Source organism: Novosphingobium indicum, assembly GCF_014645195.1.
GTDB lineage: Bacteria > Pseudomonadota > Alphaproteobacteria > Sphingomonadales > Sphingomonadaceae > Novosphingobium > Novosphingobium indicum.
In genome coordinates, this window is the sequence record NZ_BMLK01000016.1 from 57,099 (window position 1) to 112,166 (window position 55,068).

Genomic DNA, 55,068 nt, shown 5'->3' on the forward strand with positions numbered 1-55,068 from the left:
TCGCGCGCCTCAATGACCGCTGCAGGCATGGTCTCGACCGCAACGCGCGGACAGTCATGACCCGGACCTGCCTTGGGACATTCGCCGGCGATAGCAAGGTCAATGAACTGGTTGCCCAAGCCCAGATCCTCGCCGCGATCCGCAAGTTCGTCTATCCGGCAGACGATCGAAGCGAACACGACCGCGGCCAGATCGAGTATCAGGGCCACACCGTCTATTTCGCGATCGACGCCTACGACACAAACCTGGAGTATGGCTCGCCCGATCCGGCCGATGCCAGTGTCAGCCGGCGCGTCATGACGATCATGATGCGCGACGACCTTTGAACGTCATGCGGCAATTGCAAATCCGCGTATTCCGTAATATACGGAATGTATATCGCTATGCGGATTTCGCGCCAGCAGGAGATCAGGCCATGAGCTCGTCCATCGAAACCTTCCGCTCGAGCGAAGTCTCGAAGCGCTTCGGCTTCTTCTACGATGAAGCCATGACCCACCCGATCGCCGTCGAACGCAACGGTGCGGCACGCGTCGTCATGCTCTCAGCTGCTGAATTCGAGCGTCTGTCACGCCTCGATCACGTCGCCCTTGCACCCGAAGAGTTGAGCAACGAGGCCATCAACGCCATCCGCAATGCAGATCCGGTCGCCGAGTCCTACGATGCCAACAAATTCCTGGACTGAACCGCGCGCCGGCGAAATCATCAACTACCTCTACCTCTGGCGGCACGAGTACGAACGCGGCCAGGACGACGGCCGGAAAGTACGGCCCTGCATGGTGGTGGCCACTTATCGCAAAGAGGGGCGCCTTCGCGTTATCACCGTCCCGCTGACCACGCGCGACTACTCGCCCGATTTCTCGATCAAGCTACCGCTACGCCTGATCGACCATCTCCGCCTCGATATACGCAGCAGCGTCGTGTGGAACGATGTTAATGAGTTCACATGGGTCGGGCCTGACGTCCGATCCGGTACGGATGGAAACTGTGTGATCGGCGCGATGCCGGAAAAGATCTACCGTCAAGTGGCGGCCAACATCGTCGCGCACCGAGTGAAGATCACGCACCGCACGGAGTAATGCGGGAGACGACGGACGAGCGGCGACTAATGGAGACTCTCATGCGCGATTACAGCAATCGGCTGATCTCGATCAGCTGGCATTTTCTTACGCCAGACGAATGCCAGAAGCGTGCGGAAGCCGACATCGAGCCTGATCAGCGCTTCTGCGACATGCGCGCCGAGCCCGGTGATGGCGAATATTTCGATCCTGCGGTCGATCATTTTCAGCAACTCGCTGGACCGCGCGGAGAACTGCTGGACTGTCTTCAAATCGACCTGCTCCGGCCCACCTACGATTACCTGTCGTTGAAATATAACTCGTTGTTATATCTCCTCATCCGTGCCGAAGACGCCTTGATCCACGCGCTCAAAGCTAGGCTCAGGACCCATTGATTGCCAGGCGGCGATATGATTCAGGCTCCGCAAGGAGACTGAGCATGAGCAACCTGTATTGGCTGACGGATGAGCAGATGGCGCGGCTTTCGCCTTACTTTCCCAAGAGCCATGGGAAGCCCCGTGTTGATGACCGGCGGGTGCTGAGCGGGATCATCTTCGTCAACCGCAACGGCCTGCGCTGGCGCGACGCACCCAGGGAATATGGGCCTCACAAGACCTTGTATAATCGCTGGAAGCGGTGGGGCGAGATGGGAGTGTTCACCCGAATGATGGAAGGCCTCTCCGCCCAGAGGGCTGAGCCCCAGACTATTATGATTGATGCGACCTATCTCAAGGCTCACCGCACGGCTTCCAGCCTTGGGGTAAAAAAGGGGCCCTTGGGCGCCTGATCGGGCGGACCAAGGGCGGCATGAACACCAAGCTACACGCCGTCACCGATGCCAACGGCCGTCCCTTGAGCTTCTTCATTACCGCAGGTCAAATCAGCGATTACACGGGCGCTGCGGCCCTGCTCGACGACTTACCCAAAGCCAAGTGGATGCTGGCAGACCGGGGCTATGATGCCGAATGGTTCCGGGACGCGCTCGAGCAAAAGGGCATCAAGCCCTGCATCCCAGGCCGGAAATCCCGCTCTTTTCCCGTCAAATACGACAAGCGCCGGTACAAACGCCGCAACCGCATCGAGATCATGTTCGGCCGACTTAAGGACTGGCGCCGTGTGGCGACGCGATACGATCGCTGCCCGACAGTCTTCTTTTCGACACTCGCTCTGGCCGCGACCGTGCTCTTCTGGCTGTGATCAACGAGTCCTGAGCCTAGAGGCATCGAAACCGAGTGGTCGATGATTTACACAACGACGCAGAACGACAGTCCGGTCAGTGCCTACCGGCGCTCGATCATCTTCCCAAATCACGGCTTTGACGGCACGAAAATCGCTAACCTGCCTCGATCGGCAGACTTGCCCGTCGAACTGCTTGCCCAGCTCGAAGACGATCTCGAATCCCATTTCCGCGACCGCATGTGGCGCGAGCATTACGCCTGACAGGAGCCAGTTTGATGGACAACCTGCTTGAACAGATCAAAACAAGGCTGACCGCCGCCGGGCTCACCGTCGAAAACGACGGTCATTTCTCAGATGGCTATTGCCGTTGGTATGTCGCTGATCATGTTGATGAGACCTGCGTGTACGTACTCATCTCCAAGGATATGAACGGGCATCCCCAATTTTGGTGCGAATGCCCGAACAGCGTAAGCACTACATATACAACGCCGATATACACCAAAATCGGCGATGCTCGCGACGAAGTTGTCGGCGCCCACGTCACGAGACGACGCGGCATTCGATGAGCCTCCGTCAACCGGACTTGTTCTTCGGAGACAAGCAACCACCTCGCACGGCCCGGCCAGTGCGTTTCTACCGTAGGAGCACAACGTCATCCGCAGCGGCGTTCGCCTGGGAAAGCATGGGTGCGTGGGTTCGCAACATGAACCGCCTCTTTGCCATCGAAAGCCCCAGCTCCGATCACTACAACCGGGTTCGGCGCACCGCGCGCGAGCTAACCGTCGAGCGCATCCGTCAATGCCGGCATCCTGACGATCTCGCTCGCTGCGAGGCCATGCTCGTACATGCCAACTCCGGTTGGCTCTATGGTCTCGATCGAGCTTTCACACGTGCGGAGCGCGGTCAACTCCTCGTCGAAGTGAGAAATCGTCTCGTTCTGCTGGGCCTGGGCCGCAGCGAGCCCAAGCCGAAAGGCCCGCGCCTCGATCCCACGCGGCTACCCGATGAGGCTCTCCTCCGCTTGATCCAGAACCACCCGGATCCTCGCCTCGTGCAGCAGTGTAGCGCGACAAACAGGATGAGGATTGCGCGTCAATCAGGATGAGAATGTGATTGTCGCGGCGCGTCATTCAGTGCCGATTTTAAGTGTCGCTGGCAAGGACCTCGTTCTCATCCTGATTGTCGCGGATGGTCTCGAGGACTTTGGGTGTGGTGTAGGCGGAAGGACGTCCAGCCCCGGTGCGGCGGGCCTGGGCTGTGCGCCGGCGATAGCTTTCGACGTTCATCTCGAAGATCGTGGCGTGATGCACGAGCCTGTCGACTGCAGCGAGCGTCATTGCCGGGTCCGGGAAGACGCGGTTCCACTCACCAAAGGGTTGGTTGGCGGTGATGAGCAGGGATCTGCGTTCGTATCGGGCGCTGATCAGTTCGAAGAGGACGGAGGTTTCCGCCTGATCGCGCGAGACGTAGGCGAAGTCGTCGAGGATGAGCAGATGGTACTTGTCGAGCTTGGCGATGGCGGATTCCAGCGTCAGTTCGCGGCGAGCGACCTGCAGACGCTGAACGAGGTCGGAGGTGCGGGTGAACAGCGCTCGCCAGCCATTTTCCACCAATGCCAGGCCGATCGCCGCCGCCAGATGGCTTTTGCCGCCGCCTGGCGGGCCGAACAGGATGAGATTGGAGCCCTGGTCGAGCCAGCCATCGCCAGCGCACAGGGCTGTGACCTGAGCCTTGGAGATCATCGGCACGGCCTCGAAGGCGAAGCAGTCCAGTGTCTTGCCCGCCGGCAGGTGGGCTTCGGCAAGATGACGCCCGATCCGGCGGCGATCTCGTTCGGCGAGTTCATGCTCGGCGAGAGCTGCAAGGAACCGGCTCGCGGGCCAGCCTTCCTTGTCCGCCTGGGCCGCAAAATCCCCCCAGATATGCTTGATGGTTGGCAGGCGCAGTTCACCCAGCATCAGGCCCAGGCGCTGCGCGTCGATCATGGGAGCCGTGCTCATGCCGCTTCTCCCTGTTCGATCAGCCCGTCGTAGATCGAGAGCGATACCATCTCGACTACGACTTCGGGCAAAGTGGCGGGATCGGGGCTGAAGCGTGCCCGTAATGCCGCCAGGCATGGGATCCTGCGAATCGCCAGGTCCTCCTCCAGGAGATGAGCGAGCTCCGCCTCGCAGGCGCGCTCGTGGGCCATGGCCAGAAGCTCGACCATGATCCGGCAGGCTTCTTTCTCGCCCACGGCGTCCAGCAAGTGCTCGAACATGAGGCGGTAGGGCGCGCGGGGGAACAGGCTGTCACGATAGACCAATCCCCGCAGGGCCATCGGCTTGCGGCGCAGGGAATGAATGACATGACGATAATCGACAACGTGGCCGTGCTTGCCGTTCGCACCGGCGCGGCCGCGCTGCAGGGTCATGAGCCTTGTGCCGCCGATGAAGACATCGAGACGGTCGTCGTAAAGGCGCACTCGCAGGCGATGTCCGATCAGGCGCGAGGGGACCGTGTAGAACACCTTGCGCAGGGTGAAGCCGCCCGAGGACGTCACCGTCACGAGGACTTCCTCGTAATCGGTTGTCCGCATGTTTGGGAGGGATCGCAGCGCCTTGCGTTCGGCATCGATGCCGGGACCATGGCGCCGGTTCCTTGCGGTCACGACTTCGTCGATGAAGCGGCGATAATCGGCAAGGTCGGTGAAGTCCGTGGTTCCGCGCAGCAACAGCGCGTCCTTCACTGCGGCCTTGATATGGCCGTGGGCGCTCTCGATCGCACCGTTCTCGTGGGCGATGCCTGTGTTGTTGCGCGTCGGCTCCATTCCATAATGGGCGCATAGGGCGTCATAGCGCCTGGTCAGGTCGGCCTTCGCATCGGCGTCCAGATTGCGGAAGGCGGCCGACAGGCTGTCGGTGCGGTGGAGCCTGGGCGCTCCGCCGGCAGACCAGAGCGCATTCTGCAGCCCTTCGGCCAGGGCGACGAAACTCTCGCCGCCCAGAATGACGTGCCCATGTTCAAAGCCGCCGCAAGGCAGGCGGAAGTGATAGAGCAAGTGATCCAGCGGTGCCCCGGCGATGGCGACGTCCAGATCGTTCATGCACGTAAAATCGGACATGCCGAGCCGCCCCGGTTCATGAACCTGCCTGAAGATGACTTCCCGATCCTGGCCGTTCAGAGCGCGCCAGTCGCGAATACGCCTCTCCAGGGTTCGTCGTGAGCCAAACTCGGTATCCGGGTACCGGCGGCGCAGTTCCTCGAAGATCGCGACAGGACGAAGACCGGGGGCGGCCTCCAGCATCGGCACGACGACTTCTTCGAAAATGCCTGATAGCGGATCAGGCCGCCGTCGGCCGCGCGGCGCCTGTCGCTGGGAAGGCAGGCGCGCATCCTGCAGCACCCGATAGCCGGTTGCCGGGCTGAAACCGGCCTTGGCCGCCGCCAGGGCGACGGGATCGTTACGTCTGTGGGTCATGAAAAGTCTCACCTGATGATCGTTGATGTGTCGGCCCGCCACACGTCAGGTCCTCCTCCCTGGGAAAACCCAATGCATAGCGACCACCACGACCATCACAGGCACCCTTCAAAAGGCGCCTCCTGCGTTCCGGGATCGGCTACGGGCTACGCCCTTCGCCAATCCCGGAACGCAGGATTCTCATCTTGTTTGTCGCGCTTTCTCAACCTGAATGTCGCGCGACAATCGCCGCCATCCCGACGCGGCGACCTGGTCCGTGGCATCGGTGGACCAGGTGCTTGCCGGTATCGAGAGCTACTATCACCTCGATCAGATGCCGCGACCTGCGGTCGACGTGCTTCCGCACGCAGCCGTCGCGTCTGCCTGGACAGCGCTTCGCGGCGCAATCAATTTCCGGAACATCTCGTCGGACAGTCTGGCCTTCGTGTACGAGAACACGTTGGTGACTGCCGATACCCGCAAGCGCTTCGGCACGCACAGCACGCCGCGCCAAGTTGCGGAATATGTCGTTGGACAGGTCGATCTCAGCCGCTTCGAGCCGGAAGATATCACGATCTACGAGCCTTTCGCGGGCGCGGGCATGTTCCTCGTCGCAGCGCTTCGCCATCTGCGCGATCTCCTGCCGGACACGCTGACGCAAGAGGAGCGCCACGCCTTTCTCGTCGAGCGGATCAGCGGTGCAGAACTCGACAGTTTCGCCTGTGAGGTCGCAACGCTCTCGCTGATCCTAGCCGACTATCCAAACGCGAATGGCTGGAAGATCGAGCCGCGCGACCTGTTCGTCGATGATGCGCTTGCCCAATCCGTCAAGGATAAGCGGATCGTCCTGTGCAATCCGCCATGGGAAGAGTTCGACGCCGGTGAGCGGCTTGCCTATCCCGCAGCGGCGGCCGCAGCGTCCTTTTCAAAACCCATGGCGGTGTTGCACGCGGTCCTCGCCGCCAAGCCTGCCGCGATCGGATTTGTACTGCCGCAGGGGTTCCTGCGGCAGAAGCAATATGCCGAATTGCGCCAGAAGATCGCCGGGCTCTATCGCCGCGTCGAGCTGACTTCGTTGCCTGATCGAGTGTTCCAGCGCGCGGGGCTCGAAGCGGCAGTCCTTGTTGCAAGCGACCTTCGTGGAGTCGACGAAGCTAACACGACAGCGCTTGTCTCGACTGTTGTCGAGGACCGGGATCGGATGGCGTTTCTTGAGACCGGCAAGGTGACTGCCGAGCGCCGGCTCACCAGAGCAGTGACCAAGGGCGACCTGTGGATCGGCCAACTCGACGAGGTCTGGGATTATCTGCGCCGATACCCGAAGCTGGGATCGGTCGCAGATGTGTATCGCGGCATCAAATGGTGGCAACAGGATGAGGGGGTGTCGTCCGAGCCACGTGACGGCTTCGTGCCAGGTGTTGCACGGCCGGCCGACTCCCTGTGTCAGTTCGTGCTGCGCAACACTGTCTATCTCAACATGGATCCGGCAGCCGCTATGTTCCCAGGTCCGCCGTCGCGGCCTTGGGACAGACCCAAAGTCCTGACCAATGTCGCCCGGCTCTCGCGCGGTCCGTGGCGAATGGCTGCTGCATTCGACGAGACCGGTCTTGTCGCCTCGCAAGGTTTCTTCGGTATCTGGTCCACGGACGTGAAGGTGCCGACCGAAGCATTTGAAGCTATCCTCAATGGACCGCTGACGAACGCGTTCCTCACCGAGCACGCATCCAACCAGCACTTCACTAACGAGCTGCTGAAACGCCTGCCTATTCCGAATGTGGACCGACTGGGCTCCATTCTCGAAGCACTGCGTCGTTATCGATCGGCCCACCAGTCGATCCGCAATGCCGCGCTCAAGCCTGCCAACGCCGACGCCTGGCTGAACGGTCTGCTCGTTGCTGCGGATGCGGCCGTACTCAAGGCTTACGATCTGCCGCCGCGTCTCGAACGCCGCTTGCTGGAGTTCTTCCGAGGACATGAGCACGCTCGCCGGGTTGATCATGCCTTCACCGCGTGGATTCCTGAAGACTTCACCGCCTACGTTCCGCTGCACGAATACATTGGGCCTTTGCTGCGCGAAAATGTCGGCGCGTGGGCCCTTGATGTTTTCACGCCGGCGCCCGAGCGCGAAGTCGAGCGGCTCAGGCTCTACGTCCAATAGCGGATGGACACCTATCTGCTTGATACGAACCTCGTGTCGGTCCTCTACGACGCGCGACGATCGAACCACGAAGCGGTGCGATTAGCGATCGCCGCCTTGCCGGGGGCGTTTGCGGGAGGGGGCGAAATCCTACGCTAAGCCCATTCCCGTCGAAATCGCATAGGATAGCTGTCAGTAGATGACGCGATTTCGCGAGAAGGCGGCGCGGGTTACGGTGAGAGTATTTGTGATGCGCAGGCACAGGTTGATTTGGTCCGACGAGCCAAAAGGTTGGGCCAAGCTTATCCTGTAGCAGCCGCTGTCTGCGGCACCCCCGGTCACAAACTGGCCCGTCCGAGGGTCTATCTGTTCGATACTCGTGATCTTGGAAACCATTACGTCGTCCGCAAGTGCGCGCAGATCAGCAGCCGTACCGCAAGGTTGACGCACAAAAAAGTCCACCTGACAGGTGACGTGGATGGGGCCGCCCTTCACCATACTATCGTGGACCAGCGCCACTGCAATGAGCGCACGTTCGCCGTCAAGCGGACCGAACGCAGAAACGAACTGTCGGGTGGTGGGCATTGCCCGGCAACGTTCATCAAAAACCTTACGTTGCGCGATGATCACCTCAGCACCGGCGGCCCCGCTGCCGGCCTTCTCTCGGGTGAGCGCCCCAAGCCAGCCCACCGTCGTGCGCTGGGTTACGCTGATGACGATGCCTGCTTTATCGAAGCCAACATCGACCGCTGATGCGCGGCAAAGGCCAAGCCAGCCAGCCTCGCTGCTCGCGGATGCGCGGGTATAGAAGGTCAAAGATGTAAGCGGCGGTGGGCCGTCAGGATGTGGCTCGGCAGGCGGGCACATGCCGACGCAGACGGGCCACTTTGGCCGATCAGCATCTACAACGATCGCACCTGTCGCGCCGAGAGTGCGCTGAGCAAGTTCGGCCACAGGTAGCGTCTGTGCCTCTTGGGCGGTGAGCGCAGAAGTGGCAGCGAGTAGCAAGGTAGCAAACATTCTGCGGGCCTATCCTTCGGTCACTTAATACATGGGCGGCTTGGCGTAATGATCAAAATGGATCGCTCCTTGCCAATCATCAGTTTACGGCCAGCCCGAGAACACGCTTGCCATATTCTCGTAGTTCTCCCTTGGGACCGACATAGCGGTAGAGGGTAACGCGCTCGATCCCGAGTTCCTTGCATAGATCGGAGACTGATGTGTCGCGCTGGGCCATAGCCGCCTGAGCTAGACGCACTTGGGCCTTGGAGAGGGCGAACTTTCTGCCGCCTTTTCGGCCCCGTGCGCGGGCAGCGGCCAGACCAGCCATGGTGCGCTCGCGGATCATATCCCGCTCAAACTCTGCCAGGGTGGCGAAGATGCCGAACACCATGCGGCCCGAGGGCGTCGTAGTGTCGATCTGCGCGCCCTTGCCGGTGAGGACGCGCAAGCCGATGCCGCGATCTGATAGGTTCTGCACAGTGCTGACAAGATGGGTGAGCGTTCGGCCGAGACGGTCGAGCTTCCAGACAATCAGGACATCGCGGTCGCGCAGCGATTTGAGACAGGCCGCGAGACCAGGACGGTCGTCGCGGCTGCCGGATGCACGATCATCATAGATATTGTCTGGATCGACGCCGGCGGCGCGTAGCGCATCGTGCTGCAAATCGAGGGACTGCGATCCATCGGCTTTGGACACGCGGGCGTAGCCGATCAGCATGGATCACAAACGAAGGTTTGAGGCGGTGACGAACATGAGCACATAAGATTGGGCTATTGTGTATCTTAACCAGCATCTCAATCAAGCTATCTCAAACCGTAGCTCGGAAAGAATAAGGAGCATGTATGCCGCGTCGCGTGACCCTGACCGATCGACAGCGCGAGGCGCTGCTTCACTTGCCGGTCGATCAAGGTGAGCTGCTGCGGCACTATACCCTCAGCGATGAGGATCTCGGGCATATCCGCCAGCGCCGGCGCGCCCACAATCGTTTTGGCTTCGCGCTGCAACTGTGCGTCCTGCGCTACCCGGGCCGGGTGCTCGCTCCTGGCGAGTTGATCCCGGCGCAGGTATCGGATTTCATCGCGGCCCAGCTCGGCCTGACCAGCGACGATCTACTCCTCTATGCCGCGCGCGAGGAGACCCGGCACGAGCATCTGGCGGACCTTCGCCGAATCTACGGCTATCGCTCCTTTTCGGGGCGGGGCGCACGGGATTTGCGCGAATGGATCGCTCGGGAAGCCGAGGCGGCGACATCGAATGAGGATCTTGCCCGTCGCTTCGTTGCGGAGTGTCGCCGCACCCGCACGATCCTTCCCGGCTCCTCGACGATCGAGCGCCTTTGCGCCGATGCGCTGGTTGAGGCCGAGCGCCGGATCGAGGATCTTATCGCCCATCGCATCACGCCAACCCTGAGCGAGAATTTGGCTCACCTGTTGGAGGATACGGTGGATGGTCGCGTCACGCGCTTCGTATGGCTGCGACAGTTCGAGGTTGGCGCAAATTCAGCAGCCGCTAACCGGCTGATGGATCGACTGGAATATCTTCAAAGGTTCGATCTTCCGGCGGATTTGCTGGACGGCGTGCCGGCGCATCGTGTGACCCGGCTTCGCCGGCAGGGCGAGCGCTATTACGCCGACGGCATGCGTGATCTGCCCGAAGACAGGCGGCTTGCGATCCTCGCTGTCTGCACCCTGGAATGGCGGTCATCGCTGGCCGATGTCATCGTGGAGACCCACGATCGCATCGTAGGCCGTCTCTATCGGGCCTCCGAACGCCTTTGCAACACCAGGATCGCCGACGAAAAGGCGGCCGTTCGGGACACGCTGAAGTCCTTTGCCGAAATCGGTGGTGCTTTGCTTGGAGCGCAGGACGATGGCACGGCCCTGGACGGGATAATCGCCACCGGGCCTGGCTGGGAACGGTTCAGAACCCTTGTCGCCACGGCCTCCGCGCTGACCAACGTGCTCGCGGCCGACCCGCTCAGCCGTGTGCTGGACGGCTATCACCGTTTCCGCCTCTACGCGCCCAGGATGCTGCGCCTGCTCGACATGCAGGCGGCGCCGATCGCCACGCCTCTTCTGGCGGCCGTTGCGATGCTGCGTAACGGGATCAAGGTCGATCCGCCGGTGGATTTTCTACGTCCCAACTCGAAATGGCATCGTCATCTTCGCGCTGAGCCCAGCGGCGACCACCGGCTTTGGGAAATCGCGGTGCTGTTCCACATCCGCGACGCCTTCCGGTCCGGTGACATATGGTTGGCGGGATCGCGCCGCTATGGCGACCTCAAGCAGCTTCTGGTCCCGCCACAGGCGATAGAGCAGACCGCGCGGCTCGCCGTGCCGCTGCGGCCCGGCGAATGGCTGGCCGAGCGCAGGGCTCGACTGGATACACGGCTGAAGGAGTTTGGCCGCGCGGCGCGAACCGGCACGATCCCAGGCGGCATCATCGAGAACGGCAAGCTGCACATCGACAAGCTGAGGGCCGACACGCCCGAAGGGGCCGAGGATCTCGTGCTCGATCTCTATCAACAGCTCCCGCCCGCGAGGATCACCGATCTGTTGCTGGAAGTCGATGAGCGAACCGGATTTTCCGAGGCGTTCACGCATCTGCGCACCGGCGCGCCCTGCAGCGACCGGATCGGCCTGATGAACGTGTTGCTGGCGGAAGGCGTCAATCTCGGTTTGCGCAAGATGGCGGCGGCGACCAACACGCACAGCTTCTGGGAATTGCTGCGGATCGCGCGCTGGCATGTCGAAGGCAGCGCCTATGATCGGGCGCTCGCCATGATCGTGGAGGCCCACGCCGCCCTGCCCATGGCCGCCTTCTGGGGACAAGGGCAATCGGCATCCAGCGACGGGCAGTTCTTCCTTGCTACCGAGCAGGGCGAGGCGATGAATCTGATCAACGCGAAATATGGCAACGTCCCGGGCCTCAAGGGATACAGCCATGTGTCCGATCAATATGCGCCGTTCGCAACCCAGGTGATCCCGGCAACGGTCAGCGAGGCTCCCTATATCCTGGACGGGCTGCTCATGAATGACGCGGGCCGCCGCGTTCGCCAGCATTTTGCCGACACGGGCGGCTTCACCGATCATGTGTTCGCCGCCTGCGCCTTGCTCGGCTACAGGTTCGCCCCCCGTATCCGCGATCTCCCTCAGAAAAGACTCTATGCCTTCACGCCCAACGCGACGCCGGCCAATGTGCGAGCGCTGGTCGGAGGTAAGATCAATGAACCGCTCATCGAGCGCAACTGGCCCGACATCCTGCGCATCATGGCGACGATCGCAGCGGGGATCGTCGCCCCCAGCCAGATTCTTCGCAAGCTCGCCTCTTACCCGCGCCAGAATGAGCTGGCCCTCGCATTGCGAGAGGTGGGCCGCATCGAGCGAACCCTGTTCATGATCGACTGGATTCTTGATGCCGGCCTCCAGCGCCAGGCTCAGATCGGCCTCAACAAGGGTGAGGCCCACCACGCCCTAAAGCGCGCCATCAGCTTCCACCGCCGAGGTGAAATCCGGGATCGATCCGGCGAAGGCCAGCACTATCGCATCGCCGGAATGAACCTGCTCGCCGCCATCATCATATTCTGGAACACCATGAAGCTCGGCGAGGTCGTCAATACCCGGGCCGCCAGCGGTACCCATATCGCGCCTGATCTACTCGCCCACGTCTCGCCGTTGGGATGGGAACACATCAATCTAACCGGGGAATATCGCTGGCCCAAATCCTTAGCGTAGGATTCCGCCCCCTCCCGCAAACGCCCCCAACACGTCGCGGATGCGATCTTGCACCACGTCTTCCAGTTCACCGGCCAGAACCCAGAAATGGATCGGGTCGCGCTCGCGGCCTACGGCGCGAAATTGGTCGCACTCGGCAACGGCCTGAGCCAGCGCATTGAGCGCGGCCATCCCAAGCGCACGCTCGAAGGCGAGCTGCGCAAACAGGCGATGATGGGACATGGAAAATCTCCGTGTTGCCGTGATTGGCGACGACAGCGGGAGGGGCGCGGTACGCCGGGTCACAGGACCGCGAAGCGGCCGGCTTGCCGGACAGCGGGGGAGCCGATTTACGCAGTGAATTGGGGGGACCGCTGATCCTTGAGGCGGCGGGCCGCGTCCCTCACGATGGGAAGAGACTGACGGACAGCCCTACCAAACAGCGCCCGCCCATCAGGGCGGTCGATCAGGTGATTTTCTGCTTTCGTTCTCGTTCTCGCTGACTCATAGAATCGTCATGCCGATCATGGCCGAACATCGCTGGCTTTACCCGATCGACTGGCCCGAGCTGTCGAAAGCCATTCGCTTCGGCCGCGCCAATGGGCGGTGCGAGCATTGCCGTCGCCCGCATGGTCAGCGCGTATTCCACTTGGGCGACGGACGGTGGTGGGACATGGATCGTCGGCAATGGAGAGACGGGCGCGGAAGGCGGATCAGGGTCGGGGCGATAGACCTCGCGGCGATCGTCCGTGTCACGCGGGTCTATATCGCCTGCGCTCACCTCAACCATGATCCGACCGACAACGCCCCGCGCAACCTGGCTGCGCTCTGCCAGCGGTGCCACATGATCCACGATGCTGACGAGCATCGGCGTCGTCGATGGCTCAATGCCTATCGCCGGCGCGCTGTGGCGGACCTGTTCGCGTGGTTCGAAGCGCGCTCGATCATGGCGAACGAGGGTGTGCCACGTGGCACACCTATGCGAACATTGAACATGCGAACCCACGAACCTACTTAGGCGCTGGCCTTCGTGGCTTCGGGGTGCTGGGGGGTTCAATTCCCGCAGGCTGGCTGATTATCGGTGTCCTCTTTTTGGCCCTGGCGCTTCGCTATGCGAGCGTCATCTTCATGGAGGGATTGCCTATGATTACACGTTCAAAATCTCGCGCTCGCAAGGCGCACAAGGTCAAGAACACCAACCTGAACCCAGTGACTAACGTGATGAAGCTCTGTTCTGTTTCTTTCGAGACTGTCTGGGCACTGATCGTTGGCTGGTCTGCTGGTGTGGCCGGCCCCGCACCATCGGCGCAGTTGCGCCAGCGTCACCAGTAGGGGGCGGGAGAGCGATCTTCCGCCCTTTGCTTTTGCGGCTCCCGGCAGCGCTAAACGCGGACTTATATGCTCGTGGCTGTTTCAAGCGACGAATGACGGCGCGCAGCATTAGGTAGGAGCGCAGCCAGATCGGCTCGCGCGAAATAGCAGAACGGGGAAATGGAATGGATACCTTCAACGCTGGCGTCCAATATAACGACTTCAAGGGGACTGTCGCTGCGGACATTTCCGACAACGTGGCGCTTGCCGATTATCTGGTGTCCTTGGGGAAGGCCGAAAGTGACGAGCGTGTCGTAGGGTTCAGGATCGCTTCCGGAGAGAACCGGGGCACCCCTGTGACCGACGTGTCGCTGGTGGCGTACCTCCTTCGATCTGCTGAATTTGAGCCTGCTCCGGCAGCGGTGCGCGCCGTCGAGGTGCGCGTTACGCCAGGAGAAGCCCTCGCCTTCTTCAAGCGCTTCGACCTCGTGGCGACCCGGCGCGGCGTGGATTTCAGCGGCACGCACGTGGATGGCCCGCACTACGACTGAGGCTATAACTTAGCCGCAATCGCGCCGCCCGTCCCTTGTGGGCGGGCGGCGCGCGCTGACCTGCAAGGGCAGCGGGCGCGACAGCCATGCGGGGCATGGCTGTCGCGCTGGCGGCGGGGGCGCTGCTGAGACGGAGGGAGGGGGGCCGATTATCACCGGCCCCCCGATCAGATCAGGCCATTTCATCGTCGGCAAGTTCGCCGCGCTCCATGTCCTCGTCCTCGATCCCGTCACCGTCCATGTCGGTGTCGAAATCCTCCGGGTCGGCCTCGGGCTGATCGAACGCGCCAATCTTCATGGGGGCAGGTAGCCACCCTCCCGGAAGCCGCCCCGACACATTGACGGCAAGATCACCCTTCTTCTTGATGGTCGCGCAGTTCTCGGCGCTGGAAGCACCGCATTCCTCGCGCAACAGGCCGATCATCGCGGCTCGGCGCATCTTGTCGAACAGTGCGATGGGGGCGGTCCAACGGGCTGCGATGTCCACCCCGGTCGCGCGCGCGATCTGCTCGAAATGGTGATGCCGACTGCCGGGGGAGCCACCCGCGAACACCGTGCCGTCAACGGTCATGGCGACAAGGCCCGCCAGCAATGCCATCTTGTCGTCGCTGGTCATGGCGCGGATTGCGTCGAACCGGCCTTCGGCGGGGATCGATGCGAAGCGGGTCGCCATCACTTCCTCGACGGGGCGAACGTCGCTCGTTGCCATAAGCTCGTCGGCCACATCGGTCGCGACCGTCTTGGCCTGAACCTCAAGGGCCATCTGGTAGCTGTGCGCGCCGTGGAGCAACTGGCCTGCAAGGCTGTCCAGCATGATGTCGAGCGCCAGCGCCGGGTCGGCCGCGACGGCTTCCTGCACGATCTGCGTCTTGATGCGGGTCAGGTCCGCGAACAGGCTGTTGCTATAGAGGGGTTGGGGTTCGCCGCTGCTCGCTTTGGGCTTCGCCTCGGCCTTGGCGCGATAGAAGCTCTTGCCGAGCGAACCGTCATGCGAAACCCATAGCGCCACGCCCCCGACTGCGACCTGCTCCGCATTGAACGCCCGCATTCCTTCGGTGATGGTGTCGCGCTCGTCGGACAGCGGCTCGATGCCGTCGCTATCTTCGCCCTCGGCCTCGGCAATCGCCTCGATTTCGGCATCGATGGCGGCAAGCCGCGCCGCTTCGTCCTCGGTGGGCTCGCGGGTGGCCGGATAGATGCTGCCCTTCATGTAGAGATCATAGGGCCGTTCCAGCGTGGCGCGGACCTCGTGCCAACCGATCGCACGATATTCATCCGCAATGCCGTCCAGCTTTTCTTCGGCCAGTTCCTGCACAAGCTCGGGCTGGTCGGCAAAGCCTTCCGCTCCTTGGCTGAACAGGTCCACCGTGATCGTCCCGCCCTTCGCCTCATAGGCATCGCGCCCGACGAACAGGAACGCGCCGCTGGTGGTGTCCACCTTCTCCGTGGTGAGCATCCGCCGGATGGTGTGGGCGTGACCATTCGCCGCCTTGCAGACCTTGATCTGCTGGTCGTGATCCTCGGTGAGGGTGAGCGCGCGCGCCGCCTCAAGCGACAACTGGTCCTTGGCGATCAGGTCGATCAGCGTGGGTGCGAGCGCGGAAAGGCGAAGCATCTTGTAGACGAAACTGACTGCCTGACCGAACCGGGCTGCGATTTCCTCGGCGTCCATGCCGGTGTCGCGCAGTGCCGCAAAGGCGCGGATGCTGTCGGCGGGGTGCATGTCCTCACGCTGGAAGTTCTCCGCGAGCGACAGTTCGATGGCCTCTTCCTTGGTGCGGACCTCGACGGGGAAGGTGTCGCTGTTCTTGATCCGCTTGCGCTTCGCCAGTTCCTTGAGGCCCCGATAGCGCCGCCCTCCGGCGAACACATAGAACAGGCCCTCGTCCTCGTAGGCGACAAGGTTCTGCAACAGGCCGTGCGCGGCAATGTCGTCGGCCATCGCTTCCACGGCGGAAGGCTTCACGCGCCGCTGATTGAGCGGGGAAAGGCGAAGCTGCGACAGCTTGATGGTGGTGATACCCATGATGAAACTCCTGTGATCTGTGATGGTGTCGATTGGGGAAGCGGGGTCAGCCTTCGAGGCTTGCCAGCTCGTCGAACTCGGCTGATGCGCGGGTCGCGGCGTCGCCTGCGTAGGTCGCGCCGGATCGTGGATAGAAGAACACGCGGTCGCCTTTGGCGTAGGGGGTGCCGTCTGCGCTGGTCCCGTCCATCTTGGCCCGTTTCCAGTAGGGATCGCCCTTGTATCGGGTGTAAGCCATTGTCCTTTCTCCTTCTTCCTGCGGCTGAAAGCCGGTTGCCGCAGCAACCGGGTCTGCCTCTCCGGCGAGGAGCGGGATGGGGAGGGAGGAGGAAAATCGATGGCCTTGGCGCGGGCAGGCCGCCCTAGCGCGGCCGACGCCCATCAGGGCGTCGGGTGCCGCGCTTGGCGGACAACACGGGGGCGTCTATTTTCCTTCGGGAACGAAAGGGCAGCAGCCCTTGGTGTTCCCCGCGCTGGCGGGCCTCCGGGGGAGGGCCGCGGCGCTAGGCGAGTGAAGTCGCGCCCATCGGGCAGCGGCGACAGGTGTGCCATGTGGCACACCTCACGCGAGGATCGTCACCCTTTGGGCCGAGACGCCGGCACGGTGGCTCGGTCGGCGCTCGCCAGGGCGCCGATAGAGCCGTGCCCGGCAGGGTCGCGCCCGACTGGTCTTCAGGTTCAATGAGACAGAGCGTCGATAACCCTGCATTCGGCAACCGTTCCAACGGTGCATGTGCCGCCCCAGTGGGCGATTTCAGCGCGAAGTGCAGTCAGATCGGCCAGCTTTCGATCGATCTCCGCGATATGGACGGCAGCTATCGTATCGGCTTCCGCGCAGGATTCCTGCGGGTCATCTGCAAGACGCAGAAGAGCGCGCACTTGATCGAGGGAAAATCCCAGATCGCGCGACCGCTTGATGAAGGACAGCCGATCGAGATGCGAGCGATCGTACAACCGATAATTGCCCCCGCTGCGAAGGGGAGGAGAAACCAGACCCTCTGCCTCGTAGAAACGCACGGTCTCGATCTTCAAGCCGGTCCGTTTGGCGATCTCGCCGATTTTCATCGCCCTGCCTCTTGACCCTCTAGTAGGATGAGGGTTCATATAGGGCGTCTGATCCACGAATCGAGCTTGACGATGGCAGACGCCGTTTTTTCAGCGCAGCGCGACATGATCGCGGACCTCGGCCGCACGGCTGCGCAGCGCCGCGTCTCGATAGTTGCGATCAAACCCACCACTTCAGCCAGCTCCACGCGGCTCGCGCCGTTGATGCGCGAGTTATTGCAATGACATGGAAACCTTTCCGTGGTAGGGGCGGGTTCGTGCGAGCCTTTCTGCCTCTCCTGACATGCCTGATGCTGGTCCTTACCAGCTTCTCTGGCATGGCTCATGCCGCCGATTTGGCGGGGGGAAGCATCGCGGGCGTTGAGTTTACCGTTCATTCCGCCGGCGACATCGACGAGGTGCCGTCGGATTCGGACAAGAACGTCCCGCACCATCACAATTACTGTCACGGGCATGACGTTGGTGCGCCTGCGCGCACGACGATGGAATATACCCACGTCCTCACGATGCCCAAGCCGACTATCTCCGCCTCTGCGTCGCTCGACGGCCGCACCGGCATGGTCCATTTGAGGCCCCCCCAAGCCTGACGTCCGATTTGGGCGCGCGTTGGCGCGCCCCTGTCGATCATCGTCAGGAGTCCTATTTTCATGCATCGTATCCTCGCGGCCATGCTGGCCGCAGCGTCGTGCGCCACTATGGCGCAGGCGCAGGTCGGACCGTCCGCGCCTTTTGCGCAGGACGCGCCGGTCTACACGCTTGACCAAGCGGTCAGTGCAGCGGGCGGTTCGGCCCCTGCTGCCGAAGCGGCGACAGCCGCGGTCGATGCGGCCCGTGCGGGCCGCACGGTCGCTGGACTGCGGCCCAACCCGGTTGTCCAGGGCCAGGTTGAGAACGTCATCGGCTCGGGGCCGTATCGTGGGGTCCGCAGCGCGGAATCCACGGTCGGCTTTGCGATCCCGATCGAGCTAGGCGGCAAGCGCGGCGCCCGCGTCGCGGTCGCCAATGCGCAATTGTCCCGGGCCGAAATTCAGGCCGCGATCATCGCGGCAGATGTCCGGCTTCAGGTGACGCAGCTTTATGTCGAGGCGGTCGCGGCCGATCGCCGGGTTACAACAGCCCGCGACCAGGCCCGGATCGCCAGCGACGCGCTGCGGGCCGCGAGCGTTCGCGTGCAGGCGGGGCGGGCCTCCCCGCTCGAGCAACAGCGCGCAGATGTCGCGCGCATCAATGCCGACGCCAATGTGGAGCGGCAGCTTCGCTTGGCGGAGGCGGCGCGGGCCAATCTGGCGCGCCGGATCGGTCGACCGATTGACGGTGCGCTCGATGACACGCTGCTCGATCGTCTGCCGGGGGCGAACATCTATGGGCCGGTGGCACCGGTCGATACGACCGGCACGCTCGCGCTGGCGGCGGCGAACGCGGATTTCTCGATCGCGGAAGCGGGCGTGCGGCTTGCGCGCGCCAATCGCGTCCCTGACCTCAATGTCGGGCCTGCGATCCGCCGACTGGAAGCGACCAATGACATGGCGGCGGTGTTCACCGTGTCGATCCCGATCCCGGTGTTCAACAATGGTCGCGCGGCGATAGCGCAGGCGACCGCGCAGCGGACGCAGGCGGATGCACAACGTCGCGTGACCGCGCTCGACATCGAACAGGCGATCACGGACGCGCAGGCGCAGGCGGCCAATGCCGCGACGACGGCTCGTGCGGCGTCGGGGCCGGCGCTGGCGGCTGCACAGGAGGCGGCCCGCATCGCGCGGATCGGTTATCGCGAGGGCAAGTTCGGCCAGCTCGAATTGCTCGATGCGGAACGCACACTCGCTGAAACGCGGGTCGCCGCGATCGATGCGCTCGCCAATTACCAGAATGCCCGCGCGCAAGTGGAGCGACTGACCGCTCCTGCGCCGAATGGGGGAAATCAGTGATGAAGAGTTTCTATCTCGCGGGCGCGGCGTCGCTCGCCCTGCTGTTGGCTGCCTGTGGTGGCAAGGACGCCGGGAACGAGGCGGCCGCCAATGGGGCAGCCGGCAACGAAGCGGCTGCTGGCGCGGAAAAGGGCGGCGCTGAAGGCGGTCACGCCGATGAGGGCGTCGTCACATTGGGTTCCGATCAGATCGCGGCGGCGGGCGTCCAAGTAGGACGGCCGATCATCGGCGGAGCCGGAACGATTGAGCTTCCCGCGATCATCGAGGGCGACCCCCAAGGGACGCAAGTCGTCTCGGCCGCGATCGCGGGACGGGTGGTCGCGCTGACGCGCAACCTTGGCCAGTCGGTCGGGCGCGGCCAGACTATTGCGGTGATCGAGAGCCGCGAGGCGGCGCAGATCAAGGGCGAGGTCGAGGCAGCACGGGCACGGCTTCAGCTCGCCAATTCGAACCTCGCGCGCGAGCAGCGGCTTTTCGCCCAGAAGGTATCCCCTGAGCAGGATCTGATCGCTGCCCGCACGGCGGCGACGGAAGCGCGGATCGCGCTGACGCAGGCGCAGAGCATGGTGTCGGCCGCCGGTGTCGGCGGCGGCGGTCTCAACCGGCTCGGCATCGCCGCGCCGATCTCGGGCCAGATCATCGCGCGCCCCGTGACGCTGGGACAGACGGTCGCGGCGGACGCCGAACTCTATCGCATCGCCAACCTGAGCCAGGTATCGATCGCGCTCAACCTGAAGGCTGAGGATGCGGGCCGGGTGCGCCCCGGCAACACGGTGCTGGTCAAGGCAGCGGGCCGTCAGGCGACCGCGCGCGTCACCTTCGTGTCGCCGGCGCTCGATCCGCAGACGCGGCTTGTGCCGGCGCTCGCCACGCTCGACAATCGGGGTGGCGAATGGCGGGTCGGCGAGCCGGTGACGGCTGCCGTCCAACTCACGGGCAGTGGCGGCAGCGGTGCGATCCGCGTGCCGACGACGGCGGTACAGAGCTTCGAGGGTAAGTCGGTCGTATTCGTCCGAACGCCCACCGGCTTTAAGGCGACCCCGGTTCAGCTCGGCGATGCGTCGGGCGATACGGTGATCGTCCGTTCGGGCCTGACCGGTAACGAACAGATCGCCACCACCGGAAGCTTCACGCTCAAGGCCGAGATCGGCAAGGGCGAAGCGAGCCACGAGGATTAAGCCATGATCGCCCGCATCGTCACATGGGCGGTCGAGAAGCGCTGGCTAGTCCTGCTGCTCACCGTCATCGTCGCCGCCATCGGCGCCTTTTCCCTCTACCGGCTGCCGATCGACGCGGTGCCGGACATCACCAATAATCAGGTCCAGATTAACGTCCGCGCACCCGCGCTCTCGCCCGAGCTGGTCGAGAAGCAGGTGTCGTTCCCGATCGAAACCGCGCTCGCCGGCACTCCCGGCCTTGAATATACGCGCTCGCTGAGCCGCAATGGCTTCGCGCAGATCACCGCCGTCTTTTCGGACGCCACGGACATTTATTTCGCCCGTCAGCAGGTGGGTGAACGTCTGCAGGGCGTGCAAGAGAACCTACCCGATGGCGTGAACCCCGAAATGGGTCCGATCGCGACCGGCCTGGGCGAGGTGTATATGTACACCGTTCGTCTCGAGCATCGCGAGGACGACAAGCACAAGCCCGGTGAACCGGGCCAACAGCCCGATGGCAGTTACATCACGCCAGAGGGCGAGCGACTGACGACCGAAGAGGATAAGGCGACATACCTGCGCACGGCGCAGGACTGGATCGTCACGCCGCTTCTCAAGAACACTCCGGGCCTCGCCGGCGTCGACTCGATTGGCGGTTACGCCAAGCAATTCCTCGTCGTGCCCGATGTGCAGAAGCTGGCTTCACTCGGCATCACGCTGACCGACCTGGGCAACGCGCTGGAGCGCAACAACACCAGCGTCGGCGGCGGCTTCGTCAATCGCAATGGCGAAGGTCTGGCTGTCCGCTCGGATGCGCTCGTGCGCAATGCCGGCGAGTTGGCCAGGACCGTGATCGCGACACGTAACGGCGTGCCGATCACGGTCGAACAAGTCGCGACCGTGAAGACGGGTCAGGCGATCCGCATGGGTTCGGCCTCGGAGAATGGCACTGAGGTCGTCGTCGGCACCGCGATCATGCGGATCGGCGAGAACAGCCGCGTCGTGTCGACCGCGGTCGCGGAGAAGCTGAAGACGATCAACGCTTCGCTGCCTCCGGACGTGGTGATTCAGCCGGTGCTCAATCGCACCGAACTGGTCAACTCGACGATCAAGACGGTTGCCAAGAACCTGTCGGAAGGCGCGGTGCTGGTCATCGTCGTGCTCTTCGTGCTGCTCGGAAACTTCCGCGCGGCGCTGATCGCGGCGCTGGTCATCCCGATCACCATGATGCTGACCGGCTTCGGGATGCTGCGTGCTGGCGTCTCGGCCAATCTGATGAGCCTCGGCGCCCTGGACTTCGGTCTGATCGTTGATGGCGCCGTCATCATTGTCGAAAACGCGCTGCGCCGGCTTGCCGAGCAACAGCATCATGAAGGCCGATTGCTCAGCGTCAAGGAACGGCTCGCGACCGTGGCAGCCGCTGCGCGTGAGATGATCCGTCCCTCTGTGTACGGGCAGGCGATCATCATCCTTGTCTATGTGCCGCTGCTGACGCTGACCGGCGTGGAGGGCAAGACGTTCGTGCCGATGGCGCTCACCGTCATCATCGCACTCGCTTTCGCCTTCATCCTCTCTCTCACCTTCGTGCCGGCGATGATCGCGATCTGGCTGTCGAAGAAGGTCGAGGAGAAGGACGGCCGCATCATCACGTGGCTGAAGAAGCGCTACGAACCCGGTCTGGACCGGGCCATGAAGCGTCCGACCGTGACGATCGGGGCGGGTGTCGCGAGCCTTGTGGTGGCGGCGCTCGCCTTCACCACGCTCGGCTCGGTGTTCCTGCCGCAGCTTGATGAAGGCGATTTGCTGATCCAGTCGCTCCGTATTCCGGCGACGTCGGTCCAGCAGAGCCAAGCGATGCAGGTGCCGATCGAGCGGATGATGTCGAAGCAGCCGGAGGTGCAGTTCGTCTATTCCAAGACGGGCACCGCCGAGCTGGCGGCCGACCCGATGCCGCCGAACGCGACCGACATGTTCGTCATCCTCAAGCCGCGCAAGGATTGGCCGAATCCTGAGCTTCCCAAGGAAGAGCTGGTCAGCCGGATCGAAGGCAATCTCGCGAAGATTCCGGGCAATGCCTACGAGATCACCCAGCCCATCCAGATGCGCTTCAACGAGCTGATCGCCGGCGTGCGCGGCGACATCGCGGTGAAGGTGTTCGGGGACGACTTCAACCAGATGAACCGGACAGCCGAGCAAATCGCTGCGGCGCTGCGTAAAACGCAGGGCGCAGCGGACGTGAAAGTTGAGCAAACGACGGGTCTCCCCATGCTCGACATTCGCGTCAATCGTGACGCGATGGCACGCCTGGGCGTCACGGCGCAGGACGTGCAGGACACCGTGACTGCCACGATCGGCGGGCGGACCTCGGGCCAGATCTTCGAAGGCGATCGTCGCTTCCCGGTGGTGATCCGCCTGTCGGAGGCGCAGCGCGCCGACATCGGCCTGCTCCAGCAGGTGCAGGTGCCGGTGGCAGGCGGCGGCTATGTGCCGCTGTCCAGCGTCGCCGAGATCAAGGTGGTCGACGGCCCCAACCAGATCAGTCGCGAGAACGGCAAGCGGCGCGTGGTGGTGCAAGCCAACGTGCGTGGCCGCGACGTCGGATCGGTGGTTGCGGATGCGCAGGCAACGATCGCCAGCCAGGTTCGGCTGCCTGCCGGCACCTATCTCGAATGGGGCGGCCAGTTCGAAAACCTGCAATCGGCGAGCGAGCGGCTGAAGCTGGTCATTCCGGCCTGCTTCATCCTGATCCTGTTGCTGCTCTATGGCGCATTGGGATCGGTCCGCGATGCCGCCATCGTCTTCACCGGCGTGCCATTCGCGCTGGTGGGCGGCGTCCTGCTGCTCTTCTTGCGAGGCATGGACTTTTCGATCTCGGCGGCGGTGGGCTTCATCGCCCTGTCGGGCATCGCGGTCCTCAACGGCCTCGTGATGGTCAGCTCGATCCAGGATCTGATCCGGTCGGGGCTATCGCGCGAAGAGGCGGCCCATGTCGGCGCAATGCAGCGCCTGCGGCCCGTCGTCATGACCGCGCTCGTCGCAAGCCTCGGCTTCGTGCCGATGGCGCTTGGCGAGGGGGCGGGCGCGGAGGTGCAGAAGCCATTGGCGACCGTCGTCATCGGCGGCCTGATCTCGGCGACGCTGCTGACGCTGTTCGTGCTGCCGACGCTCTACGCCCGGTTCGGGCAGAAAGTGATCGAGAAGCCCGAGCACTACAATGAGGAGCATGAAGGGGACGACCACGGTCAGACCTTCGTGAACAACTTGGCCTGATGGGTGCGCGGGGCGATCCGCGATCGCCCCGCTCATCTCTGGGAGATGGGGATATGCCTCGCACCATAACCAGCTCAATGCTTCACGGCGGGCCACTGCGGATCTGGTCGGCGATCACCGATCCAGATCATCGTCGGGCTTGGAGTCCGCTCGTATTCCTCGACAACCCGTGCCAGCCTGGCGAGACGGAATGTACCTTCGCGATCCAGGGCATCACCCGGCCAATTCGGACGCCGGCCCGGGTCGATCAATTCGACAAGCCGCGCGCCTTCGCTTGGTCCTGCGGCATCCCTTATCTGTTCACGCTCGAAGAGCGGTACGAGCTGGCAGGGGACGACGGTGGCACCAGGCTAACACATAGCTGCACGCTGCGCGGGGCGCTGTCTCTGCCGTTCGCGGCGATGATGTTGCGTCGTCTGCGGTCCCTGATGATCGAGGCTGACGATCGCCTCGCAACCTATCTGCGCTGGCGGGTGGGTCAGCCTGCCCGCGGGATCAATCGTCAGCGCGTCCCCTCCCGCTACAGGAGGAAGGCGCGGTGATGCCGTTGAAGCGGGTACTGCCCGCCCTCATCCTCGTTGTCGGGCTGGCGGCTTGCACGGAAAGCAAGCCGCCAGCTCCGCCAACGGAGCAGCAAATCCATTCGTCCGACAGCGCCGTGGCGACCGGGGAAATGGGGCGTCATCCCTATCGCTGTTCCGACGGGGAACCGCTGTTCGTCGATTACAAGGACAACGGCCTGCAGATCGATTTGCGGCGCTCCAGCAGCGCCGTGCCCATGACGCTGACCGCGCCGGCGCAGGGCCTCCAATATGTCGGCGAGACAGCCACCGCGACCTTCAAGGGGTCGCAGCTCACCGTCGTGGAAGGCGAGGGCCGCACCCGAATCTGCGAACGGGAGGGCACCCGATGAACCGCCCTGTCTTCCGACACGTCGCACTGCAACGGGAGAGAAACGATGTCTGACACGTCGATCTCGAATGTGATGGCCATTCGCGCCGAAGTGATCGCGCGAAGCCGCGCTTTGCGTGAGGCGCAGCCGACGGCACCGCCCGGCGTGACGCCGACCGCTCCGGCGTCGAACTTCGCCGACACCCTCAATGCCGTGGTCGCGAAGGTCAACGAGACCCAAGAGCAAGAGGATGTCGTCACCGAAGCATATGAGCGTGGCGAAACCACCGACATTGCAACCGTCGCGCTCATCCAGAGCCGCGCATCCATTACTTTCGAGGCGACCCTGCAAGTCCGGAACAAGCTGCTGTCCGCTTATCGGGACATCATGAACATGCCGATCGGATGACGATCGCTAAGAGATTTAGGGCGTAATTGATATGATAGTCGGCGCGAGGCCACGTTTTAGGCAGATCATTATCGAGGTTTGGAAGCCTCTCACGATCCTGTTCGTGTGGGACGTGGCGGTGACGGCATTCCACATGATGACCCCGATCAAGGAACCGCCTTTGCCGACGGCGCTGTTCGGCACTGCCATTGCGCTCTTCATGGGGTTTCGGACCAACGCAGCTTATGCGCGCTGGTGGGAAGCGCGAACCCTTTGGGGCGCGCTCATCAATGCGTCGCGCAGCCTAGCCAGGATCACGCGCAGCCTGACCAAGGGGGAACCCGAGGGCAGTGAGATGCGGCACAACATCATCCTGCGGCAGATCGCCTTCGCGCACTCGATGCGCTGCCAGCTTCGCCGACAGTCGCCCTATGAAGAGATTGCCCGGATCGCCGGAACGGACGTCGCCGATATGGCGGTCGCTCGCCTGAACCCTGCCAACGCGCTCTTGGAGGACATATCGGGCATTTACGCCGACGCGCTCGCGGAAAGTCGGATCACCGAGATCCAGCAGGCAACTGTGGAGCGCGTCCTGATCGACATCGCCAATGCGCAGGGTGGCATGGAGCGGATCAAGAACACGCCGCTGCCCAATGGCTTTCGGTTTTTCCCGAACCTCTTCACGCGCGTGTTCTGCGTGCTGCTCCCGATCGCGCTGGTCGAATCCCTGGGCCTTGCCACGCCGATCGGATCGACGCTGATCGGACTCGTCTTCCTAGCGGTGCTGAGCATCGGCGAGGATCTGACCGATCCGTTCGCCAATAGCGTCCACGATGTCCCGCTCACGGCCATGTGCCGCACGATCGAGATCGACCTTCTTCAGACGGCGGGACTACCGGCCCCTGAGCCGCTGACGCCCGATCACGGCGTGCTGTGGTGAGGGCGGTGCGCGCCTTGCGGCACCTGCCTGGCCTGACAGCCGCGCGCATCGGCGCCGTTCTGTTCGCGGGTATGGTCGTAGGGGCGTGCAATCCCGCGCCGAGCGAACCGGCCGAGCCGGCGCATGAAAAGCATCTGACGCCTCGATTGATCGCGCAGCGCATCATGTATTGCGACGATGGATCGCGCGCCGATGTCGACTTCATCGACGACGGGCTGAAGATGGCTGTCACCTGGCTGCCCAACGGCAGAACCGAGATCCTGCACGCGCAACGGACCGGCGAAGAATTTCGCGGCGACCAGTCGCGGGCAGTCGTGGCGGGCGGGTCGATCGCCTTCACGCAGCGCGGGAAGATCCGCGTCTGTCATCGAACACCGGAGGAATCATAGGATATGCAGGCATTGCTCTACACGCTTGCGCCTGTGTTGGCGGTCGTGCTCGGCGCGATCATCGCGAGCCGCACCAAATTGAATCCTGGTCTCGTGGCGGGGCTACAGCATCTTGCTGCCGGCGTCGTGTTCGCGGCGGCAGCGACTGAAATTCTGCCGCAGGTCAAGCATGAGGCTTCGCCCAGCGCGACGTTGATCGGCGGGGCGGCGGGCGTCGTAACGATGCTGGGTCTCAAGGCTTTCGAGGCCCGCTTCAAGGGGCCGATGGCGCTGCTCGCCGCCATCGGCATCGACATCCTAGTCGATGGCCTGGTGCTCGGCCTTGCCTTCGTCGCGGGCGAGAAGGCGGGATTTCTGCTGACGATCGCGCTGACGCTCGAAGTGCTCTTCCTGGGTCTGACGCTGACCAACGAGCTGGCGGAAACCTATCGCTCGCGCCTGCGCATCATCGTGATCGTCTCGGCCTTGGCGCTGTTGCTGCCAATCGGCGCGCTCGCGGCCGTTCCTGTCGCCACGCTCTCGCCGGTAATGGTCGCTGGCTTCCTGAGCTTTGGGCTGATGGCGCTGCTCTACCTCGTCACGGAAGAGCTGCTGGTTGAGGCGCACGAGAAGCCTGACACCCCGCTCATCAGCTCGATGTTCTTCGTAGGGTTCCTTGCCCTGCTAACGCTCGAGGAGATCATGGGATGATCCCGAGCAACGACAACAATGGCGGCAAGGAGCGCCGTACCCTCTGGATCGTCCTGCTGCTGAACGCAGCAATCGCGGCGGGCTTCTTCGTCTCAGGATTTTTCGCGGATTCGAGTGCCCTGATCGCAAACGGTGTCGACAACCTGTCCGATACGGCCGTGTATGCGCTGAGCCTTGTGGCGCTCACCCGGGGCCAGACGTGGAAGACACGCGCCGCGGTCGCTTCGGGCGTCATGCTGCTGATCTTCGCGGGCGGTATCCTGATCGACGTTGGCCGGCGCTACCTTCAGGGCAGCGAGCCGATCGGACCGACCATGATGGTCATGTCGGCGATCGCCGGCGTCGTAAACTACCTCTGCCTGCGGCTGCTCCAGCGGCTCAAGGATCCGGACGTCAACCTGCGGGCCGCCACCACCTTCAGCTTCAATGACTTCATTTCCAATGGCGGCATCCTAATCGCGGGCGTGCTGGTGCTGTGGCTGGGCACCAACTGGCCGGACCTTCTGGTCGGCTTCGCTACCGCCATCATCGCCATCAAGGGCGGTGTCGAAATCCTGCGCGACGCGCGCGCCGAAACCAAGAAAAGCGAAAGGAGGTCGTCATGAACGACAAGCTCGAACTCGATATTCCAGTATTGTTGCCGGACCTTCCTGACGCGGCCGACGCTTGCCTGGACCGTCTCGTATCAACCCTGACGAAACGCGAAGGCGTCGAGCGGGCGCATGTGATCTGCCTCGACGGCGACACGCCGGCGGCCCTGTGCATCCATTTCGACGCCGCCAAGCTGCCGCTGCCGCGATTGCGTGAAATGGTGCGGGCCGCAGGTGCCGAAATCACTGAACGCTACGGTCATGCGATCTGGCAGGTGACAGGGATCAGTCACGAACGGCGGGCGCGCACGGTCAGCGATGCGCTATGCGCGTTGCCCGGGGTGGTACAGGCAAGCGCCAGCACCAGCGGGTCGGTCCGGGTCGAATATGATCGCCGAGAGACCACAGAAGAGGAAGTGCGCGCTGCTCTTCGCAAGCTGAAGGTGAGGGTTGGCAAGCGGGTCGCCGCCGATGACCATGCCGGCCACGACCACGGCCCCGGGGGCCACGACGCGGGCGAAGAGAAGCACGGCCCCGGTGATGGTCACGACCATAGCCACGCCGAATTTCTCGGCCCCAATACCGAGCTGATCTTCGCGCTTGCCTGCGGCGCGCTGCTGGGGATCGGCTATGCGATCGAAAGGCTGGTTGCCGGCGCACCGGAGTGGCTGCCCACGGGCTGCTATGTCGCAGCCTATTTCTTCGGCGGATTCTTCACGCTGCGCGAGGCGATCGACAACCTTCGGATGAAGAAGTTCGAGATCGACACGCTGATGTTGGTCGCTGCCGCCGGCGCCGCTGCGCTGGGCGCATGGGCCGAAGGCGCGCTGCTGCTATTCCTGTTCAGCCTTGGCCATGCGCTTGAGCATTACGCGATGGGACGCGCCAAGAAGGCGATCGAGGCGTTAGCGAAGCTCGCGCCCGAAACCGCGACCGTGCGACGCGACGGCCAGACCAGCGAAATCCCGGTCGAGCAAATGGTCGTTGGGGACGTTGCCATTGTCCGCCCGAACGAGCGCCTGCCTGCTGACGGCTTCGTCATCAAGGGCAACAGCGCGATCAACCAGGCCCCGGTGACGGGTGAAAGCATCCCGGTCGACAAGGTGCCGGTCGCCGATGCCGCCGCGGCGCGGGCAAAGCCTGATGCAGTGGACGCGGAGAGCCGGGTTTTTGCCGGTACGATCAACGGTGGCGGCGCGATCGAGATCGAGGTGACACGCCGTTCCAATGAAAGCGCGCTCGCCAAGGTCGTGAAGATGGTGAGCGAAGCGGAGACGCAGAAGTCGCCGACGCAGCGCTTCACCGATCGGTTTGAGCGGATCTTCGTGCCTGCTGTCCTGATCCTGTCGGTGCTCCTGCTCTTCGCATGGGTGGTCGTCGACGAGCCGTTCCGCGACAGCTTCTATCGCGCGATGGCGGTGCTGGTGGCGGCAAGCCCGTGCGCGCTCGCCATCGCAACGCCGAGCGCTGTCCTGTCTGGCGTTGCCCGTGCAGCGCGGGGCGGCGTGCTCGTGAAGGGCGGTGCACCGCTCGAAAACCTCGGGTCGCTCAAGGCGATCGCTTTCGACAAGACGGGCACGCTGACCGAAGGTCGTCCGCGCATCACCGATGTCGTGCCCGTTGATGGCGCCGATGAAGGCGAGCTGCTGGCGCTGGCCGTCGCCGTCGAAGCGTTGAGCGACCATCCTCTGGCCCAAGCGATCGTCAAGGACGGCCGCGAACGACTGAACGATCGTGCCGTGCCGACTGCCGGCGACCTCAAGAGCCTGACCGGTCGGGGCGTCACCGCGAGCGTGGATGGCGAGACGGTCTGGATCGGCAAGGCCGAGATGTTCGGGAGTGAGGGCATTCCGGCGCTGGGGCAGGGGGCACAGGACGCGATCGCGAAATTGCGTGAAAACGGTCGCACGACGATGGTGGTCCGCAAGGGGGACCGCGACCTGGGCGCGATCGGCCTGATGGATACGCCCCGCGAAGCGGCAAAGACCGCGCTGCGCCGGCTGCACGAGATGGGCGTGTCGCGGATGATAATGATCTCCGGCGACCACCAGAAAGTCGCCGAAGCGATCGCCAACGATGTCGGGATCGACGAGGCATGGGGCGATCTCATGCCGGAAGACAAGGTCGCCGCGATCAAGAAGCTCGCCGGTGAAGACAAGGTCGCGATGGTCGGCGATGGCGTGAACGACGCGCCGGCGATGGCCAGTGCAACGGTCGGCATTGCAATGGGCGCGGCGGGCTCGGACGTGGCGCTGGAGACAGCCGACGTCGCATTGATGGCCGACGATCTGGCGCACCTGCCGTTCGCGGTCGGCTTGAGCCGTCACACACGCGGGATCATCCGCCAGAACGTCTTCGTCAGCCTGGGCGTGGTCGCCTTCCTCGTTCCTGCCACCATCCTTGGCCTCGGCATTGGGCCAGCGGTGGCGGTTCATGAGGGATCAACGCTGCTTGTTGTCGTCAACGCGCTCAGGCTGCTCGCCTACCGCGATCCGGCGGGGAAGGCGGCATGAAGTGGATGATCGCCTTCGACCTCGACGGCACGCTTGCCGAGAGCAAGCGGCCGCTATCAGAGGATATGGCCGAGACCCTCGGCCGATTGCTCGCCGTCACGGATGTGGCGGTGATCTCGGGCGGGGACTGGCCGCAGTTCGAAAAGCAGGTCGCCTCGCGTCTTCCTGCCGGCGCCGCGCTTGACCGTCTCTGGTTGATGCCGACCACAGGCACAAAACTCTACCGGTTCATCAATGGAGCTTGGCGCGCGGTCTATGTCGAGCTGTTCGACGACGCAGAGAAGGCGACGATCCGCGCGGCCTTCGATCAGGCCCTGACCGATGCCGGCCTCGCCGACGAACGTATCTGGGGCGAACGGATCGAGGACCGGGGTAGCCAGATCACCTTTTCGGGGCTGGGGCAGGCAGCGCCGCTAAAGGAGAAGGAAGCGTGGGATCCCGACCGAAAGAAGAGGACCGCGTTGCAGGCCATGTTGCGCGCGACGCTGCCGGACCTCTCAATCAATCTAGGTGGCACGACATCGATCGACGTGACCAGGGCAGGGGTGGACAAGGGCTATGGCCTGAAGCGCCTGAGTGCTGAAAGCGGCGTCCCGCTCGACGGGATGCTGTTCATCGGCGATGCGATCTTCCCTGGTGGGAATGACTATCCCGCCGCTGAAATTGGCCTCGATACGGTGAGAGTGCGCGACGTTGCGGAAACCACCGCCGTCGTGACTGCCATCATCGCATGTCTGCACCGGTAGGGATCGCCGATGTTCGCGATCCCCGCCTTGGGCCTGAACGTCTGTGGGGCTCTCGGCCCGATCTTCCCCCTTTACCTCCGATCTGGAGCAATCGCGTAGAACAGGCAGGCCGGCATGTTTCAAAGCTCGTGGTGGGAGATAACCACCCATATCATCAGTCTTGCCGTCGCCTATGCGCTCGCCCTTCCTGTTGGCTGGGATCGCGAGAAGGACGCTCGCAGCGCAGGCATCCGCACATTTCCGTTGGTTGCCATCGCCAGTTGCGGCTTCGTGCTGGTGGGCATCGCGATCCTCGGCCGCACGTCTCCAGCGCAAGCCAGGTTGCTCGAAGGTCTAATTACGGGCGTCGGCTTCATCGGGGGCGGCGCGATTCTGAAGAAGGGCGACAAGGCTTCAGGCACGGCGACGGCGGCCAGTCTGTGGGCGACTGGCGCGCTCGGCGCGGCCGTGGGCTACGGCCTATACGACATCGCCTTCATCCTGAGCGCCACCACCTTCCTCACCTTGCGCTGCTCTCGTCCGCTCAAGCGCGCCACCAATGGCGACGTCGGCAGCTCGGCGAGCCCATGACGAGCCCTTGGGCGAGCCGATGGATGCGGCCTGTGCGATCCCTTACCCGGCGCTGGGCACCGGCGAAGACCATCGCGGCGCGGGACCGCCAACATCGCTTGCTGCGCTGGGCGACGCTGCTTGAGCGCAATCCCCACCAGATCATCGGCCTGCTGTCCCCCTCCTGGGCGGGCGGCGACGCGCGCGGCGCGATGGTCGATCGGCCGAGCGCGATCGATGTCGCATGGAGCGACGTGGTGCTGCGGGTGATGGGGTTGGCGGGACGATCGCGCGGTGAAGCAAAATCGTTCTTCGGGTTGTCGGATGCCGAGCTGGATCGGATTGCCGCAGGTTCGTGGCGGTGTCCGGTTCGACCCGCTTGGCAGGTCGCCGTGCGGATCAGGAACGTCGAATGTCCGCGCCTGGAAAATCGGATCGTTGGGTCCGTCGTCGCCCTCCTGCTCGTGATTTGCGCGATCTCCTATTGGATCTTCTGACGAGGCTGGTTTGTGTTCGACATCATAACATCGATCCTCGCGTCACTCGGCGGCCTTGGCGTCTTCCTGTTGATGCTGGCGGAGAACGTCTTCCCGCCAATCCCGTCGGAAGTAATCCTGCCACTTGCCGGCTACACCGCTGCGCAGGGGCGCGGCTCGCTGTGGGTGGTGGCAATCGCGGGCACTCTCGGATCGGCTGCAGGGGCGGTGCTGTGGTACTATGTCGGTCGCTGGATCGGCATCGATCGATTGAAGCGCTTTGCTTCCCGCCACGGCCGATGGCTGACGTTAACGCCCGGCGAGGTCGATCATGTCGACCGCTGGTTCGACCGCTATGGTCGTTGGGCGGTTCTGTTCGGGCGCATGGTCCCGGGAGTCCGAACCCTGATTTCGGTGCCCGCTGGGGTCAGCGGGATGCCCCTTGGTCCATTCTTGGTCTCGACGCTCGCCGGCTCGGCCATATGGACCGTGATCCTCGTCATGGCGGGCTATGAGCTGGGCGAGCGCTATAGCCAGGTGGCGAGCGTCATCGAGCCGGTCAGCAACGCCGTGCTCGCGCTGGCCGTCATCTGGTATCTTTGGCGGGTCGCGACTTTCGGGCGATCAAGGGATGGCCATTGATGGCTGACCTGCTGCCCGCGTTTCCTGCCGGCCTTTGGCTCATGGCAGCTTCGATGCTTGTCCGCATCACACGCTTCGCACGTACCTTTAGCCTGATCTCGCCAGCCAGCGCGATCGTCCTCATCAGATTGGTTGGAAGGCTTCACCGCAGCGGATTTCACGCATGGCGTCGCAACGGAGGGAAGTGGCGTTGGGCCGGAATATGGAGAGGATCGACATAATGGGGAACGGCAAGCAGCAAGCGGTCATCGCCGTTGCCGCAACAATCGCTCTGTCCGGATGCGGGCTGATTAAACCACGCGACGCGGGCTATTTCCGCTTCCACGCGGAGGAAGCAAGACTGGTGGTCACACGCTGCGAGCGAGGCCAAGAAACCGGCAGCGATTGCGAGGCCGCGGCGCAGGCCGTGGCCGAGCTCGACGCGGCGGCGCGGCGAAAGTCCTCCGCCAATGGCCGACGCTGATGGTGGCCGCCTTCGCCCGCACCATGAACCGAAACACTGTCACTGGAGAAGAATCGTAATGATCGGAATCAACAGGCCGTTCGCGCTGATGCTGGCGATGACTGCCGTTCTGACCCCGCTTGCCGCGAGTGCGCAGCATACCCGGCATGGGTCAACTGGTGCCGTGTCAGGCCGGCGAAACGAGCCGCCCGCTACGCGGGCCTACCGGGCCGCGAATGCCAAGATGCACGGCGATATGGAGGGCATCGCGTGGAAGGTACGCCAGACAACGCTAAGCGAGAACATTTCAAGAACCGTATGATGGCCGTTACCGCCGGAGGTCGCTAAGCCCCAGTTCTTCCCACATCCATGTAAAGTCATAGGTGCCCATCGGATCGGCGGTGCCCGATTTTGCCGCGCCATTTTCGATATATTTGAGCCAGTCGGCTACCTTTACCCGCCCCGCCTTTGTACGGGCCAGAACGCGTGGCGTCTTGTGGCTGAGGGCTGGGACCGGCTCATCGAGCGTTTTCGTATATTCACGGGTCAGCATATCGTGAACGATGCGCTCCATTTCATGCGGTGGAATATCCAGCGCCTCGTCCTGTGGCGTGCGGGCGGCATCGTCGGCCATAACCTGATCGAGCGTCCGGATTTCGGCCATAGGCGCGCTCACGCAATCACCAAGCCATTCGCCCATCTGAGTAATTGCTCGCTCCGCGCGGGCGGCACTGTTTACCTCGACGATCAGCTTGCGCCCTGCCAGTTCCACATTGGCAAAAACCGGCGTGCCGTCATCCATGGTCGTGACGAAGGCCCGCTTGCCTTTGGTCGCTTGCAGCTTCTTGTTCTTCGTCGCTGGTGCCAGCCAGTTCCAGAAACTGTCGCTGGCAGGTTCCAGCCATTGTGCCGCGTTCAGCCTTCGGATCAGGCTCTTGCCGACCACGCCTTTCGCCAGCGGAAAAACGATACGGTGGAACACCAGGTCATCGCCGTCGGCGTTGACCATATCCGGCGCGCTGCCGGGCATGGCCTTGCCCAGACAGTCGAGCAGCCACATGTTCGTGAACATCGGTCCCGATGCTCCCAGAAGCGCGTCCCGATCGGACGGGTCCAATTCCGCAGTGTCCTGAGTTTCGTCGGCAAGTCGGGAAAATGCATCGACCACTCGCACGGCGCCCTCAGCGCTGAACGGCAACAGCGCTCCGGAAATGCCATGGCGCCCGTTCACGTCGACAACCCTTGCGGCGATCTTGTCCCAGTTGACCAGGGTCTGGGTTGCACCGTGTTCGCGCACCGTCACCGGAGCAACGTCGCGCAGCAGATCGCGCAAGGTCATCGACTGACCAGGCACGACTTCGCTGACCTCATAGAGCGACATGACCGTATCGCGTAACGCGCGCATATAGGCCTTGTTCGGCGCCTTTTCGTTCCAACCCCGGCGCTTGAGATAGTCATCGACCAGATTGCGACCGTCGGGTTCCAGTTCCTGCGTAAGCAGATCTTCAAAGGCGCAGCCCCATAGCGGCCCTTGCCAGTGATCGCCAATTATCTCGAATATGGCGTCAGGCTCGAGTCCGGTCGCTTCGCTCGCCGGATCGAGATGCGCGGACAGCATTTCGGCCAATGCCTCATCCCATGGCGCGCGATCCGCATATTTCATCAGGCCGGAAAGATCGTAAGCCGATTTCGATCTGGACATTCAGATGGGCCTTTCCACGCCGAGGCGGCGCATTTCTCGATAGATGGTCGATCGGCCGATGCCGAGTTGTCGTGCTGCTTCTGTCGGCGAGATGCTCGCTTCGACCAGTTTGATGGCGGCATGTACCTTGGACATGTCGAGCGGCTGACGGCCGGGCAACTTTCCTTTGGCGCGCGCGGCGGCGATCCCATCCCTGGTTCGCTCGGAGATCAGTCTCCGCTCGAAATGGGCGATGGCCCCGAACACATGGAAGATGAGTTCGCCGGCGGCCGACGATGTGTCGATCTTTTCCTCAAGACTCAGGAGCGCGATGCCCTGGCCGCGTAGCGTCTCGACCGTGGTGAGCAATTCGGCGAGCGAGCGCCCAAGCCGATCGAGGCGGACCACCGCCAGCGTGTCGCCCTTGCGGGCATAGGCGATCAGTTCGGCCAGACCGGGCCGCTCCATGCTCTTGCCCGACATGACGTCGGTGAACACCTTGATCGCGCCGGCCTCCTCCAGACGCATGGTCTGTCCAGCCACGTCCTGATCGCCGGTGCTGACGCGGGCATAACCCAGAATATCGCCCATCCCGTGCGTCTCCCAAACGGTCGTTCTGTGGACGATCTGAAGGGCGATCGCTTCGCCCCATCCATATCCGTCCACATACTATGTCTCTTTACTCATGGCTGTCCATAGGCCCAGATGACCTTTTGTGGACGGGAATCGGAATGACGAAGCGTAAGCATCAACTCCTGACCGAGAGCGAACGCGATCAGATCCTCGCCATCCCGAGCGAGCGCGACCATCTAGCCCGGCTCTACACCTTCGAGCCTTCGGACATCGAGATCATCGGCGCACGACGGGAGCGACGGAACCAGTTGGGTGTCGCGCTGCAACTCGCGCTCTTGCGGCACCCGGGCATCACACTGGCGCAGTTGATACAGGACAAGGGAGCGATACCCCATGATCTCGCCGCCTTCGTCGCGGAACAACTTGATCTACACGTAACCGACCTGGCCAACTATGCAGCGCGGGATCAGACGATGACGGACCATGCCCGCGAGCTGGCGATGCGAGCGGGCCTTCGTGGACCAACCCGCGCCGACATTCCCTTCATGATCGAAGCGGCCGCGAAAACGGCATGGGCGACCGACAAGGGGATGACGATAGCGATCGGCGTCGTCACCGCCCTTCGCGAGGCCCGGATTCTACTGCCGTCCATCTCCACCATCGAACGCGCCAGTAGTGCGGGACGCGCGCGTGCCCGCAAGCAGGCTGCCTACGCCCTGATCGCTGATCTTAGCGCCGAACAGGTCCACGCCCTCGACCAGGTCTTTGACGACGCCGGCGGCATGAGCCAACTCGCTTCGCTCAAGACCATTCCCGTTGCGGCCAGGCCCGATCACATCCGCCAGATTCTCGACCGCCTGCGGCAAGTGCGGAAGATCGGCATCTCCCCGGACGTGGCTGGCCGCATCCATGCCGACCGATTTCGGCAATATGTCAGGGAAGGCCGCGCTTCGCCTGCCTATATGATCGAGCGATATATTCCCTCCCGACGGCGCGCTACGCTGGTTGCGTTCCTGCTCGACCTCGAGGAACGACTGACCGATAACGCCTTGGAGATGGCGGACAAGCTGATCGGCAGCATCTTCACCCGCGCGAAGAACGCCCAGGCGCGCAGCTATGCCACCACGTCAAAGAATGTGGCGCGGCTGATGCTGATCTTTCGCAGGACAATCGACGCATTGACCGATGCGGTCGATACCGGCGAAGATCCAATGGAGGCCCTGGACGCATCGGTCGGGTGGAACACCCTCCTGAAGGCGAGGCCAGAAGTGGCGACAATCGCGGAAACCGCCAACCTTGATCCGCTGACGGTGGCGGCCGACCGCTATGCGACGTTGCGCAAGTTCGCCCCCGACCTGCTTGAGGCGCTCCAGTTCAGGGCCGGAAAGGGCAGTGCAAAAACGATCGCCGCCATCGAGATGCTGCGCGACCTCAACAGGTCGGGCAAACGCGATCTGCCTGCCGACGCTCCGATGCCCTTCCGCAAGGAATGGCGGAAAATCGTCGTGGGCGATGACGGCAAGATCAACCGGCGTCTCTGGGAAATCGCGACGATCGCGCATCTGCGCAACAAGCTGCGTTCCGGGGATGTCTGGGTGGAGCGATCGGCAGGATACCGCCGGTTCGACAGCTACCTGCTCAGCGAACCCCAGGCGAAGCCGATCGTGTCGGCTCTCGGTCTGCCACCCACAGCCGGCGAATGGCTCGAACAGCGGGGCCGCGAACTTGACTGGCGGCTTAAGAAATTTGCCCAGCGCCTGAAGCGCGACGCTCTGGAGGGTGTGCGATATCGCGACGACCGCCTCCAGATATCCCCCGTTCGCACGATCGCGACGCCCGACGCCGAAGCGCTGGCCGACCGGCTCGATGCCATGATGCCACGCATCCGCATCACCGAGCTACTGCATGAGGTGGCGCAGGAAACCGGCTTTCTTGCGGCGTTCACCAACCTGCGTACCGGCGAGCCGTGTCCCAATGAAAACGCGCTGCTCGCCACGATCCTCGCCGATGCGACCAATCTCGGCCTGTCGCGCATGGCGGCGGCGAGTCAGGGCGTCACGCGCGATCAGCTCCTCTGGACCCATGACGCCTATATCCGCGACGACAGCTACCGCGCGGCGCTGGCCCTCCTCATCAACGCGCACCACCGCCTGCCATTCTCACGAGTATGGGGCGACGGCACCACGTCCAGTTCCGATGGCCAGTTCTTCAGGGCCGCGAAGCGCGGCGCGTCGGGCGGCGATATCAACGCCCGCTATGGCGTCGATCATGGCTTCAGCTTCTACACCCATAATTCTGATCAGCGCGCGCCCTACCACGTCAAAGTGATCTCGGCCGCGACGCATGAGGCGCCCTATGTCCTCGACGGCCTCACCAGCCACGGCACCGATCTCAGGATCGTCGAGCATTACACCGACACCGGCGGGGCGACCGATCATGTCTTCGCCCTGTGCGCGATGCTGGGATTTCGCTTCTGCCCGCGCCTGCGCGACTTCCCCGACAGGCGGCTCGCGCCGATCGCGCCGGTCACGGCCTATCCGTCCATCACCCCGCTGTTGGGCAAGCGTATCCGCACCGACATCATCGGTGAGCAATGGGAAGACGTGCTGCGCCTCGTAGGGTCGATCAAGGCCGGCCATGTCGCGCCATCGGTCATGCTGCGAAAGCTCGCTGCCTACGAACGGCAGAACCAGCTCGATGTCGCGCTACAGGAAATCGGCAAGATCGAGCGGACGCTGTTCATGCTGGACTGGCTAGAAAATCCCGATCTGCGCCGGCGATGCCATGCCGGTCTCAACAACAGCGAGCAGCGCCATGCCCTGACGCAGGCGATCTACACATTCCGCCAGGGCCGCATCATCGACCGCAGCCACGAGGCGCAGCAATATCGGGCATCCGGCCTCAATCTGCTCGTCGCCGCGATCGTCTATTGGAACACGATCTACATGGATGCCGCCGCCCAGCATCTACGATCAACATCGGTCGCGGTGCCTGATGATCTACTCGCCCATACGTCCCCAGTAGGTTGGGAGCATATTGCTTTCTCGGGCGATTTCCTCTGGGATCGAGCAGCCGCTTCCGCTGGCCGCAAGGCCCTCAATCTGCCGCCGGATAGCCGCGCCGCCTAAGCGTTCGCTGATTGTTCGCCCTTAGCGTTGTTTAGCGTACCATCCACGCTATGCCCTCATCCAGGCCGCAATCGCGACAACTCGAAGCCCGGCACGTTCGACCAAGATTTTCCGATCAATATCGACCACGATATCGGAACCGACCTCGCTGGCACCAAGACCGCGGCGGAGGTGGTTTCCGAGCTAAAAGCCGCCCTGCCCTACACGTTCCGCTTCGACACCGGACCGGGCCGGTCGCGCAAGCCGCATCCGGACCTCGCCAACACCATGGTCACGATCTCGCCCGATCGAACGACCGCGCGCGGCGTCATCGAGGAGCTGGTGCCGCAGCTTCCGCCAGGTTGGCAGGCCACGGCCCTTTCGGCGGTGCTGATCCTCTACAAGGAAAAGAACGACAAATACCCGCAGGCAACCGTGCTGGCGCGATCCTAGGGACCGGCCAGGCACGGCCGCCCGTGTTTAGCAATCGGGCAGGTCATCGAGATTGTTGCGGGTCGTGTCATCGCGATCGGTCCGGAGATATTTTCCGTTCGATCCCTGGACGACCCTGATCTGCGTAACCTTCCCGTCGCTCCAGGACACGTGGTAGCTGTGCGAGCCACCCTCGATATCGCTGATCGCATCGGCCTTGAGCCGCGGCGACCAGCTTTCGCCGGCATTGCACAAGGCCGTGATGTCGCCATCGCGGTCCTTTCTCGACTTGTTCACATAGCGCGTCGCCATCGTCTTATCCTTTCCTGGCTTACTTCTCGCGAACCGTGGTGTTCGGACTCGCCTTTCCATGCTTGGTGGTGACGTAGCGCCCGCTGATCGCGCTACGATACCGAGAGCCTGAGCTTCCGCTCTTGCCCGATGCCTCGCGAACCGTTGTTCGCGGACTTGGGCGTCACCTCAAGGTTTGTGCGCCAGACAACGATTTGGCGGACATAATGAGAACACTGGCTATGCCACGAGTTTGAGGCGGGCCATGGGATCGTTGAGGGTGCGGAACTCGCCAGGGGAGAGCCGGTTTGCCCTTTGCCACAGATAGTCGCCGGTCAAACTGATATGCACCCAGCCCATCGGCGAGAGATGGGCAAGCAGCGCATCATCGAAGGTGCCGCCGGATGATTGGAGATGCTGGGCGGCCCTGTCCATATAGACGGTGTTCCAGTAAGAAATCGCCGCGATCAGCAGATTGAGGCCCGATGCCCGATATTCCTGATTCTCGATCGAGCGATCGGTGAACCGCCCCTGTCGGTTGGTGTAGATCGCGGCGGCAAGGGTATGACGTGCTTCGCCTTTATTGAGGCCGGCCTGGCAGGCGCGACGCAAGTCGGGCTGTTCAAGCCAGTCGAGCGCAAATAGCGTCCGCTCGATGCGGCCGAGTTCGGCCAGCGCAAAATCCAGCCTGTTCTGGCGCTTGTAGGCGGCCAGCTTGCGCAGGATCGCGGAGGGCGCAACGGCTCCTTCCTTAATGGAGGCGACGATCCTGACGATGTCATCCCAATCGGCTTCGATCGCCGCCGTCTTGATCGTGCGGCCCATGAGGCTTTCGATGCCTTTGTAGGTCGAAGGCGCGGCGATCGAGCCGAGTTTCCGGTCGGCGATGTCGCGCAGACGGGGCACGAACCGGAAGCCGAGAAGATGGCAAAGGGCAAAGACATGGTCCGTCGCGCCGCCGGTATCAGTGTAATGCTCATGCAGCGGTAGCGCGCCGGCGCCGAGCATCAGGCCATCCAGCACGTAGGGGGCCTCGCCGGCGGTGGCCGACATGATCCGCGATCCGAACGAGGCAAAATGATCGGACAGGTGGGAGTAGATCTTCAGGCCCGGCTCGCTGCCATATTTCGCATTGATGTCGGCCGCCGCCGATCGGTTGCGGCCCGAGCGGAAGAACTGCCCATCGGAGGATGAACTAGTGCCGGCTCCCCAATGGCGCGTGAAAGGAAGATCATGGTGCGCGGCAACGATCATCCCCAACGCGGCCTGATAGTTTTCGGGCGACAAATACCAGTTGTGGGTCCAGGCAAGCTGGGCGTAGCTCACCCCGTCGCTGGCGTTGGCCATGCGCTCTAGACCCAGATTCGATCCATCAGCGAGAATGGCGGCGAGGATCGCGTGCGGGTTGTCATGCTCCTTGCCGGACCGAAGATCGCGAAATGCGCTCAGGAACCCGGTGCGCTCGGCCACCTCGACCAGGAGTTCGGTGATCCGCACGCGCGGAAGCAAGGCGTCGAGCCTGCGATCGAGAGCCTCCGCCTCGGGTGGAGTGATCGCCGGCATGGGTTGCAGCTTGAGCCGGTCGCGTTCGAGCGCCACGCCCGCGAGCCTGTTCGCCTTGAGTTGCTTGGCGAAACGGCGCAGCCGCCAGTCGAGCGTCCTTGCCCGCTCCTCCAGATAGGCGGCCGCATCGGTCTGGAATGGCAGGCTGTCGGCCACCTTATCGGCATCGCGTCGACTCAGCAAATAGGTGTCGAAGCGGCGATAATTGCGGGTTCCTTCGACCCATATGTCGCCGGCGCGCAACCGATCGCGCAGCGTGGCCATGATGGCCGTCTCGTATCGCCGGCGATCGACCTGGCCACCTTCGGTGATGAGGCGCTTCCACTGCCGGTTGGCGAATGGGAGCGGAACGCCCTCGGGCAGGCTGCGGGCCTTGCGGGCATTGGTATCGCGGATGACCTCGATGGCCTTGACCAGTTGCGATCCGCTCCCCGATGCCTTGAACGTGAATGTATCGAGGAAAGCCGGGCTGAACCGCCGCAGCGTCGCATAGCGACCAGTCGCCGCGACAAGCGCATCTTCGCCCGCCAGCTCGGCCAGCGCATCGACCTGCGATTTGGCTGCGACCAGTCTGTGCCAGCCTACCGCTTCGTCGATCAGTTCGAGCGGATTACCGCCATGTTCGACCGCCTCTCCCAGCGCGGCGATCGTCGCGCCGAACAGCCGCATAAGTTCGCCGACCGAGCGGATGCTGTCCTGATAGCGCCTTTCCCGCCCGCGCCGCGCCCGTGTGAACAGGCTTCCGACAAGCCTGTCGAACATCTGGATCGCACCATCGGCGAGCCTGGCATCGAGGTCGATGACCGCCGCGATCAGCGTCGCGCGGCGCCTGTTAAGGCTATAATCGGAGAGCAGGAACGCCGGCGCAACGCCACCTTCGCGCATGAACTGCGCGAACCGGAAGTCGGGGATTTTCGCGCCGATCGCCGGGTCGATGCCGATTCCGCGCACATAGCGTAGCCGTTCCAGCAGCCCGTTGATGTTCGCCGTGGTGGGCGCTTCCTCGAAATTGCGCAGCCAGGCCAGCGGCGTCATGCCGAAGTCGCTGTTGTTGACGATCAGATCATCGATCCGCGCCAGTTCGGCATGACCCAGGCTTTCGACAATGAGCGCCGCCGCGGCTTTGCGGGCGCGTGCCCTGCCGGCGAGGCCCGCACGTTCGAGCGTGTCTGCCGATGGAAGAATGAAGCGTTCCTGCTTCAGCCCCTCCATCAATGCGCGGACAATAGGTTCGCCCCGATCGGTCCGCTCCGCAGCTCTTGCGGCGAGATCGAGCGCGAGCGGTATATCCCCTCGCCGAAAAGGGTGTAGCCCCAGATGCCGTGCCGCAATGTCGGCATGATCGTTACGTGTTTGCGCGCGCTGGCCATAGTCGGCGAACACATCAACATCGACGAAGAGCTGGGCGGCGAGATAGTGAAGGACCGCATCGGGGACGTCGACGTCGGGCTGCAAACCGAAGCCGGGATGCCGCATAAGCGCGATCTGCGTTGCCAGACCGAGGCGGTTGGCAGGGCGATAGCGGCGACCGACCAGTTCGAGATCCTCGGCGGCAAGGGTATAGTGGCCGACGATCGCGGTTTCGTCATGGGGGATATCGAACAGGCGACGCCTTTCTTCTCCGGTCAATAATCGCCGCCGCGCCATCCTGCCTCCATCCCGAGTCGAGAGCGACAGGCTAGCGTCAATCTGGAGTATAGCCTAACCGGACGTCAGGATGCAGCGGCGGTTTCTGTCAGGATAGGGTTATGGCAAGCATTTATTGACGCATGTTCCGCCGTGTCATAGAATTCAACCTGACATTTTGACCGGAGGCGGCGATGAAAGGCCAGAGGATCGGTTACGTCCGGGTGAGCACATTCGATCAGAATGTCGATCGCCAGTTGGACGGGCAGTCGCTCGACCGGATTTTCACCGACAAGGCATCGGGCAAGGACATCAACCGCCCCGAACTCGATGCCATGCTCGCCTTCGCCCGCGAGGGTGACACCGTCGTGGTCCACAGCATGGATCGATTGGCGCGTAATCTCGACGATCTGCGCAAACTGGTTCAGTCCCTCACCAAAAGAGGCGTCCGGATCGAGTTCGTGAAGGAAAGCCTGGCCTTCTCGGGCGAGGATTCCCCGATGGCCAACCTGATGCTCTCGGTCATGGGTGCGTTCGCCGAATTCGAGCGCGCCCTGATCCGGGAGCGGCAGCGCGAAGGCATTGCGGTCGCCAGACAACGCGGTGCTTATCGCGGGCGGAAACGTTCCCTCTCCGACGAAATGGTCGCCGAGCTGCACCGCCGTGTTGATGACGGCGAGCGCAAGGCCGTCATCGCCCGTGACCTGGGGATCAGTCGCGAAACCCTCTACCAGTATCTCCGCGCTGCCACCTGAGCCGGTTTCACCCAGCCTCGCTCACCCTTAGGCTTGTCTGATTGATACGACCAATGTCACGTCTCTTGAATTGCTTGAATCATATCAATGAGGATTGGAGGTCTCCTTCGTCAAACGAATGGCAAGAGCGCGACCGATTGCCGCTGCGGCGACTGGCTGGACGGCGCTTGGCGGAAATGGTGCAACCGAACTAGCATTGATCTCGCAAAGCGCATAGGAGCCATCGCTGATGGCTTCACCAGGGCGAAATAGGAAGTCGGCGTCCCAAAGAAGCGGAAGATCGTGGTCGACGATCGACAGCAACCTTTGCATCTCTGGAATCCAGCGATCCTCCATCGCTTTCCGTAAGGCTGCGAAGCGCGTCACCTCCGGTCCGAACATGGCGCGGCCCATCGGCTGTGGGGTTGACGACGTTGTATCAATGGCCGTTGGCGTCATCAGCGCAGTGATCAGGTTGTGCCCAAAGCCAACCACTCGGTGCCCGCACACGTAGCAGCGGACCATGCCCTCGGACGACTGCGGCTGATAAGCCTGATCGATCAGCACGCCGCCGTCGTTTAGAAACGGCACCCACCTTTCCAAGCACTCGGCTAGGCCCTGTTGACATAGTGGATTCCCAGCGGGTGTGATCTCTGATTCAAGGCTTCCTTTTTGGAGGTGGCTTTGGGTCGAGGCGACGTGTCGGACGAGGAATGGGCGGTCATCGGGGCGCTGCTTCCACCGGAGCGCGGCCGCAAGGCGCGGCCGTCGCATGACAACCGGCGGTTCCTGAACGGAATGCTGCACGTTCTGCGGGTAGGCTGCCCGTGGCGCGACATGCACGAGCGCTATGGCAAGTGGAACTCGGTCTACGTCCGGTTCCGGCGCTGGGCCGAGCAAGGCGTCTGGGACGCGATGCTGACGACGTTGGTCGATCTGGGGCTTACCGACGACTGGCAGCACATGATCGACAGCACGACCGTCCGCGGCCATTCTCAGGCAGCGGGCGCTAAAGGGGGACCTGCAAGGAGGGCTTTGGTCGAAGCCGCGGCGGCTTTACGAGCAAGATCCACGCCCGCTGTGACGGTCAGGGACGCCCTCTTGGCTTCGTCCTGACCGGGGGCGAGGTCTCGGATTACCGTGCCGTGCCAGCGCTGCTCGACATGCCCGTGCCCAAGCCTGACGCCTTGCTCGCCGACAAGGGCTATGATGGCGACGCCGTCCGCGAAGAGCTGCTGTGGCGCGGCATCCTGCCGATCATCCCGCCCAAGGCGAACCGCCGTAAGCCGGCGGCTTGCGACTTCCGGCGCTATCGGGACCGCAACCAGGTCGAGCGGCTGTTCAACCGCCTCAAGCAATCCCGCCGGATCGCCACGCGCTACGACAAAACCGCAACGTCCTTCCTCGGCTTCCTATGCCTCGCTTCCGCAAAGCTGTGGCTCACCCACTATGTCAACAGGGCCTAGGCTGATGCGCTCCGATTTGCTTCCTTGGCGGGCCTCTTGAACTTTCACCGACGTTTTCAAAGCCGGAGCGTTTCCCGCTTCGTCTAGTTGGACACGCCATACATTCCTGCCGCCGTTGCCGTAGTTCGGCTTCAGCACGCGCGGGCCTGCGGCAAGATGTTCGGGGAAACGAGCGCGAAGGCCTTCAGCGTCCACGTATCGATCGACATCGCTGCCCCATTCCATGGATCGCGTTGTGTAGAGCACTTCCTTGACGCCGATTTTGGCGATCACGTCAGGATGCGCGCTGACGACAACGCCGCACCCCGCGACTTCGCGCAGCATTGGATCGAGCTGCGAGCGGTCGCCTGAAATGTCCAACGGATTCACCCAGACCAGCACTGCGTCGCACGACAGCAGCTCGTCCCGAATCTCGCGAACCGCCTCGTCCCTGTACAGTACAGGCCTTGCGGTCGCCCCGAGCGCCCGCAAGGCCTGCATTATCGGCCACTGCCGGGCTTCATGAAAGCGATGCGTCCACTCGGCTGCTTTCCCACGCCAAAGAAGAGCGATGTTCGGGCCGGATGTCATTGTTGCATCTCCCCATCGGACCTGTCCCCTTTGTGGTCGCGAACTCAGGTGTCGCGCAGCAGTGGGTGTTAAGCCACGGCGGTCGGGTTCAGCCGCCGCCGCGCAAAGCCGCGGCATAGCGCCGGTCGACCACTTCCCAGTCGATGTTGCGGAAGAAGGCGTCGACATATTTGGCGGCGGCGGTGCCGTAATCCATGTGGAAACTGTGCTCGTACATATCGAGCGCGAGCAGCGGCACGCCGGCAATCGCACCGTGCATATGATCCCACGCCCAATGGTTGTGCAGCGAGCGCGTGTGGAGATTGTAGACGAGCACGCACCAGCCCGATCCGCCGGCAAGGCTCATCCCGGTACGGCGGAAGTCGGCTTCCCAGCGGTCGAACGAGCCGAACGCCGCGCCCAGCGCGTCGCGGATGGAACCGGCTGCCTGGCCGTTGCCGCCGAGCCCGTCGAAATAGACCTCATGGAGCACGACCGAGCCGGTGCGGTGCAGCTCCTCGCGCTTCAATCCGCCATAGACCACCGGCGGCAGGTCCGTGTCAGCGAGCGCGGCGGCAAGTCGTGTCTCGATCATATTCAGGGCCTTGACCGAGCCCGCATAATTGTTCTCGTGGTGCGATGTGATCAGCCTTTCGGAGAGGCCGTGAAGCCTGGCGGGATTGAACCTGAGCGGCTTGACCTGATGATTTCCGGCAAAGGCGGGGACAGCCGCCGGCGCTGCGGCCGGCGTCTGCGCAGAGGCTTCGTTGATAGTCATGGCGGCGGCTCCGATGCCAAGAGTTGCGATTGCACTGCGTCGGGAAAGATGGTCGATCGTCACGCGTCACTCCTTCAGATGATCATTACATATGCGGCCCCGAGGACCGAGCAGACGCCGAGCACCGGCAGCATGCCGGCCTTGAACCGGAACATGGCGAGTATCGCACCCACCGCGAGCGCCAGCGCCGGCCAGTTGACGGACGTTAGGACTGGGAGATCGATGGTGCCGGCTGCGAACGGCACTTCGCGGACTTGCTCGAACAGAGTGTGGATACCAAACCAGACCGCCAGATTGAGGATCACGCCGACCACTGCGGCGGTGATCGCCGAAAGCGCGGCCGACAATGCGCGGTTGCCGCGCAGCCGCTCGATGAATGGCGCGCCGGCGAAGATCCACAGGAAGCATGGCAGGAAGGTAACCCAGGTGGTGAGGATTGCGCCGAAGGTCGCGGCGACGAGCGGCGGCAGCCCGGTCGCTTCGCGGAAGGCCGCGAGGAAGCCGACGAACTGCGTCACCATGATCAGCGGCCCGGGCGTGGTCTCGGCCATGCCGAGCCCGTCGAGCATCTCGCCGGGCTGGAGCCAGCCATAGGTCTCGACTGCCTCCTGCGCGACATAGGCGAGCACCGCATAGGCGCCGCCGAAGGTCACCACCGCCATCTGGCTGAAGAAGGTGGCGATGCGGCTGAACACGTCGTCGGGGCCGAACGCGAACAGCAGCGCTGCGACCGGCCCGAGCCAGAGCAGCAGCAGGACGCCGGAGATGCGCAGCGACCAAGAGAGGTTCGGCCGGGCATGGTCGGGAAGGCCCTCGCCAAGAGCGGTGTCGCGGTCGTGGATTATCTCAGCGCCGGCGGGACCATGTCCGCCGCCGCCCTTGAATGCGGCGTAACCAGCGCGGCCACCGAAGAAGCCGATCAGCGCGGCGGCAAGCACGATCAGCGGGAAGGGCACGTCGAGCACGAAGATCGCGACGAACGCCAGCGCGGCAAAACCGCGCATGACGTTGTTCTTCAAGGCACGCGAACCCACCCGGACCACCGCCTGTAGCACCACCGCCAGCACGGCGGCCTTCAATCCGAAGAACAATCCCTCGACCAGCGCCACTTCGCCGAGCAGCACATAGACATAGCTGAGCCCTAAAATCGCGAGGAAGCCGGGCAGCACGAATAGCGCGCCCGCGACCAGGCCGCCCTTGGTCTTATGGAGCAACCAGCCAATATAGACAGCTAGCTGTTGCGCTTCAGGGCCGGGCAGCAGCATGCAATAGTTGAGCGCGTGGAGGAACCGCTCCTCGCCGATCCAGCGCTTCTCCTCGACCAGGATGCGATGCATCACCGCTATCTGGCCCGCCGGTCCGCCGAAGCTGAGCAGCGCGACCCTGATCCAGACGCGCACCGCCTCGCCAAAGCTGATGCCGTGCTCGTGCAGCGTCTCGACTGCGATTTCAGCGCGTGCGCTGGCCTCCATCTTTAGTCCTCTTTTCGCCGGGTGAAGTGAGCATAGAATCCGTCGAGCGCGGTCGATCCGCGCGCGATCCGCTCCTCGTCGTCGTCGGTGCCGGCACAGATGCCGGCGATAAGCGCGCTCACTCCCGGAGTTTCCGGGCGCTCGAACCGAGCATCGGCAATATCAAGGTCGTGAACAATTTCGCCGAGCGCCCGCAGCGCGGGGTCGGTCTCGAGACCGGTGAGGAACACCAAGGTCTCGAAGGAGCAGCGGTCGCCTTCGTGGGTGAACTCAGCGTCCGCCATGTCGAACCTCAGTTCGTCAGGCTCCGGCACATATCCTTTGCCCTCGACGAACTTGAAGCTCGCCTCGGGGTCGATGAAGCGGCGAATGAGCCAGGCGGACGCGATGCGATCGACATGGACATGGCGGCGCGTCACCCAAACGCGGCGCTTTAGCTCCGCCGGGGTCAGCTCGGGCGCACCGGGGCCGCTCACATCGGGATGTTGGTGAGAGCGGCGGTCCGCCTCGGTGATGGCGGCCTGTGCCGCCTGCCGACCATGCGCACCGAAAAAGTCGATCGCGGCGACCTCGTTCAGGCGTTTGCGCAGGCGGCCCACATCCGCCGCCGCGACATACTCGCCCTCACACAGCGCGCGCGCCTCGCGTGCCAACTCCTCATAGTCGGCGTCACGCGCAGCGTCGAACACTCCGCGCAGCTCCGCATCGCCCATGCCGCCGACAAGGCGCGCTTCGAGGATCAGCGCCTCGCCGCCATTTTCGGTGATCTCGCGATGCAGTTCTTCGAACAGCGCGCGCGTGTCCTCGCGATTGGGGAGCGCATGGACGGCGTTCTTGAGCGGCGCGGCCCCGATCGCCTGCAAACGCCGCCAGACCTTCACCCGCAAATAGGCAGGCTTAGCCGGAAGCTGCGGGATCAGGAGCAACCAAGGGGAAGCTTGTGTGTTTGTCATAGTTGTATCGTCACTAGCCTACAAGTGTAAGGGTTGCATCACAAGCCTCATGAGCATAGGACTGCTTATCCCGAAGAAAGAAACCGGAGCGCAATGTCGCGGCTCGCCGGCGGCGCGCTCGCATGACGTGAGGCTTTCCGTGTCGAGTGCGCTGATGAAGGATCAATTATGCTGAAAAAGACCATCGCCTTGGGATTCGCCAGCCTCCTGCTGGCAAGCCCGGCATGGGCAGCGCCGGACTGGTCGGCTGTCGACCGGGCGATAGGACGAGCGGGGGCCGAACAGCCGGGGGGCGTTCACCGCTACAGCTTCCCGCGTTCGGACCTGAGCGTCACGCTGGATGGGGTGACGATCAAGCCCTCCCTCGCGCTCGGCTCTTGGGCGGCGTTTCAGCCGATGGGCGACGAGGCGATGGTGATGGGCGATCTCGTGCTGACCCACGACGAGGTGAACCCCGTTTTGAGCCGCCTGCTCGCAAGCGGTTTTACGATCACCGCGCTCCACAATCACCTGCTCCGCTCTTCGCCTGCGACCATGTACATGCACATTGCCGGCCACGGCGACCCGGTGAAGCTCGCGGCCGCGCTCCGGCAAGCGCTATCAGCCAGTCGGACCCCGCTCGCCGCGCCGCAATCGCCTTCGGCCAGCGCAGCCGCATCGCGGCTCGACCTCGATGTGGCCGCGCTCAACCGGTTGATGGGCGGTGAGGGCAAGACGGCCGGTGGCATCCTCCAATACAGCTTTCCGCGCGCCGAGCGGCTGATGGACGGCGATATGGAGACTCCGCCGACGATGGGCACGGCGACCGCGATCAACTTTCAGCCAACCGGGGACGGCCGAGCCGCCATCACCGGCGATTTCGTACTTGTCGCAAACGAGGTCGATCCGGTCCTGCGCGTGCTGCGGACGAACGGGATCGAGGTCACGGCGCTGCATAATCATATGCTAAACGACGAGCCGCGGCTGTTCTTCATGCACTTCTGGGCCAACGACGACGCAGCCAAGCTCGCCCGTGGGCTGCGCGCGGCGCTCGACAGGATGAACAATCAGAGGAGTTGAACTCGGACGACGGCTCATTGGGCCGTAACCGCCGCCCGCCCGACCCCACGGCCCTTATGCAGGAAGTGGAATGGAACATGGCTAGCAAACGAACTCTCACTGTTGTCGCAGGCGTGGGCGCGGCCGCGCTGGCGATCGCGGGCGTGGCGATCGCGCAAAACCACGAGGCGAACGAAAACCGGATAATCGGCAAGCACAGCGAACGAGACATCCCGCTTGCTCAGGTGCCCGAGGCCGCGATGAACGCGGCACGCGCGCAACTCGCGTCAATAAGCAAAGCGGAGCAAGTCACCCGAAAGGCGGACGGAAGCACGCTCTATGAAATCAAGGGCAAGAACAGCGACGGAAAGACGATCGAACTGTTCGTCACGCCCGAAGGCCAGGTGCTCGGCCGCGAATGATGGATCAGCACGGGGCGCCGGCCGTCGAGGGCCGTGCGCCCCTTCCGAAATGATACTGCGGAATAGGAGACGAAAATGCGGCCAAGGCGATGGATATTGTTATGCGCCGCTTTGGCCGCCCTGCCTGATAGTGCGATCGGCCAAACCGAACCCGCGTCGGCGACGGGCTCGGCGTTGTTCGTAAGCTGTCAAGCGAATGAGCCGCGATGCGGCGCTTACCTCCAAGGCGTGCTCGACATGATGATCGTCGCGCGAAAAGCGGAATGCCGCGCTCCACGCTATGACCGATCGGCGCTGCGCGCGGCATATTTACGCTGGGCGGAGCAGAATAGCTATTTTATGAGTGTTCATATGGTGGCCGGAGCTGAACGCTCGTTAGCGAAGGCTTGGCCATGTCAGTAGCATCGTACCCCGCGGCGTAGCCTGCCCGGCGGCTGCCTTTGAGGGCAGGCGGAGCGTCCGCCTGGCGGTGAATTCCGCCAGCTCAACGATCCCATGTCGCGCCTCAAGCTCGCTAATTAGCCGATGTTCGCATTATGTCTGCCAAATCGTTGTCTGGCGCACAAACCTTGAGGTGACGCCACCCGCGCGCATCATTCGCGCAAAGGCCTCGCCCTGCCAAGCGATTTGACCGATGGTGAGTGGGCCGTTCTGGAGCCCTTTTTCCCGCCGCCATCGCAGACTGGGCGGCCTCGCAAATGGCCAGTCCGGCGCATTGTCGAGGCGATCCTTTACCTGCTTCGCGGCGGGTTGCCCTGGCGGATGCTGCCCCCCTGTTTTCCGCCGGCCTCGACCGTGCAGCGCTGGTTCTACTTATGGCGCGATGCGGGCCTGTGGGAACGGATCAACCATTATCTGCTGCAAGACCTACGCACCGCCCAGGGCCGTGAGGCTTCGCCCAGTGCCGGTGTAATCGACAGCCAAAGCGTCAAGACGACCGAAAGCGGAGGTCCGCAGGGCTATGATGCAGGTAAAAAGATCAAGGGGCGCAAGCGTCATATCGTGACCGATACCGAAGGTAATCTGGTTCATGCCGTGGTCCACACCGCCGATATCCAGGACCGTGACGGTGCTCCGCTGCTGCTGGCCGAGATCGTCCGCTCGTTCCCATGGCTGCGGCACGTCTTCGCCGATGGCGGCTATGCCGGGAAGAAGCTCAGGGGTAGCCTCGCCCGGCTCGGGCAGTGGACCATCGAGATCATCAAACGGTCCGACAGGGCAAAGGGCTTCGAAATCCTGCCGCGACGCTGGGTGGTCGAGCGGACATTCGCCTGGCTCGGCCGCAACCGTCGCCTTGCAAAGGACTTCGAACAGACCCTCGCATCGGCCCGCTGCTGGCTGTTCACCGCTTCCGTCCAGCTCCTCACTCGACGCATCGTACGTCTATGAAAATACAGCCGATAGTTTCGAGTCAGACTCTGTAGAGATTATTCACACGTCGTGAATTTAAACCATTAGATGAGAATGGGGTGCAAATGAATAATAGAATATTTACAATCATGGCCTGTTCTGCCTTGATAACGGCTTGCTCTAACTCACCAGACGCCATGCTCAAGAAAGGTGACCCCAAGGTCTGCGCCTCGGACGAGATTCTCGAGCAAGTATATAGTATTGTTAAAGATAATGCACTGTCTCCGACCAATGTAAATATCTCCCCCGCTGAGTACGAAAGTAGCAAGCAAGGTTGGATCAGCAAACTGAAACTCAGTGCCGATAATGTCACAAGCTCATCAGTCGACACAGGAAATCAAAAGATTTCGTGCTCTGGAACGCTTACTTTATCAGCTGCCGATATAGGTGAAACTGTTAGCGCGCCTCTTGAGTTTGAGGTGCAGGCCAATCAGTCAGATCAAAGAAAACCGATCATCGTGGTTAACATGGGGCCGATTCAAGGACATATTTTCTCGATCCTGACCTCGATCGCCAAACCGGATTTTGACGCCGCTCAAGATAAGCTTGACGCACAGGAAGATGCATTAGTTAAACAGGATGAGGATTTAGTCCGCGACACTCCAGGTGCTACCGAGAAATTGCAAGCGAGATCTAGAGAAAATCTAGTCGCAAATTTATTCAGCGAGCAGGAGCTGGCCCTTATAGATCGGATCTACCTCTCTCATATGATGTGCATGAGTACGGATGCGCGTAACCGCGACGCTTTCTGCCGGAAAGAAAGAAGGCTGAACAAGGAAGCTAAGGAAGCAGACTTGTGCAGCACGGCAGGCAATGAATGGTATCACTGCTCGAAGGAAGCCGAGTTACAGCAGCAGCGCGACGCTCTTCAACAGCCCGAAAACGCAACCCCCTCAAATTCTTCCGAGTAGTGCCAAGAGGGTCGTCATACCTTGAAGGCCACTTTCAAAATGGTCGTCCGTGAAAAAGCCCGCGATGTCGCTGGCGCGTGTGCGCGTGGGGTTTCCTAAAGATTTGCGATGCAGTCCAATCTTCAGGGAATCTGAAGCACGAAAATTTTGCCACCACCTATGTCCGATAACATCCCTTATCGGACATAGATGGTGCGTCCTAAATTTGCACCAATCCTGTTTTGTTCTGGCGTATAATCGCCATGTGATGTACGTTGTCCGTCCGCAATCAGCCAGGACATTCGCCATGACCATGCACAGCGTCAAGATCACCAGCGACGGGCGCATCCAGATACCGGCCCAACTGCGCCGGGAAATGAACCTGCGTGCCGGTGAGACACTTAATCTCGAACTGCACGATGGGACGCTTTCGGTGCGGCGCCCCTCCAAGACCCTGGAACGCATCCGCGCCAGGCTGGCGCCTTACCTGGCGCCGGACGCGGATCTGCAGGGCGACCTCAAGGCCATGCGGATCGAAGATGCGCAAAGGAATGCCGGGCGTGGCTGACAAGATCCTCGACACCTCGGTGCTCGCCGCCTTCGTCCTTGGCGAACCTCATGACGTGGACGAGAACGAGCTCCTCGCCGGCGCCTGCATGTCGGCGGTGAACCTCGCCGAGTTTCGCGCGGTCCTGGCAAAAAACGGCGTGGCCGACGAAACCATCGCTGCAACCGTGCGAGACTTCGCCTTCAAGATCCTGCCTTTTGGCGAAGCCGAAGCGGACATCGTTGGCAGGCTGATCGGGCCGGCGCGGAAATTGAACATCGGCCTCGGGGACTGCGCCTGCATCGCCACGGGCCAGATCGAAGGTCTGACGATCTGGACCGCCGATCGCGACTGGCTGAAACTCGAGGCGCCCGGCGCCGAGATCAAACTCATCAGGAACCAGACATGACCCGTCCCGCCCAGGATATCGAACTCGTGGCGCTGATCCGGCCCGGATCGGCGCTGGCGAGGAGCTGGAAGCTCGCCAAGCCGACCTACGGCATCTACCAGTACGACAAGGCCTTCGATCGCCATGAGCTCCGTTTCGGCGACGGCGCGTGGCAGAATCTGGAGCCCGAGCACATCCCCGACCTGGTGCTGCTCGAAGCCTACGGCACCGAACTGGTCGAGCGGCTGTTCGACGACTGATCCCGGCTGACCTCAGGAGCGCGCGTCATGACCCTTGATGAAGACGACGACGATCACGGCTATGCCATGTCCGCGCATGTCGCGGCGCTGATCGAAAGCGAAGAAGACGAGGAGGCCACGGTCCGCGCCTTCATCGCCGACATCTTCACGCAGCGAATCCGATCGCACCATGCCCGCGCCATGGAAGGCCCGCGGTTCTCCGAATGTCTCGACCGCTTCATCGAGCGCGCACCGCAGATCATCGAGGTCGTCGTCATCACGATCGGGGTCGAGAGCTTCTCGATCCAGCAGGTGCAGCGCATCACCGACGATCTTGTCGAGCTCGAGGATCGCGAATTTGTCGCGCGCTATGGCCTCGAGGAGCTGTTCGCGGCGCTGACCGAGGCGCAAGCCGCAGGCGAACGCGATCCGGAGACACCCTACGAGGCCCTGGCCCGTCACCTGCGGCCCGACGATCCCGCTGCCGGCGCCCGCGAGGTCGACCAACTCATTCTCCTGGTGAAGCGGTTCCGCGGTGCGCAACACAACCGCCGGCAGATCGTCACGCTCGCCGCACCGCTCTTCCTGGCGATCGGGCTGACCAGTCTCGGCCTGCCGGCGCTCTTTCACGCCATCGAGCCGGCAACGCCCTTACCGCTTCCCACGCCCCCGCCGGGCGCCGCGACCGTCGTCTTGGCGCTCGGTGTCGGTCTGCTTTGGCGCATCTTCCAAGGGTCGGACGTGATCGATCCACCGCTTCCGGCGGCCGCCGCGCAATGGCTGGCGGCCCATGACCGGGACTATGGCCTGCGCTCTTGGGATGAGCTCTACTGGCCGACCGCAAAGCGCCTGGCGTGCGAGCGCACCTTCCTTGGGTTCGATTTCTGGAAGAAGGTCCCGCCGCCGGAAAGCGAGTGGCCCGAGATCCGCTGTGCCGACCCCGAATGGGATTATTGGGAGCATGGCCCCGGCAAGCCGGTGAGCGCGCGCTACTACCGGCCCTTCATGGCCCGCATCGAGCGCTGGGATCATCACGCGTCGCGTGTGCTTCTGGGCTGCCTGGTTCTCGTAATCGGCGCCGCGCTCGCGGACACTGTCTGGAGCATCCTCTCCCGCGATCATATCGGCCTGTTCGCCAATCCATCGTTGAAAGTCGGGGTTGTGCTGGTCGCAATGCTTCTGACGTTTGCGCTCGCGCATGGCGGTTTGCCACGGCTGCGTTGGCTTCCCCGCGCCCTGCGCCGCCACTGGTTCGGACCGCTCCCGGCCGATGCCGAAGCCTATCGCGACTATCTGCTCGGCCGGACCTGAGGCAACGATCGTGACGGGGGATTTTTCAGAGATCGCGCGGCAAGCAGGCGCCTGGATTGGCCCGATCGGCGGTCTGGCCGGCCTCTACACGTTTCTCGCTTCGCTCCACCGCCGGCGCCTGCGGGTCGCGGTCGATTATGTCAGCGGAACCGATCTCAGCGGCTCCTGGCATCGCTTCACGGTGACCAACCGCTCCGATCTCACCCTGACCTTTCGCACCATCGGTCCAGCCTGGTTCCTGAGCACGCCGCTCGGCCGCCAGTTCCTCGGTTTCACGTTCGATGCCGAAGACAATGATCCGCCCTTGACTATCCTGGGCGCCCACACTTCGATCGAGTGGCACATGAGCGATGACGACTGGCAATTGGCTTCTCCCGCGCGTCTGCGCGACCGTGCGCATCTGCGCGTCGGTGTCGAGATACCACGGCTTGGGCGTCTGGCGTGGATCAAACCGCGCCGCCCGACGTCCTGGGATCTGTCGCTGCGCGAGCGCACCATCCATCGCCTCTAC

The 55,068-nt window shown here is 63.0% G+C and carries 62 protein-coding genes and 1 pseudogene (2 of these 63 running past the window's edge); 46 read left to right on the forward strand and 17 right to left on the reverse strand.

Going from position 1 to position 55,068, the window contains the following annotated elements; translation table 11 throughout:
- From IEX64_RS16335 to IEX64_RS16370, 8 genes are all read left to right on the forward strand, one after another.
- On the forward strand, nt 1-326 hold the 3' portion of the coding sequence (locus tag IEX64_RS16335; protein WP_206049462.1) for a DUF3768 domain-containing protein. The gene continues 46 nt to the left of window position 1, outside the view; only the last 326 of its 372 coding nucleotides appear in the window; its start codon lies off the left edge, out of view; the stop codon is at nt 324-326.
- Between the two features lie 89 nt (nt 327-415).
- On the forward strand, nt 416-682 hold the full coding sequence (locus IEX64_RS16340) for a prevent-host-death protein (protein ID WP_098108388.1): 267 nt from the start codon (nt 416-418) through the stop codon (nt 680-682).
- Nucleotides 660-1,076: a hypothetical protein gene (locus IEX64_RS16345; RefSeq protein WP_229710490.1), complete on the forward strand. Its 417-nt coding sequence runs from the start codon at nt 660-662 to the stop codon at nt 1,074-1,076. The genes IEX64_RS16340 and IEX64_RS16345 overlap by 23 nt, the downstream gene beginning before the upstream one ends.
- A 41-nt stretch (nt 1,077-1,117) precedes the next feature.
- Nucleotides 1,118-1,450 carry a hypothetical protein gene (locus IEX64_RS16350; RefSeq protein WP_141521635.1) on the forward strand — a complete coding sequence of 111 codons (333 nt, stop codon included), beginning with the start codon at nt 1,118-1,120 and terminating at the stop codon, nt 1,448-1,450.
- A gap of 44 nt (nt 1,451-1,494) precedes the next feature.
- A protein-coding gene (locus IEX64_RS16355; protein ID WP_098109097.1) for an IS5 family transposase occupies nt 1,495-2,252 on the forward strand; the annotation gives its coding sequence in 2 pieces (ribosomal slippage) (nt 1,495-1,828 and nt 1,828-2,252; 759 coding nt in all).
- 42 nt (nt 2,253-2,294) lie between these two features.
- A complete protein-coding gene (locus tag IEX64_RS16360; protein ID WP_188821216.1) occupies nt 2,295-2,495 on the forward strand; it encodes a hypothetical protein in 201 nt (66 codons plus the stop codon).
- A gap of 14 nt (nt 2,496-2,509) precedes the next feature.
- A complete protein-coding gene (locus tag IEX64_RS16365; RefSeq protein WP_188821218.1) occupies nt 2,510-2,800 on the forward strand; it encodes a hypothetical protein in 291 nt (96 codons plus the stop codon).
- Between the two features lie 137 nt (nt 2,801-2,937).
- The gene (locus tag IEX64_RS16370) at nt 2,938-3,339 is read left to right on the forward strand and encodes a hypothetical protein (RefSeq protein ID WP_188821220.1); all 402 of its coding nucleotides are present in this window, start codon (nt 2,938-2,940) and stop codon (nt 3,337-3,339) included.
- 37 nt (nt 3,340-3,376) lie between these two features.
- Here the strand turns inward: IEX64_RS16370 and istB are convergent, their stop codons facing one another.
- Entirely contained in the window at nt 3,377-4,234 is an 858-nt protein-coding gene (gene istB / locus IEX64_RS16375) for an IS21-like element helper ATPase IstB (RefSeq protein ID WP_188821222.1), read from the reverse strand.
- Complete coding sequence (gene istA / locus IEX64_RS16380) at nt 4,231-5,736, reverse strand: IS21 family transposase (RefSeq protein ID WP_188821224.1); 1,506 nt, start codon at nt 5,734-5,736, stop codon at nt 4,231-4,233. The genes istB and istA overlap by 4 nt, the downstream gene beginning before the upstream one ends.
- Nucleotides 5,737-5,905: 169 nt before the next feature.
- Here istA and IEX64_RS16385 point away from each other — a divergent pair, with 169 nt between their 5' ends.
- Complete coding sequence (locus IEX64_RS16385) at nt 5,906-7,831, forward strand: N-6 DNA methylase (RefSeq protein WP_229710492.1); 1,926 nt, start codon at nt 5,906-5,908, stop codon at nt 7,829-7,831.
- A 171-nt stretch (nt 7,832-8,002) separates the two neighbouring features.
- Here IEX64_RS16385 and IEX64_RS16390 read toward each other — a convergent pair whose 3' ends face one another.
- Together IEX64_RS16390 and IEX64_RS16395 are read right to left on the reverse strand one after the other, a co-directional pair.
- Nucleotides 8,003-8,830, reverse strand: coding sequence for a hypothetical protein (locus tag IEX64_RS16390; protein WP_188821226.1), 828 nt, complete (start codon nt 8,828-8,830; stop codon nt 8,003-8,005).
- A 79-nt stretch (nt 8,831-8,909) separates the two neighbouring features.
- Nucleotides 8,910-9,530: a recombinase family protein gene (locus tag IEX64_RS16395; protein WP_188821240.1), complete on the reverse strand. Its 621-nt coding sequence runs from the start codon at nt 9,528-9,530 to the stop codon at nt 8,910-8,912.
- Nucleotides 9,531-9,655: 125 nt separating this feature from the next.
- Between IEX64_RS16395 and IEX64_RS16400 the strand changes: the two genes are divergently transcribed.
- On the forward strand, nt 9,656-12,547 hold the full coding sequence (locus tag IEX64_RS16400; protein ID WP_016746447.1) for a Tn3 family transposase: 2,892 nt from the start codon (nt 9,656-9,658) through the stop codon (nt 12,545-12,547).
- Here the strand turns inward: IEX64_RS16400 and IEX64_RS16405 are convergent.
- Nucleotides 12,539-12,769, reverse strand: coding sequence for a hypothetical protein (locus IEX64_RS16405; RefSeq protein WP_229710493.1), 231 nt, complete (start codon nt 12,767-12,769; stop codon nt 12,539-12,541). The two genes, IEX64_RS16400 and IEX64_RS16405, sit on opposite strands and share 9 nt — an antisense overlap.
- 274 nt (nt 12,770-13,043) lie before the next feature.
- Between IEX64_RS16405 and IEX64_RS16410 the strand changes: the two genes are divergently transcribed.
- The 3 genes from IEX64_RS16410 to IEX64_RS16420 all read left to right on the forward strand — a co-directional run bounded on the left by IEX64_RS16410 (nt 13,044) and on the right by IEX64_RS16420 (nt 14,388).
- Entirely contained in the window at nt 13,044-13,544 is a 501-nt protein-coding gene (locus tag IEX64_RS16410; protein WP_188821242.1) for a hypothetical protein, read from the forward strand.
- Between the two features lie 23 nt (nt 13,545-13,567).
- The gene (locus IEX64_RS16415) at nt 13,568-13,858 is read left to right on the forward strand and encodes a hypothetical protein (protein WP_148648485.1); all 291 of its coding nucleotides are present in this window, start codon (nt 13,568-13,570) and stop codon (nt 13,856-13,858) included.
- A gap of 164 nt (nt 13,859-14,022) precedes the next feature.
- On the forward strand, nt 14,023-14,388 hold the full coding sequence (locus IEX64_RS16420; protein WP_017503420.1) for a hypothetical protein: 366 nt from the start codon (nt 14,023-14,025) through the stop codon (nt 14,386-14,388).
- A gap of 172 nt (nt 14,389-14,560) precedes the next feature.
- Here the strand turns inward: IEX64_RS16420 and IEX64_RS16425 are convergent, their stop codons facing one another.
- The 3 genes from IEX64_RS16425 to IEX64_RS16435 form a co-directional block, all read right to left on the reverse strand.
- On the reverse strand, nt 14,561-16,414 hold the full coding sequence (locus IEX64_RS16425; RefSeq protein WP_188821244.1) for a ParB/RepB/Spo0J family partition protein: 1,854 nt from the start codon (nt 16,412-16,414) through the stop codon (nt 14,561-14,563).
- A 46-nt stretch (nt 16,415-16,460) separates the two neighbouring features.
- On the reverse strand, nt 16,461-16,652 hold the full coding sequence (locus IEX64_RS16430; RefSeq protein WP_188821246.1) for a hypothetical protein: 192 nt from the start codon (nt 16,650-16,652) through the stop codon (nt 16,461-16,463).
- Between the two features lie 440 nt (nt 16,653-17,092).
- On the reverse strand, nt 17,093-17,479 hold the full coding sequence (locus IEX64_RS16435; RefSeq protein ID WP_188821248.1) for a MerR family transcriptional regulator: 387 nt from the start codon (nt 17,477-17,479) through the stop codon (nt 17,093-17,095).
- Nucleotides 17,480-17,551: 72 nt separating this feature from the next.
- Here IEX64_RS16435 and IEX64_RS16440 point away from each other — a divergent pair, with 72 nt between their 5' ends.
- The 19 genes from IEX64_RS16440 to IEX64_RS16530 all read left to right on the forward strand — a co-directional run bounded on the left by IEX64_RS16440 (nt 17,552) and on the right by IEX64_RS16530 (nt 33,409).
- Nucleotides 17,552-17,704, forward strand: a complete 153-nt coding sequence (locus tag IEX64_RS16440) for a hypothetical protein (RefSeq protein WP_188821250.1) — start codon at nt 17,552-17,554, stop codon at nt 17,702-17,704.
- A gap of 65 nt (nt 17,705-17,769) precedes the next feature.
- Entirely contained in the window at nt 17,770-18,066 is a 297-nt protein-coding gene (locus IEX64_RS16445; RefSeq protein ID WP_188821252.1) for a hypothetical protein, read from the forward strand.
- 60 nt (nt 18,067-18,126) lie between these two features.
- Nucleotides 18,127-19,404, forward strand: a complete 1,278-nt coding sequence (locus tag IEX64_RS16450; protein WP_188821254.1) for a TolC family protein — start codon at nt 18,127-18,129, stop codon at nt 19,402-19,404.
- Nucleotides 19,404-20,582 carry an efflux RND transporter periplasmic adaptor subunit gene (locus IEX64_RS16455; protein WP_188821256.1) on the forward strand — a complete coding sequence of 393 codons (1,179 nt, stop codon included), beginning with the start codon at nt 19,404-19,406 and terminating at the stop codon, nt 20,580-20,582. Before IEX64_RS16450 ends, IEX64_RS16455 begins: the two co-directional genes overlap by 1 nt.
- A gap of 3 nt (nt 20,583-20,585) precedes the next feature.
- On the forward strand, nt 20,586-23,831 hold the full coding sequence (locus IEX64_RS16460; RefSeq protein WP_188821258.1) for an efflux RND transporter permease subunit: 3,246 nt from the start codon (nt 20,586-20,588) through the stop codon (nt 23,829-23,831).
- 53 nt (nt 23,832-23,884) lie between these two features.
- A complete protein-coding gene (locus IEX64_RS16465) occupies nt 23,885-24,373 on the forward strand; it encodes an SRPBCC family protein (RefSeq protein ID WP_188821260.1) in 489 nt (162 codons plus the stop codon).
- Complete coding sequence (locus IEX64_RS16470; protein ID WP_188821292.1) at nt 24,373-24,744, forward strand: hypothetical protein; 372 nt, start codon at nt 24,373-24,375, stop codon at nt 24,742-24,744. Before IEX64_RS16465 ends, IEX64_RS16470 begins: the two co-directional genes overlap by 1 nt.
- A gap of 45 nt (nt 24,745-24,789) precedes the next feature.
- Complete coding sequence (fliE, locus tag IEX64_RS16475) at nt 24,790-25,131, forward strand: flagellar hook-basal body complex protein FliE (RefSeq protein ID WP_019368193.1); 342 nt, start codon at nt 24,790-24,792, stop codon at nt 25,129-25,131.
- Between the two features lie 31 nt (nt 25,132-25,162).
- Complete coding sequence (locus IEX64_RS16480; RefSeq protein WP_188821262.1) at nt 25,163-26,050, forward strand: bestrophin family protein; 888 nt, start codon at nt 25,163-25,165, stop codon at nt 26,048-26,050.
- Nucleotides 26,051-26,055: 5 nt separating this feature from the next.
- Nucleotides 26,056-26,439, forward strand: a complete 384-nt coding sequence (locus IEX64_RS16485) for a hypothetical protein (protein ID WP_188821265.1) — start codon at nt 26,056-26,058, stop codon at nt 26,437-26,439.
- 3 nt (nt 26,440-26,442) lie between these two features.
- The gene (locus tag IEX64_RS16490) at nt 26,443-27,129 is read left to right on the forward strand and encodes a ZIP family metal transporter (RefSeq protein ID WP_018251225.1); all 687 of its coding nucleotides are present in this window, start codon (nt 26,443-26,445) and stop codon (nt 27,127-27,129) included.
- On the forward strand, nt 27,126-27,734 hold the full coding sequence (locus IEX64_RS16495; RefSeq protein ID WP_188821267.1) for a cation efflux transmembrane domain-containing protein: 609 nt from the start codon (nt 27,126-27,128) through the stop codon (nt 27,732-27,734). Before IEX64_RS16490 ends, IEX64_RS16495 begins: the two co-directional genes overlap by 4 nt.
- Nucleotides 27,731-30,232, forward strand: coding sequence for a heavy metal translocating P-type ATPase (locus IEX64_RS16500; protein WP_188821269.1), 2,502 nt, complete (start codon nt 27,731-27,733; stop codon nt 30,230-30,232). The genes IEX64_RS16495 and IEX64_RS16500 overlap by 4 nt, the downstream gene beginning before the upstream one ends.
- Entirely contained in the window at nt 30,229-30,978 is a 750-nt protein-coding gene (locus tag IEX64_RS16505) for an HAD-IIB family hydrolase (RefSeq protein WP_188821271.1), read from the forward strand. The genes IEX64_RS16500 and IEX64_RS16505 overlap by 4 nt, the downstream gene beginning before the upstream one ends.
- Before the next feature lie 114 nt (nt 30,979-31,092).
- A complete protein-coding gene (locus tag IEX64_RS16510) occupies nt 31,093-31,548 on the forward strand; it encodes an MgtC/SapB family protein (RefSeq protein WP_188821273.1) in 456 nt (151 codons plus the stop codon).
- Nucleotides 31,545-32,024, forward strand: coding sequence for a hypothetical protein (locus IEX64_RS16515; RefSeq protein ID WP_229710494.1), 480 nt, complete (start codon nt 31,545-31,547; stop codon nt 32,022-32,024). Before IEX64_RS16510 ends, IEX64_RS16515 begins: the two co-directional genes overlap by 4 nt.
- A gap of 12 nt (nt 32,025-32,036) precedes the next feature.
- Complete coding sequence (locus tag IEX64_RS16520) at nt 32,037-32,645, forward strand: DedA family protein (RefSeq protein ID WP_188821275.1); 609 nt, start codon at nt 32,037-32,039, stop codon at nt 32,643-32,645.
- Nucleotides 32,646-32,865: 220 nt separating this feature from the next.
- On the forward strand, nt 32,866-33,108 hold the full coding sequence (locus tag IEX64_RS16525) for a hypothetical protein (protein ID WP_229710495.1): 243 nt from the start codon (nt 32,866-32,868) through the stop codon (nt 33,106-33,108).
- A gap of 58 nt (nt 33,109-33,166) precedes the next feature.
- Nucleotides 33,167-33,409 carry a hypothetical protein gene (locus IEX64_RS16530; RefSeq protein WP_188821279.1) on the forward strand — a complete coding sequence of 81 codons (243 nt, stop codon included), beginning with the start codon at nt 33,167-33,169 and terminating at the stop codon, nt 33,407-33,409.
- 6 nt (nt 33,410-33,415) lie between these two features.
- On the opposite strand, the gene IEX64_RS16535 is transcribed toward IEX64_RS16530, so the two are convergent.
- Both IEX64_RS16535 and IEX64_RS16540 read right to left on the reverse strand, forming a co-directional pair.
- The gene (locus tag IEX64_RS16535; protein ID WP_013849887.1) at nt 33,416-34,789 is read right to left on the reverse strand and encodes a DUF7986 domain-containing protein; all 1,374 of its coding nucleotides are present in this window, start codon (nt 34,787-34,789) and stop codon (nt 33,416-33,418) included.
- On the reverse strand, nt 34,790-35,359 hold the full coding sequence (locus IEX64_RS16540) for a recombinase family protein (RefSeq protein WP_013849886.1): 570 nt from the start codon (nt 35,357-35,359) through the stop codon (nt 34,790-34,792).
- A gap of 140 nt (nt 35,360-35,499) precedes the next feature.
- Here IEX64_RS16540 and IEX64_RS16545 point away from each other — a divergent pair, with 140 nt between their 5' ends.
- On the forward strand, nt 35,500-38,469 hold the full coding sequence (locus IEX64_RS16545) for a Tn3 family transposase (RefSeq protein ID WP_188821281.1): 2,970 nt from the start codon (nt 35,500-35,502) through the stop codon (nt 38,467-38,469).
- Nucleotides 38,470-38,496: 27 nt separating this feature from the next.
- Entirely contained in the window at nt 38,497-38,901 is a 405-nt protein-coding gene (locus tag IEX64_RS16550; RefSeq protein ID WP_188821283.1) for a hypothetical protein, read from the forward strand.
- Between the two features lie 27 nt (nt 38,902-38,928).
- On the opposite strand, the gene IEX64_RS16555 is transcribed toward IEX64_RS16550, so the two are convergent.
- Nucleotides 38,929-39,192 carry a DUF3892 domain-containing protein gene (locus IEX64_RS16555; protein ID WP_120049412.1) on the reverse strand — a complete coding sequence of 88 codons (264 nt, stop codon included), beginning with the start codon at nt 39,190-39,192 and terminating at the stop codon, nt 38,929-38,931.
- Between the two features lie 219 nt (nt 39,193-39,411).
- Entirely contained in the window at nt 39,412-42,381 is a 2,970-nt protein-coding gene (locus IEX64_RS16560) for a Tn3 family transposase (RefSeq protein WP_188821285.1), read from the reverse strand.
- Between the two features lie 173 nt (nt 42,382-42,554).
- Between IEX64_RS16560 and IEX64_RS16565 the strand changes: the two genes are divergently transcribed.
- A complete protein-coding gene (locus IEX64_RS16565) occupies nt 42,555-43,115 on the forward strand; it encodes a recombinase family protein (protein ID WP_017184234.1) in 561 nt (186 codons plus the stop codon).
- Nucleotides 43,116-43,199: 84 nt separating this feature from the next.
- On the opposite strand, the gene IEX64_RS16570 is transcribed toward IEX64_RS16565, so the two are convergent.
- Entirely contained in the window at nt 43,200-43,685 is a 486-nt protein-coding gene (locus tag IEX64_RS16570) for a Cj0069 family protein (protein ID WP_145206876.1), read from the reverse strand.
- Between the two features lie 93 nt (nt 43,686-43,778).
- Between IEX64_RS16570 and IEX64_RS24715 the strand changes: the two are divergent.
- A pseudogene (locus tag IEX64_RS24715) lies at nt 43,779-44,560 on the forward strand (IS5 family transposase).
- Here the strand turns inward: IEX64_RS24715 and IEX64_RS16580 are convergent.
- The 4 genes from IEX64_RS16580 to IEX64_RS16595 form a co-directional block, all read right to left on the reverse strand.
- The gene (locus tag IEX64_RS16580; protein ID WP_160165733.1) at nt 44,507-45,130 is read right to left on the reverse strand and encodes a Cj0069 family protein; all 624 of its coding nucleotides are present in this window, start codon (nt 45,128-45,130) and stop codon (nt 44,507-44,509) included. The pseudogene IEX64_RS24715 and the gene IEX64_RS16580 overlap by 54 nt on opposite strands.
- 88 nt (nt 45,131-45,218) lie before the next feature.
- Nucleotides 45,219-45,887: a superoxide dismutase gene (locus IEX64_RS16585; RefSeq protein WP_017184236.1), complete on the reverse strand. Its 669-nt coding sequence runs from the start codon at nt 45,885-45,887 to the stop codon at nt 45,219-45,221.
- A gap of 74 nt (nt 45,888-45,961) precedes the next feature.
- The gene (gene chrA / locus IEX64_RS16590) at nt 45,962-47,359 is read right to left on the reverse strand and encodes a chromate efflux transporter (RefSeq protein WP_008603799.1); all 1,398 of its coding nucleotides are present in this window, start codon (nt 47,357-47,359) and stop codon (nt 45,962-45,964) included.
- A 2-nt stretch (nt 47,360-47,361) separates the two neighbouring features.
- The gene (locus tag IEX64_RS16595) at nt 47,362-48,312 is read right to left on the reverse strand and encodes a chromate resistance protein ChrB domain-containing protein (protein ID WP_025160483.1); all 951 of its coding nucleotides are present in this window, start codon (nt 48,310-48,312) and stop codon (nt 47,362-47,364) included.
- 168 nt (nt 48,313-48,480) lie between these two features.
- Here IEX64_RS16595 and IEX64_RS16600 point away from each other — a divergent pair, with 168 nt between their 5' ends.
- From IEX64_RS16600 to IEX64_RS16640, 10 genes are all read left to right on the forward strand, one after another.
- A complete protein-coding gene (locus tag IEX64_RS16600) occupies nt 48,481-49,371 on the forward strand; it encodes a DUF1259 domain-containing protein (RefSeq protein WP_008603797.1) in 891 nt (296 codons plus the stop codon).
- A gap of 77 nt (nt 49,372-49,448) precedes the next feature.
- Complete coding sequence (locus IEX64_RS16605) at nt 49,449-49,772, forward strand: PepSY domain-containing protein (protein WP_202408384.1); 324 nt, start codon at nt 49,449-49,451, stop codon at nt 49,770-49,772.
- Between the two features lie 75 nt (nt 49,773-49,847).
- On the forward strand, nt 49,848-50,174 hold the full coding sequence (locus IEX64_RS24790; RefSeq protein WP_223178489.1) for a Rap1a/Tai family immunity protein: 327 nt from the start codon (nt 49,848-49,850) through the stop codon (nt 50,172-50,174).
- Nucleotides 50,175-50,387: 213 nt separating this feature from the next.
- Complete coding sequence (locus IEX64_RS16610) at nt 50,388-51,161, forward strand: IS5 family transposase (protein WP_188821296.1); 774 nt, start codon at nt 50,388-50,390, stop codon at nt 51,159-51,161.
- Between the two features lie 158 nt (nt 51,162-51,319).
- Nucleotides 51,320-52,093, forward strand: a complete 774-nt coding sequence (locus IEX64_RS16615; protein WP_188821287.1) for a hypothetical protein — start codon at nt 51,320-51,322, stop codon at nt 52,091-52,093.
- A 286-nt stretch (nt 52,094-52,379) separates the two neighbouring features.
- Complete coding sequence (locus IEX64_RS16620) at nt 52,380-52,640, forward strand: AbrB/MazE/SpoVT family DNA-binding domain-containing protein (protein WP_098108336.1); 261 nt, start codon at nt 52,380-52,382, stop codon at nt 52,638-52,640.
- The gene (locus IEX64_RS16625) at nt 52,624-53,028 is read left to right on the forward strand and encodes a type II toxin-antitoxin system VapC family toxin (RefSeq protein WP_168176419.1); all 405 of its coding nucleotides are present in this window, start codon (nt 52,624-52,626) and stop codon (nt 53,026-53,028) included. The genes IEX64_RS16620 and IEX64_RS16625 overlap by 17 nt, the downstream gene beginning before the upstream one ends.
- A complete protein-coding gene (locus IEX64_RS16630) occupies nt 53,025-53,267 on the forward strand; it encodes a hypothetical protein (protein WP_098108337.1) in 243 nt (80 codons plus the stop codon). The genes IEX64_RS16625 and IEX64_RS16630 overlap by 4 nt, the downstream gene beginning before the upstream one ends.
- Before the next feature lie 27 nt (nt 53,268-53,294).
- Nucleotides 53,295-54,557: a hypothetical protein gene (locus tag IEX64_RS16635; RefSeq protein ID WP_098108338.1), complete on the forward strand. Its 1,263-nt coding sequence runs from the start codon at nt 53,295-53,297 to the stop codon at nt 54,555-54,557.
- A 10-nt stretch (nt 54,558-54,567) separates the two neighbouring features.
- Nucleotides 54,568-55,068: the 5' portion of a hypothetical protein gene (locus IEX64_RS16640; protein WP_098108339.1), read on the forward strand. It continues 27 nt past the right edge of the window; 501 of the gene's 528 nt are visible here — the first part of the coding sequence; it begins with the start codon at nt 54,568-54,570; its stop codon lies off the right edge, out of view.

Bases quoted from the DNA above. Each gene is read 5' to 3' on its own strand.
- IEX64_RS16540 (WP_013849886.1), bottom strand. From the start codon at position 35,359: ATGGGCGATATTCTGGGTTATGCCCGCGTCAGCACCGGCGATCAGGAC.
- IEX64_RS16345 (WP_229710490.1), top strand. From the start codon at position 660: ATGCCAACAAATTCCTGGACTGAACCGCGCGCCGGCGAAATCATCAAC.
- chrA (WP_008603799.1), bottom strand. From the start codon at position 47,359: ATGGAGGCCAGCGCACGCGCTGAAATCGCAGTCGAGACGCTGCACGAG.
- IEX64_RS16545 (WP_188821281.1), top strand. From the start codon at position 35,500: ATGACGAAGCGTAAGCATCAACTCCTGACCGAGAGCGAACGCGATCAG.
- IEX64_RS16495 (WP_188821267.1), top strand. From the start codon at position 27,126: ATGATCCCGAGCAACGACAACAATGGCGGCAAGGAGCGCCGTACCCTC.
- IEX64_RS16410 (WP_188821242.1), top strand. From the start codon at position 13,044: ATGCCGATCATGGCCGAACATCGCTGGCTTTACCCGATCGACTGGCCC.
- IEX64_RS16535 (WP_013849887.1), bottom strand. From the start codon at position 34,789: ATGTCCAGATCGAAATCGGCTTACGATCTTTCCGGCCTGATGAAATAT.
- IEX64_RS16500 (WP_188821269.1), top strand. From the start codon at position 27,731: ATGAACGACAAGCTCGAACTCGATATTCCAGTATTGTTGCCGGACCTT.
- IEX64_RS16525 (WP_229710495.1), top strand. From the start codon at position 32,866: ATGGGGAACGGCAAGCAGCAAGCGGTCATCGCCGTTGCCGCAACAATC.
- IEX64_RS16560 (WP_188821285.1), bottom strand. From the start codon at position 42,381: ATGGCGCGGCGGCGATTATTGACCGGAGAAGAAAGGCGTCGCCTGTTC.
- IEX64_RS16455 (WP_188821256.1), top strand. From the start codon at position 19,404: ATGAAGAGTTTCTATCTCGCGGGCGCGGCGTCGCTCGCCCTGCTGTTG.
- istB (WP_188821222.1), bottom strand. From the start codon at position 4,234: ATGAGCACGGCTCCCATGATCGACGCGCAGCGCCTGGGCCTGATGCTG.
- IEX64_RS16600 (WP_008603797.1), top strand. From the start codon at position 48,481: ATGCTGAAAAAGACCATCGCCTTGGGATTCGCCAGCCTCCTGCTGGCA.
- IEX64_RS16460 (WP_188821258.1), top strand. From the start codon at position 20,586: ATGATCGCCCGCATCGTCACATGGGCGGTCGAGAAGCGCTGGCTAGTC.
- IEX64_RS16395 (WP_188821240.1), bottom strand. From the start codon at position 9,530: ATGCTGATCGGCTACGCCCGCGTGTCCAAAGCCGATGGATCGCAGTCC.
- IEX64_RS16530 (WP_188821279.1), top strand. From the start codon at position 33,167: ATGATCGGAATCAACAGGCCGTTCGCGCTGATGCTGGCGATGACTGCC.
- IEX64_RS16420 (WP_017503420.1), top strand. From the start codon at position 14,023: ATGGATACCTTCAACGCTGGCGTCCAATATAACGACTTCAAGGGGACT.
- fliE (WP_019368193.1), top strand. From the start codon at position 24,790: ATGTCTGACACGTCGATCTCGAATGTGATGGCCATTCGCGCCGAAGTG.
- IEX64_RS16425 (WP_188821244.1), bottom strand. From the start codon at position 16,414: ATGGGTATCACCACCATCAAGCTGTCGCAGCTTCGCCTTTCCCCGCTC.
- IEX64_RS16515 (WP_229710494.1), top strand. From the start codon at position 31,545: ATGACGAGCCCTTGGGCGAGCCGATGGATGCGGCCTGTGCGATCCCTT.
- IEX64_RS16470 (WP_188821292.1), top strand. From the start codon at position 24,373: ATGCCGTTGAAGCGGGTACTGCCCGCCCTCATCCTCGTTGTCGGGCTG.
- IEX64_RS16370 (WP_188821220.1), top strand. From the start codon at position 2,938: ATGAACCGCCTCTTTGCCATCGAAAGCCCCAGCTCCGATCACTACAAC.
- IEX64_RS16450 (WP_188821254.1), top strand. From the start codon at position 18,127: ATGCATCGTATCCTCGCGGCCATGCTGGCCGCAGCGTCGTGCGCCACT.
- IEX64_RS16385 (WP_229710492.1), top strand. From the start codon at position 5,906: ATGTCGCGCGACAATCGCCGCCATCCCGACGCGGCGACCTGGTCCGTG.
- IEX64_RS24790 (WP_223178489.1), top strand. From the start codon at position 49,848: ATGCGGCCAAGGCGATGGATATTGTTATGCGCCGCTTTGGCCGCCCTG.
- IEX64_RS16505 (WP_188821271.1), top strand. From the start codon at position 30,229: ATGAAGTGGATGATCGCCTTCGACCTCGACGGCACGCTTGCCGAGAGC.
- IEX64_RS16365 (WP_188821218.1), top strand. From the start codon at position 2,510: ATGGACAACCTGCTTGAACAGATCAAAACAAGGCTGACCGCCGCCGGG.
- IEX64_RS16400 (WP_016746447.1), top strand. From the start codon at position 9,656: ATGCCGCGTCGCGTGACCCTGACCGATCGACAGCGCGAGGCGCTGCTT.
- IEX64_RS16435 (WP_188821248.1), bottom strand. From the start codon at position 17,479: ATGAAAATCGGCGAGATCGCCAAACGGACCGGCTTGAAGATCGAGACC.
- IEX64_RS16430 (WP_188821246.1), bottom strand. From the start codon at position 16,652: ATGGCTTACACCCGATACAAGGGCGATCCCTACTGGAAACGGGCCAAG.
- IEX64_RS16555 (WP_120049412.1), bottom strand. From the start codon at position 39,192: ATGGCGACGCGCTATGTGAACAAGTCGAGAAAGGACCGCGATGGCGAC.
- IEX64_RS16585 (WP_017184236.1), bottom strand. From the start codon at position 45,887: ATGACTATCAACGAAGCCTCTGCGCAGACGCCGGCCGCAGCGCCGGCG.
- IEX64_RS16405 (WP_229710493.1), bottom strand. From the start codon at position 12,769: ATGTCCCATCATCGCCTGTTTGCGCAGCTCGCCTTCGAGCGTGCGCTT.
- IEX64_RS16620 (WP_098108336.1), top strand. From the start codon at position 52,380: ATGACCATGCACAGCGTCAAGATCACCAGCGACGGGCGCATCCAGATA.
- IEX64_RS16625 (WP_168176419.1), top strand. From the start codon at position 52,624: ATGCCGGGCGTGGCTGACAAGATCCTCGACACCTCGGTGCTCGCCGCC.
- IEX64_RS16350 (WP_141521635.1), top strand. From the start codon at position 1,118: ATGCGCGATTACAGCAATCGGCTGATCTCGATCAGCTGGCATTTTCTT.
- IEX64_RS16565 (WP_017184234.1), top strand. From the start codon at position 42,555: ATGAAAGGCCAGAGGATCGGTTACGTCCGGGTGAGCACATTCGATCAG.
- IEX64_RS16490 (WP_018251225.1), top strand. From the start codon at position 26,443: ATGCAGGCATTGCTCTACACGCTTGCGCCTGTGTTGGCGGTCGTGCTC.
- IEX64_RS16615 (WP_188821287.1), top strand. From the start codon at position 51,320: ATGCTCAAGAAAGGTGACCCCAAGGTCTGCGCCTCGGACGAGATTCTC.
- IEX64_RS16445 (WP_188821252.1), top strand. From the start codon at position 17,770: ATGCTGGTCCTTACCAGCTTCTCTGGCATGGCTCATGCCGCCGATTTG.
- IEX64_RS16340 (WP_098108388.1), top strand. From the start codon at position 416: ATGAGCTCGTCCATCGAAACCTTCCGCTCGAGCGAAGTCTCGAAGCGC.
- IEX64_RS16360 (WP_188821216.1), top strand. From the start codon at position 2,295: ATGATTTACACAACGACGCAGAACGACAGTCCGGTCAGTGCCTACCGG.
- IEX64_RS16510 (WP_188821273.1), top strand. From the start codon at position 31,093: ATGTTTCAAAGCTCGTGGTGGGAGATAACCACCCATATCATCAGTCTT.
- IEX64_RS16635 (WP_098108338.1), top strand. From the start codon at position 53,295: ATGACCCTTGATGAAGACGACGACGATCACGGCTATGCCATGTCCGCG.
- IEX64_RS16595 (WP_025160483.1), bottom strand. From the start codon at position 48,312: ATGACAAACACACAAGCTTCCCCTTGGTTGCTCCTGATCCCGCAGCTT.
- IEX64_RS16390 (WP_188821226.1), bottom strand. From the start codon at position 8,830: ATGTTTGCTACCTTGCTACTCGCTGCCACTTCTGCGCTCACCGCCCAA.
- IEX64_RS16580 (WP_160165733.1), bottom strand. From the start codon at position 45,130: ATGACATCCGGCCCGAACATCGCTCTTCTTTGGCGTGGGAAAGCAGCC.
- IEX64_RS16440 (WP_188821250.1), top strand. From the start codon at position 17,552: ATGGCAGACGCCGTTTTTTCAGCGCAGCGCGACATGATCGCGGACCTC.
- IEX64_RS16630 (WP_098108337.1), top strand. From the start codon at position 53,025: ATGACCCGTCCCGCCCAGGATATCGAACTCGTGGCGCTGATCCGGCCC.
- IEX64_RS16605 (WP_202408384.1), top strand. From the start codon at position 49,449: ATGGCTAGCAAACGAACTCTCACTGTTGTCGCAGGCGTGGGCGCGGCC.
- IEX64_RS16480 (WP_188821262.1), top strand. From the start codon at position 25,163: ATGATAGTCGGCGCGAGGCCACGTTTTAGGCAGATCATTATCGAGGTT.
- IEX64_RS16465 (WP_188821260.1), top strand. From the start codon at position 23,885: ATGCCTCGCACCATAACCAGCTCAATGCTTCACGGCGGGCCACTGCGG.